The 57,671-nt window shown below is 73.2% G+C and carries 37 protein-coding genes and 1 pseudogene (1 of these 38 running past the window's edge); 18 read left to right on the top strand and 20 right to left on the bottom strand.

Annotated features, from left to right (window positions below):
- The 4 genes in view from Aco04nite_RS40345 to Aco04nite_RS40300 are tightly spaced (at most 13 nt apart) and all read left to right on the top strand, a layout consistent with a single transcriptional unit that may run on beyond the window.
- Positions 1 to 7,901 carry the 3' portion of a type I polyketide synthase gene (locus Aco04nite_RS40345; RefSeq protein ID WP_213002513.1) on the top strand. The gene continues 7,171 nt to the left of window position 1, outside the view, so 7,901 of the gene's 15,072 nt are visible here — the last part of the coding sequence; its start codon lies beyond the left edge, outside the window; its stop codon occupies positions 7,899 to 7,901.
- On the top strand, positions 7,901 to 12,538 hold the full coding sequence (locus Aco04nite_RS40340) for a type I polyketide synthase (protein WP_213002512.1): 4,638 nt from the start codon (positions 7,901 to 7,903) through the stop codon (positions 12,536 to 12,538). Before Aco04nite_RS40345 ends, Aco04nite_RS40340 begins: the two co-directional genes overlap by 1 nt.
- Positions 12,519 to 23,414, top strand: coding sequence for a type I polyketide synthase (locus Aco04nite_RS49300; protein ID WP_438874983.1), 10,896 nt, complete (start codon positions 12,519 to 12,521; stop codon positions 23,412 to 23,414). The genes Aco04nite_RS40340 and Aco04nite_RS49300 overlap by 20 nt, the downstream gene beginning before the upstream one ends.
- A 13-nt stretch (positions 23,415 to 23,427) precedes the next feature.
- On the top strand, positions 23,428 to 25,098 hold the full coding sequence (locus tag Aco04nite_RS40300) for an acyl-CoA carboxylase subunit beta (protein WP_213002511.1): 1,671 nt from the start codon (positions 23,428 to 23,430) through the stop codon (positions 25,096 to 25,098).
- A 65-nt stretch (positions 25,099 to 25,163) separates the two neighbouring features.
- Here Aco04nite_RS40300 and Aco04nite_RS40295 read toward each other — a convergent pair whose 3' ends face one another.
- Entirely contained in the window at positions 25,164 to 25,919 is a 756-nt protein-coding gene (locus tag Aco04nite_RS40295) for an ABC transporter permease (RefSeq protein ID WP_213002510.1), read from the bottom strand.
- A gap of 27 nt (positions 25,920 to 25,946) precedes the next feature.
- On the bottom strand, positions 25,947 to 26,900 hold the full coding sequence (locus Aco04nite_RS40290) for an ATP-binding cassette domain-containing protein (RefSeq protein ID WP_213002509.1): 954 nt from the start codon (positions 26,898 to 26,900) through the stop codon (positions 25,947 to 25,949).
- Positions 26,901 to 27,042: 142 nt separating this feature from the next.
- On the opposite strand from Aco04nite_RS40290, the gene Aco04nite_RS40285 reads away from it, so the two are divergent.
- The 6 genes from Aco04nite_RS40285 (at position 27,043) to Aco04nite_RS40260 (ending at position 36,233) form a co-directional block, all read left to right on the top strand.
- Positions 27,043 to 27,816, top strand: coding sequence for a thioesterase II family protein (locus Aco04nite_RS40285; protein ID WP_213002508.1), 774 nt, complete (start codon positions 27,043 to 27,045; stop codon positions 27,814 to 27,816).
- A 103-nt stretch (positions 27,817 to 27,919) separates the two neighbouring features.
- Positions 27,920 to 29,662, top strand: coding sequence for a fatty acyl-AMP ligase (locus Aco04nite_RS40280; protein WP_213002507.1), 1,743 nt, complete (start codon positions 27,920 to 27,922; stop codon positions 29,660 to 29,662).
- A complete protein-coding gene (locus Aco04nite_RS40275) occupies positions 29,659 to 30,303 on the top strand; it encodes a 4'-phosphopantetheinyl transferase family protein (protein ID WP_213002506.1) in 645 nt (214 codons plus the stop codon). Before Aco04nite_RS40280 ends, Aco04nite_RS40275 begins: the two co-directional genes overlap by 4 nt.
- Positions 30,304 to 30,355: 52 nt before the next feature.
- Positions 30,356 to 30,709 (top strand): hypothetical protein, encoded by a 354-nt coding sequence (locus Aco04nite_RS40270; protein WP_213002505.1) that lies wholly within the window; start codon positions 30,356 to 30,358, stop codon positions 30,707 to 30,709.
- Positions 30,710 to 31,147: 438 nt separating this feature from the next.
- Positions 31,148 to 33,091, top strand: a complete 1,944-nt coding sequence (locus tag Aco04nite_RS40265; protein ID WP_213002504.1) for an AfsR/SARP family transcriptional regulator — start codon at positions 31,148 to 31,150, stop codon at positions 33,089 to 33,091.
- A gap of 400 nt (positions 33,092 to 33,491) precedes the next feature.
- On the top strand, positions 33,492 to 36,233 hold the full coding sequence (locus tag Aco04nite_RS40260; RefSeq protein WP_213002503.1) for a helix-turn-helix transcriptional regulator: 2,742 nt from the start codon (positions 33,492 to 33,494) through the stop codon (positions 36,231 to 36,233).
- Positions 36,234 to 36,282: 49 nt separating this feature from the next.
- Here Aco04nite_RS40260 and Aco04nite_RS40255 read toward each other — a convergent pair whose 3' ends face one another.
- Both Aco04nite_RS40255 and Aco04nite_RS40250 read right to left on the bottom strand, forming a co-directional pair.
- Positions 36,283 to 38,040 carry an acetyl/propionyl/methylcrotonyl-CoA carboxylase subunit alpha gene (locus tag Aco04nite_RS40255; RefSeq protein ID WP_213002502.1) on the bottom strand — a complete coding sequence of 586 codons (1,758 nt, stop codon included), beginning with the start codon at positions 38,038 to 38,040 and terminating at the stop codon, positions 36,283 to 36,285.
- A 54-nt stretch (positions 38,041 to 38,094) separates the two neighbouring features.
- A complete protein-coding gene (locus Aco04nite_RS40250) occupies positions 38,095 to 38,334 on the bottom strand; it encodes an acyl-CoA carboxylase epsilon subunit (protein ID WP_213002501.1) in 240 nt (79 codons plus the stop codon).
- 232 nt (positions 38,335 to 38,566) lie between these two features.
- On the opposite strand from Aco04nite_RS40250, the gene Aco04nite_RS40245 reads away from it, so the two are divergent.
- Together Aco04nite_RS40245 and Aco04nite_RS40240 are read left to right on the top strand one after the other, a co-directional pair.
- Positions 38,567 to 39,343 carry an enoyl-CoA hydratase-related protein gene (locus Aco04nite_RS40245; protein WP_213002500.1) on the top strand — a complete coding sequence of 259 codons (777 nt, stop codon included), beginning with the start codon at positions 38,567 to 38,569 and terminating at the stop codon, positions 39,341 to 39,343.
- An 84-nt stretch (positions 39,344 to 39,427) separates the two neighbouring features.
- Entirely contained in the window at positions 39,428 to 39,628 is a 201-nt protein-coding gene (locus tag Aco04nite_RS40240; RefSeq protein WP_213002499.1) for a hypothetical protein, read from the top strand.
- Between the two features lie 64 nt (positions 39,629 to 39,692).
- Here the strand turns inward: Aco04nite_RS40240 and Aco04nite_RS40235 are convergent, their stop codons facing one another.
- Positions 39,693 to 40,244, bottom strand: a complete 552-nt coding sequence (locus Aco04nite_RS40235; RefSeq protein ID WP_213002576.1) for a hypothetical protein — start codon at positions 40,242 to 40,244, stop codon at positions 39,693 to 39,695.
- Here Aco04nite_RS40235 and Aco04nite_RS50135 point away from each other — a divergent pair.
- Together Aco04nite_RS50135 and Aco04nite_RS50130 are read left to right on the top strand one after the other, a co-directional pair.
- Positions 40,171 to 40,533, top strand: a complete 363-nt coding sequence (locus tag Aco04nite_RS50135; RefSeq protein ID WP_213002498.1) for an MmyB family transcriptional regulator — start codon at positions 40,171 to 40,173, stop codon at positions 40,531 to 40,533. The two genes, Aco04nite_RS40235 and Aco04nite_RS50135, sit on opposite strands and share 74 nt — an antisense overlap.
- Complete coding sequence (locus Aco04nite_RS50130) at positions 40,527 to 40,745, top strand: hypothetical protein (protein ID WP_213002497.1); 219 nt, start codon at positions 40,527 to 40,529, stop codon at positions 40,743 to 40,745. Before Aco04nite_RS50135 ends, Aco04nite_RS50130 begins: the two co-directional genes overlap by 7 nt.
- On the opposite strand, the gene Aco04nite_RS40220 is transcribed toward Aco04nite_RS50130, so the two are convergent.
- Both Aco04nite_RS40220 and Aco04nite_RS40215 read right to left on the bottom strand, forming a co-directional pair.
- Positions 40,715 to 41,290, bottom strand: coding sequence for a TetR/AcrR family transcriptional regulator (locus Aco04nite_RS40220; RefSeq protein ID WP_213002496.1), 576 nt, complete (start codon positions 41,288 to 41,290; stop codon positions 40,715 to 40,717). The genes Aco04nite_RS50130 and Aco04nite_RS40220 overlap by 31 nt on opposite strands.
- Positions 41,283 to 42,113 (bottom strand): alpha/beta fold hydrolase, encoded by an 831-nt coding sequence (locus tag Aco04nite_RS40215; protein ID WP_213002495.1) that lies wholly within the window; start codon positions 42,111 to 42,113, stop codon positions 41,283 to 41,285. The genes Aco04nite_RS40220 and Aco04nite_RS40215 overlap by 8 nt, the downstream gene beginning before the upstream one ends.
- Before the next feature lie 129 nt (positions 42,114 to 42,242).
- Here Aco04nite_RS40215 and Aco04nite_RS40210 point away from each other — a divergent pair, with 129 nt between their 5' ends.
- Positions 42,243 to 42,833 (top strand): GyrI-like domain-containing protein, encoded by a 591-nt coding sequence (locus Aco04nite_RS40210; protein WP_213002494.1) that lies wholly within the window; start codon positions 42,243 to 42,245, stop codon positions 42,831 to 42,833.
- Positions 42,834 to 42,836: 3 nt separating this feature from the next.
- On the opposite strand, the gene Aco04nite_RS40205 is transcribed toward Aco04nite_RS40210, so the two are convergent.
- From Aco04nite_RS40205 to Aco04nite_RS49290, 5 genes and pseudogenes are all read right to left on the bottom strand, one after another.
- A complete protein-coding gene (locus tag Aco04nite_RS40205; RefSeq protein ID WP_213002493.1) occupies positions 42,837 to 43,553 on the bottom strand; it encodes a hypothetical protein in 717 nt (238 codons plus the stop codon).
- A gap of 73 nt (positions 43,554 to 43,626) precedes the next feature.
- The gene (locus tag Aco04nite_RS40200; RefSeq protein ID WP_213002492.1) at positions 43,627 to 44,040 is read right to left on the bottom strand and encodes a DUF6188 family protein; all 414 of its coding nucleotides are present in this window, start codon (positions 44,038 to 44,040) and stop codon (positions 43,627 to 43,629) included.
- 98 nt (positions 44,041 to 44,138) lie between these two features.
- Positions 44,139 to 45,308, bottom strand: coding sequence for an alpha/beta hydrolase family protein (locus tag Aco04nite_RS40195; RefSeq protein WP_213002491.1), 1,170 nt, complete (start codon positions 45,306 to 45,308; stop codon positions 44,139 to 44,141).
- 86 nt (positions 45,309 to 45,394) lie between these two features.
- Positions 45,395 to 45,574: a hypothetical protein gene (locus Aco04nite_RS40190; RefSeq protein WP_213002490.1), complete on the bottom strand. Its 180-nt coding sequence runs from the start codon at positions 45,572 to 45,574 to the stop codon at positions 45,395 to 45,397.
- Positions 45,575 to 45,609: 35 nt separating this feature from the next.
- Positions 45,610 to 46,082 (bottom strand): annotated as a pseudogene (locus tag Aco04nite_RS49290) (MmyB family transcriptional regulator).
- Here Aco04nite_RS49290 and Aco04nite_RS40180 point away from each other — a divergent pair.
- Positions 45,994 to 46,530, top strand: coding sequence for an SDR family NAD(P)-dependent oxidoreductase (locus Aco04nite_RS40180; protein WP_213002489.1), 537 nt, complete (start codon positions 45,994 to 45,996; stop codon positions 46,528 to 46,530). The pseudogene Aco04nite_RS49290 and the gene Aco04nite_RS40180 overlap by 89 nt on opposite strands.
- A gap of 122 nt (positions 46,531 to 46,652) precedes the next feature.
- Here Aco04nite_RS40180 and Aco04nite_RS40175 read toward each other — a convergent pair whose 3' ends face one another.
- From Aco04nite_RS40175 to Aco04nite_RS49285, 8 genes are read right to left on the bottom strand one after another with little or no spacing between them, the layout of a single operon-like run.
- Positions 46,653 to 47,876, bottom strand: a complete 1,224-nt coding sequence (locus tag Aco04nite_RS40175; RefSeq protein ID WP_213002488.1) for a lactate racemase domain-containing protein — start codon at positions 47,874 to 47,876, stop codon at positions 46,653 to 46,655.
- A complete protein-coding gene (locus Aco04nite_RS40170) occupies positions 47,873 to 48,724 on the bottom strand; it encodes a sugar phosphate isomerase/epimerase family protein (RefSeq protein ID WP_213002487.1) in 852 nt (283 codons plus the stop codon). Before Aco04nite_RS40170 ends, Aco04nite_RS40175 begins: the two co-directional genes overlap by 4 nt.
- Positions 48,721 to 49,761, bottom strand: coding sequence for a Gfo/Idh/MocA family protein (locus tag Aco04nite_RS40165; protein ID WP_213002486.1), 1,041 nt, complete (start codon positions 49,759 to 49,761; stop codon positions 48,721 to 48,723). Before Aco04nite_RS40165 ends, Aco04nite_RS40170 begins: the two co-directional genes overlap by 4 nt.
- A complete protein-coding gene (locus Aco04nite_RS40160) occupies positions 49,758 to 50,585 on the bottom strand; it encodes a sugar phosphate isomerase/epimerase family protein (RefSeq protein WP_213002485.1) in 828 nt (275 codons plus the stop codon). The genes Aco04nite_RS40165 and Aco04nite_RS40160 overlap by 4 nt, the downstream gene beginning before the upstream one ends.
- Positions 50,585 to 51,454 carry a Gfo/Idh/MocA family protein gene (locus tag Aco04nite_RS40155; protein WP_244876657.1) on the bottom strand — a complete coding sequence of 290 codons (870 nt, stop codon included), beginning with the start codon at positions 51,452 to 51,454 and terminating at the stop codon, positions 50,585 to 50,587. Before Aco04nite_RS40155 ends, Aco04nite_RS40160 begins: the two co-directional genes overlap by 1 nt.
- 5 nt (positions 51,455 to 51,459) lie before the next feature.
- Positions 51,460 to 52,323, bottom strand: coding sequence for a carbohydrate ABC transporter permease (locus Aco04nite_RS40150; protein WP_213002483.1), 864 nt, complete (start codon positions 52,321 to 52,323; stop codon positions 51,460 to 51,462).
- Positions 52,320 to 53,141, bottom strand: coding sequence for a carbohydrate ABC transporter permease (locus tag Aco04nite_RS40145; RefSeq protein WP_244876656.1), 822 nt, complete (start codon positions 53,139 to 53,141; stop codon positions 52,320 to 52,322). Before Aco04nite_RS40145 ends, Aco04nite_RS40150 begins: the two co-directional genes overlap by 4 nt.
- Before the next feature lie 44 nt (positions 53,142 to 53,185).
- The gene (locus tag Aco04nite_RS49285; RefSeq protein ID WP_244876655.1) at positions 53,186 to 54,505 is read right to left on the bottom strand and encodes an ABC transporter substrate-binding protein; all 1,320 of its coding nucleotides are present in this window, start codon (positions 54,503 to 54,505) and stop codon (positions 53,186 to 53,188) included.
- A 139-nt stretch (positions 54,506 to 54,644) separates the two neighbouring features.
- Between Aco04nite_RS49285 and uxaC the strand changes: the two genes are divergently transcribed.
- Together uxaC and Aco04nite_RS40135 are read left to right on the top strand one after the other, a co-directional pair.
- Entirely contained in the window at positions 54,645 to 56,030 is a 1,386-nt protein-coding gene (uxaC, locus tag Aco04nite_RS40140) for a glucuronate isomerase (RefSeq protein ID WP_213002481.1), read from the top strand.
- The gene (locus Aco04nite_RS40135; protein WP_213002480.1) at positions 56,027 to 57,169 is read left to right on the top strand and encodes a mannitol dehydrogenase family protein; all 1,143 of its coding nucleotides are present in this window, start codon (positions 56,027 to 56,029) and stop codon (positions 57,167 to 57,169) included. Before uxaC ends, Aco04nite_RS40135 begins: the two co-directional genes overlap by 4 nt.
- Positions 57,170 to 57,671: the final 502 nt, after the last annotated feature.

Below are 57,671 nucleotides of genomic sequence, written 5' to 3'. Positions count from 1 at the left end.
GGTCGGTGGCGGTCTCCGGCCTGGAGAGCCTGATCGACGCGTTCACCGCCGAGCTGACCGCCAACGGGGTCCGGGCCCGCAAGGTACGGGTCCCCGGCGCCGGCCACTCACCGCACATCGAGGTGCTGCGCGAGCAGACGCTGACCGAGCTCGCCGACGTGCGCCCGCTGCCCGGCGGGAACGTGGTCTTCTACTCCAGCGTCACCGGCGAGCCGTACCCCACCGAGGGCCTCGACGCCGAGTACTGGTTCCGCAACATGCGCCGGCCGGTCCGCTTCGCGCCCACCGTGGAGTCGATGCTGCGGGACGGCTACGACGTGTTCGTGGAGAGCAGCCCGCACCCGGTGCTGCTCCCGGCCGTGCAGGACACCGCCGACCACGCCGGCACCGAGGTCACCGCGCTCGCCACGCTGCGCCGCAAGCAGGGCGACCGGGGCCGGTTCCTGCTGTCCGTGGCCACCGCGTACGCCGGTGGGGTGCCCTTCGCCTGGCCGGCCCTGCCGCACGGCCCCGGCCCGCGGGTCGCGCTGCCCACGTACGCCTTCCAGCGCCGCCGCTTTTGGCTCGAACCGTTGCGCCTCGCCGCGACCGGCGCCGCGCCGGCCGGGGACAGCCTGTTCTGGGACGCCGTCGACCGCGCCGACCTCTCCGCGCTCACCGGCGTGCTGGACGAGGAGCAGACCGGCAGGCTCGCCGAGGCCCTGCCCGCGCTGGCCTCGTGGCGTGCCGGTCAGCAGCGAAGCTCCACCCTGGACAGCTGGCGCTACCGCATCTCCTGGCGCCCGGCCACGCTTGCGCCCGCCGGGCTCGACGGCACCTGGCTGCTGCTCACGGCCGGCGGGGACGCAGACGGGGAGTACGCCGCCCTGCTCGGCGCGAGCGGCGCTATCGTCGTGCAGGCCGGCCCGGACGCGGATCTCATCGCCCTGCTCGACCCGGCTGACCCGCCCCGGGGTGTGCTGTCGCTGCGCGCCCTCGACGAGCGCCCGCACACCGGGCACCCCGAGCTCACCGCCGGCCTCACCGGCACGCTCGCGGCGCTGCAGGCCGTCGCCCGTACCGGGTTCGCGGGGCCGGTGTGGCTGGCCACCCGCGGTGCGACCGCGGCCCAGCGCGCCGACCGCGTACCCGCCCCGGCGCAGGCGCAGGTCTGGGGTCTCGGCCTGGTCGCGGGCCTGGAGCTGGCCGGGCACCGGATCGGCCTGCTCGACCTGCCCGCCGAGCTCGACGCGCGGGCCGCCGACCGGCTCACCGCCGTGCTCGGTGGCGACCACGAGGAGGACCAGCTCGCGATCCGCGCCGGCGGCGTGTTCGCCCGGCGGATGGTGCGCGCCACCGGCACCGCGGCGGACGCCGGGCCGTGGCGGCCGCACGGCACTGTGCTCATCACCGGCGGGACCGGCAACATCGGCGCGCACGTGGCCCGGCGCCTGATCCGCGACGGCGCCGAGCGGCTGGTGCTCACCGGGCGGCGGGGTGTGGACGCGCCGGGAGCGCAGGACCTGCTCGCCGAGCTGCGCGAGCTGGGCGCGGACGTACGGATCGAGGCCTGCGACATCGCCGACCGCGACGCCGTACGCGCACTGCTCGCCGGCTTCGCGGACGGGCCGCCGCTGACCGCGGTGGTCCACGCGGCGGGCGTACCCCAGTCGACCGGTGTGGCCATGATGGAGCCCGCGGAGTTCGCCGGCACGGTCCGCGCGAAGACCGTCGGCGCCACCCTGCTCGACGAGCTGACCGGCGACGACCTGGAGGCGTTCATCGTCTTCTCGTCCGGGTCCAGCGTGTGGGGCAGCGCCGGGCAGGCCGCGTACGCCGCCGCCAACGCCCACCTCGACGCGCTCTGCCAGCACCGCAGGGCCCGTGGCAGGGCCGCCCTGTCGATCTCGTGGGGCGGCTGGGGCGGCGGCGGCATGGTCTCCGACGCGGCGATGGACTACCTGGGCCGGCGTGGCATGCGCGTGATGGATCCCGAGCTTGCCGTCGACGCGATGATGCAGGCGCAGGGCGCGGGGGAGACCTGGCTGACCGTCGCGGACATCGACTGGGAGTCGTTCACCACCGCGTACACCGCGACCCGGGCCCGGCCGTTGATCGACGAGATCCCGCAGGCGCGCGCCGTCCTCGACGCCGAGAAGCAGGAGGAGCCGGGTGCCGGTGGCGGCGAGCTGACCGCCGAGCTCGCCGGCCTCTCCGTGCCCGAGCGCCGGCGCCGCCTGCTCGACCTGGTCCGCACGCACGCCGCCGCGGCGCTCGGCCATCAGGGACCGCAGGACATCGAGCCGGCCCGCGCGTTCCAGGAACTCGGGTTCGACTCGCTGACCGCGGTCGACATCCGCAACCGGCTGCGTACGGCGACCGGCCTGCCGATCACGGCCACCGTCGTCTTCGACCACCCCACCCCGGCCCGGCTCGCCGACCACCTGCACGCCGAGCTGTACGGCGCGGAGGCGGACCCGGCCCCGGCGGCGGGCGGTTCCGGCCCGGGTGACGCCACGGAGCCGATCGCCATCATCGGCATGGCCTGCCGGTTCCCGGGTGGCGTGCGGACCCCCGAGGACCTCTGGGAGCTGGTCCGCTCCGGCACCGACGCGATCGGTGGCTTCCCGGACGACCGCGGCTGGGACCTCGGCTCGCTGTTCGACTCCGACCCCGACCGGCGCGGCACCACGTACGCCCGCGAAGGCGGCTTCGTCCACGACGCGGGCGACTTCGACGCGGAGTTCTTCAACATCAGCCCGCGTGAGGCGCTGGCCACCGACCCGCAGCAGCGCATGCTGCTGGAGACGTCGTGGGAGGCCATCGAGCGCGGTGGCATCGACCCGCTGTCGCTCGCCGGCAGCCGCTGCGGTGTGTTCGCCGGCTCCGCCTTCCAGGGGTACGGCCTCGGCGCGCACTACCTCAGCGAGGACCTCGAGGGCTTCTTCCTCTCCGGCACCGGCACCGCGGCGATCTCCGGCCGGGTCGCGTACGCGCTTGGCCTCGAGGGCCCGGCGGTCACCGTCGACTCGGCGTGCTCGTCGGCGATCGTCTCGCTGCACCTCGCCGCGCAGGCGCTGCGCTCCGGGGAATGCGACCTGGCGCTCGCCGGCGGCGTGACCGTGCTGTCCAGCCCGGTGTCGTTCATCGAGTTCAGCCGTCAGCGGGGCCTGTCCGCGGACGGCCGGTGCAAGCCGTTCGCCGCGGCCGCCGACGGCACGGTGTGGAGCGAGGGCGCCGGCATGGTGCTCGTCGAGCGGCTGTCCGACGCCCAGCGCCTCGGTCACCCCGTACTCGCCGTGGTCACCGGCTCCGCGATCAACCAGGACGGCGCGTCCAACGGCCCGACCGCCCCGAACGGGCCCTCGCAGCAGCGGGTCATCCGGGCCGCGCTGGCCGCCGCCGGGGTGACCCCGGACGAGGTGGACGCGGTCGAGGCGCACGGCACCGGCACCACACTCGGCGACCCGATCGAGGCGCAGGCCCTCATCGCCACGTACGGCAGGGACCGGGACCCGGCCCGCCCGCTCTACCTCGGCTCGGTCAAGTCGAACATCGGCCACACCACCGCCGCCGGCGGCGCGGCCGGCCTGATCAAGATGGTGATGGCGATGGGGGCCGGCGAGCTGCCCCGGACGCTGCACATCGACGAGCCCACCCCGCACGTCGACTGGTCGGCCGGGGCGGTGGAACTGCTCACCGAGAACCGGCCGTGGCCCGCGACCGGGCGCCCTCGCCGCGCCGGCATCTCCTCGTTCGGCGGCAGCGGCACCAACTCGCACGTCATCATCGAGCAGCCTCCGCAAGCCGCCGCGCCGCGCCCGGCCCCGGCCGCCCCCGCCGGCATGCCGCCGGTGCTGCTGTCGGGGCGTACCGAGGCGGCGCTGCGGGCCCAGGCCGGGCGGCTGCGCGAGCGGCTGACCGCGGCACCGGACACCGACCTCGCCTCGGCCGCCCACGCGCTGGCCACCACCCGCAGTTCCTTCCACCGCCGGGCGGCGCTCGCCGCCTCCGACCGCGCCGGCCTGCTCACCCTGCTCGACGATCTCGCCGCCGGACGCCCGGCGGAGGGGGTGCGCACCGGCGCCGCGGGCGAGGGCCGGACCGTCTTCGTCTATCCCGGACAGGGCGGCCAGTGGACGGGCATGGCGGCCGGTCTGCTCGACACCGAGCCGGTGTTCGCCGACGCCGTGGACGCGGTCGCGCTGGCCCTCGCGCCGCACCTCGACTGGTCCCTGCACGACACGCTGCGCGGGCTTCCCGGTGCTGCCCCGCTGGAGCGCGTCGACGTGGTGCAGCCGGCCCTGTTCGCCGTGATGGTGGGCCTGACCGCGCTCTGGCGCTCGTGGGGCGTCGAACCGGACGCCGTTGTCGGGCACTCGCAGGGTGAGCTCGTCGCCGCGTACGTCGCCGGCGCGCTCAGCCTCGACGACGCCGCCACCGTGGTCGCCGTCCGCGCCCGCCTGCTGCGCGAGGTGTCCGGGACGGGCGGCCTGCTGTCGGTGTGGCTCACGGCCGAACGGGTACGCGACCGCCTGGCACCCCACCCCGAGCTGGAGATCGCCGCGCTGAACGGGCCGGGTGTCACGGTCGTCGGCGGCCCGTCCGCGGCGCTGGACGCTTTCGCAGCCGGGTGCGGCGCCGAGGACATCCGGGTGCACCGGGTCGACATCGACTACCCCTCGCACACCGCCGGCATGGAGGCGCTGCGGGAGCCGTTGCTCGCCGCGCTCGACGGCCTCACGCCCCGGCTGGGCCGGGTGCCGTTCTGGTCCACCACCGAGGGCGGCTGGACCGACACCACGACACTCGGCGCCGGGCACTGGTTCCGCAACCTGCGCCGGCCGGTGCTGTTCGAGTCCGCCGTGCGGGAGCTGGCAGCCGCGGGACACCGCCGCTTCCTGGAGGTCAGCCCGCACCCGGTGCTCACCGTCCCGATGAACGCGGCACTCGACGAGCGCGACGACACCGTGGTGACCGGGTCGCTGCGCCGTGGCGAGGGAACCACGGACCGGCTCCGGCGCGCCGCCGCGGAGCTGCACATCCACGGCGTACCGGTGGACTGGACCGCGGTGCTCGGCGCGCGGCCCGCAGTGCCGGTGGACCTGCCGACGTACGCGTTCCAGAGCCGCCGCTACTGGCTCATCCCCAGCCCGTCCGCACTGCTCGGCGACGTGACCGCCGCCGGCCTGACCCGGGCCGGGCACCCGATGCTGGGCGCGGCCGTGCCGCTCGCGGACGGCTCCGGCACCCTGCTCACCGGCCGGCTCTCCGCCACCGGTCAGCCGTGGCTGCCGGATCACGCGGTGGCCGGGGCGACGCTGCTGCCCGGCACCGCGTTCATCGAGCTCGCGTGGCAGGCCGGCCGGCAGACCGGTGAGCCGCTCGCGGTCGAGGAGCTGACGCTGGAGTCCCCGCTGGTGCTGCCGGCCGAGGGCGCGGTCCAGCTCCAGGTCACGCTGCGCCCGGCGGCGGCGGATCCGGGACGGTACGACGTCACCGTGCACGCCCGCCCGGACGGTGACCCGGACAGCCCGTGGACCCGCCACGCCACCGCGATCCTGAGTGCGGCCCCGGAGACCCCGGCGGCCGTGGACGACGCCATGAAGGAGTGGCCGCCACCCGGTGCCACCCCGGTCGACCTCGACGGCTTCTACGACGGGCTGCGCGATCGGGGCTACGCCTACGGTCCCGCGTTCCGGGGCACCCGGGCGCTGTGGCGGCGCGGCGACGAGATCTTCGCCGAGGTGGAGCTCGAGGACGACGGCGGCGACGGGGCGGGCGCGTACGGTCTGCACCCGGCCCTGCTCGACACCGCCCTGCACGGCATCGCCGCGATCGGGTCCGTCCAGGGCGACGCCGCAGCCGTCCCGCAGCTGCCCTTCGCGTTCACCGGCGTACGGCTCTACGCGACCGGCGCCTCCGCCCTCCGCGTCCGCCTGGCCCGCACCGGCGACGGCGTCGGCGCCACGCTGGCCGACGCCGCCGGGACCCCGGTCGCCGTCATCTCCTCACTGGTGGGCCGCCCGGTCCCGGCCGGTCTCGGCGCCGCCGTACCCACCTCGGACGCGCTGTTCCACGTCGACTGGACCCCGGTGGCCGCCGCGTCGCCGAGCCCCGGCACGTGGCTGGTCACCGGCGCACCCGCCGTCGCGGACGCCCTGACCGCCGCCGGCGCGACGGTCACCGTCGCGGACACCCTCGCCGGCGCCGTCGAGGCCCTGGCCGCCGGCGCCGTCGTGGACGGCGTCGTTGTCCGGCCCGTGGCGAGCGTCGACGACCTCACCGGCGCCACGCACGAGGCGCTGCGCCTGGCGCAGGAGTGGACCGCCGACGAGCGCGCCGCCGACGTTCCGCTCGTCGTGCTCACCTCGGGCGCGGTGGCGACCGGACCGGGCGAGCGGCCCGGCGTGGGCGGCGCGGCTGCCTGGGGCCTGCTGCGGTCGGCGCAGCTCGAACATCCCGGCCGCATCGTGCTCACCGACATCCCGGAGACCGAGCTCGGCCGGCTGGCCCAGGCGGTGCGCAGCGGCGAGCCGCAGACCGCCGTCCGCGCGGGCCGGGTCCTGGCGCCACGGCTGGTGCGGGCAAGGGCATCGCAGACCGGCCGACCGGCCCTGGACGCGGACCGGACCGTGCTGGTCACCGGCGGCACCGGCACGCTGGGCGCCGCCGTGGCCCGCCACCTGGCCACCGAGCACGGCGTCCGGCATCTGCTGCTGACGAGCCGGCGCGGACCGTCCGCACCCGGCGCGCAAGAGTTGGTGGCGGAGCTGGGCGGGCTCGGCGCCGAGGCCACGGTCGCCGCGTGCGACACCGGCGATCGGGACGCGCTCGCGGCACTGCTCGCCGCGATCCCCGCGGACCGGCCGCTCGGCGCGGTCGTGCACACCGCCGGCATCGTCGACGACGGTGTCATCGGCGGCCTGACCCCCGAGCGCCTCGACCGGGTGCTGACCGGCAAGGCACTCGGTGCGATGTACCTGGACGAGCTGACCCGCGGCGGCGACCCGGTGCCGCTGGTGTTGTTCTCCTCGGCCGCCGGCACGCTCGGTGGTGCCGGGCAGGCCAACTATGCCGCCGCCAACGCGGCCCTGGACGCGATCGCCCAGCGACGGCAGGCTGACGGCCTCCCGGCGGTGTCCCTGCCCTGGGGGCCGTGGGCCCAGGCCACCGGGATGACCGGGGAGCTGACCGAGGCGGACGTGCTGCGCGTACGCCGCGCCGGTCTGCGGCCCCTACCGACCGCCGAGGGCCTGGCGCTGATGGACGCCGGACGGGCCGACGGCGCCGCGGTGGTGGTGGCGATCTCGTTCGAGCCCGGCGCGCTGCGCCCGGTCGCCGGGCCCGTGCCGCACTTCATGCGCTCGCTGATCCGCACCACCGCGGGACCGGCGGGCACCACCACGGCGGCCCACGATCCCGGGGCGCTGCGCGAGCGCCTGCGGGGACTGGGCGAGCAGGAGCGCCGCGACGCGGTGCTCACGCTGGTCCGGGACCAGATCGCCGCCGTGCTCGGGTACGCGTCGGCGCAGGAGATCCGCGTCGAGCGCGGCTTCCTGGACCTGGGCATGGACTCGCTCACCGGCGTCGAGCTGCGCAACCGGATGGCCGCGATCACCGGACTGCGGCTCCCCGCCACGCTGGTGTTCGACCACCCGAGCCCGGTCGCGCTGGCCCGGCACCTGGAGCGGGAGCTGGTGCCGCCGGCCCGGCCCGCCGCCGACGAGGCGCTGGACCAGCTCGACGCGCTCGCCCGGACCCTCGCCGGCGTGGGCGACGACGACCGGGAACGGCTCGGCGACCGGCTGCGGGAGCTGCTCGGGGACCTGCAACCGCGGGCCACCGTGGAGATCGGCGACGCGAGCGCCGAGGAACTGTTCGACTTCATCGACGGCACAACCCAGGAGCCGATCAGCTGATGGCCGACGAGGCGAAACTGCTCGACTACCTGAAGAAGGCGTCGGTCGAGCTCCAGCAGAGCCGCCAGGAGCTGGGCGAGCTGCGCGGCCGGGACCGCGAGCCGATCGCGATCGTGGCGATGGCGTGCCGGTTCCCCGGTGGCATCGAGACCCCCGAGCAGCTGTGGGAACTGGTCGCGGCGGACGGTGACGCCATCGGTGCGCTGCCCGCCGACCGTGGCTGGAACCTCGCCGAGCTCGGTGCCGGGGAGGGCGCCGCGCTCGCGGGCGGCTTCCTGCCCGGCGTCGGCGACTTCGACCCCGAGCTGTTCGGCATCTCCCCGCGTGAGGCGGTGGTGATGGACCCGCAGCAGCGGCTCATGCTGCTGCTCGCCTGGGAGGCGTTCGAGCGGGCGGGTCTCGACCCGGCCGCGGTCCGCGGCAGCCGCACGGGCGTCTACGTCGGCGCGATGTATCACGACTACGGCTATCTCGGCGCCGGTTCCGGCGACGGGGGAGAAGGCTATCGGGCCACGGGTACGGCCGGCAGCGCCATCTCCGGCCGCATCTCCTACACGTTCGGGCTCGAAGGCCCGGCCGTCACCGTCGACACCGCGTGCTCGTCGTCGCTCGTGACCGCCCACCTCGCCGCCACCGCACTGCGCCGCGGGGAGTGCTCGCTGGCCCTCGCCGGAGGGGTCACGGTGATGGCGACGTCGTCGGCGATCGCGGGGTTCACCGCGGGCAGCGGGCTCGCCGGGGACGGGCGCTGCAAGTCCTACGCCGCCGCGGCCGACGGCACCTCCTGGTCCGAGGGCGCCGGCGTGCTGCTGCTCGAACGGCTCAGCGACGCCCGCCGCCACGGGCACCCGGTACTCGGCGTGATCCGTGGCAGCGCGGTCAACCAGGACGGCGCTTCCAGCGGCTTCACGGCACCGAACGGGCCCTCGCAGCAGCGCGTCATCGCGCAGGCGCTGGCCGGTGCCGGGCTCCGCGCGGGGGACGTCGACGCCGTCGACGGGCACGGGACCGGCACCCGGCTCGGGGACCCGGTCGAGGCGCAGGCGCTGCTGGCGACGTACGGGCAGGGCCGCGGTGACGCCGGCCCGCTCTGGCTCGGCTCGGTGAAGTCCAACCTGGGCCACACCCAGGCCGCCGCGGGCGTGGCGGCCATCATGAAGATGGTGCTGGCCATGCGGCACGAGACGCTGCCGCGCACGCTGCACGTCGACGAGCCGACGCCGCAGGTCGACTGGGCGGCCGGCGCTGTCCGGCTGCTCACCGAGCCGCGGGCGTGGAAGGTCAACGGGCGTCCGCGCCGGGCCGGGGTGTCGTCGTTCGGGGTCAGCGGCACGAACGCCCACGTGATCCTGGAGGAGCCTCCGGCCGTCGCGGAACCACCGATCGGGACGGACGGTGCGGGGCCTGCGGTGCTGCCGTTCGCGGTGTCCGCGCGTACCCCCATGGCTGTTGTGGCCCAGGCCGCCCGGTTGCGTGACCTGCCCGCTGCCGTTCCCGCCGACGTGGCGTTCTCGCTGGCCACCACCCGTGGCGTGATGGATGAGCGGGCCGTGGTGCTCGCCGATGGAACGGCAGCGCTGAAGGCCGGGCTCACCGCGCTCGCCGCCGGTCAGGAACACCCCGCGGTCGTGCGTGGGACCGCCCGCACCGGCCGGCTGGCCGTGCTGTTCACCGGGCAGGGCGCGCAGCGCGGCGGCATGGGGACCGGGCTGCGGCGCTTCCCCGCGTACGCCGAGGCCTACGACGCCGTCTGCGCGGCGTTCGCCGGCAAGCTGGACCGCCCGCTGGCGGAGGTCGTCACGGCCGGCGGGGATCTGCTGGACCGCACCGACTACGCGCAGGCGGGCATCTTCGCCGTCGAGGTAGCGTTGTACCGGCTCCTCGAGAGCTGGGGCGTCACGCCGGACCACGTCGCGGGCCACTCGATCGGCGAGATCGCCGCGGCACACGTCGCCGGCGTGCTCGACCTCGGCGACGCCGTCACGCTGGTCGCCGCCCGGGGCACGCTCATGCGGTCGCTGCCCGCCGGTGGGGCGATGCTGGCGATCGAGGCCGACGAGGCGACCGTACGCACCCTGATCGGCGACTCCCTCGACATCGCCGCGGTGAACGGACCGCAGTCGGTCGTGGTGAGCGGCCCGCAGGAGCGGATCGTAGCCCTCGTCACCGGCAAGCGCACCAAGCGGCTCCAGGTGTCGCACGCGTTCCACTCCGCGCTCATGGAGCCGATGCTGGCGGAGTTCGGCGCGGTTGCCGCCCCGCTCACGTACGCGCCGCCGCGCATCCCCGTCGTCTCCACCCTGACCGGCGAGCCCGTGACGGTCCTCGACGCCGCGCACTGGGTCCGGCACGCCCGCGAGGCCGTGCGGTTCGGCGCCGCCGTCGACCGGCTGGCCGCGCTCGGGGTCACCCGGTTCCTCGAACTGGGACCACAGGCGGTGCTCACGCCGATGGTGCGGGCCCTGCGCGCCGAAGCGCTCGCGGTGCCCGCCCTGCGCAAGGACCGCGCCGACGACGAGGCGCTGCTCGCGGCCGTGGCCCGGCTGCACACCGACGGCCGGTCCGTGGACTGGGCCCGGGTCGTCGAGCCGGCGGGCGGGCGGCGGATCACGCTGCCCACGTACCCGTTCGCGCGCGACCGCTACTGGCCCGATCTCCCCGTGGCACCGGCCGCCGTCCCCGGCAGCACCGCGGACGGCGACTTCTGGACCCACGTGGCCGGCGGCGACGCGGACGTGCTGGGCCGGCTGCTCGGCCTGGCCGACGGCGCCGCGCTCGCACCGGTGCTGCCCGCCATGGCCGCCTGGCACCGCGGCTCGCAGGCCGCGACCGTCAGCGACGGCTGGCGCTACGAGGTCAGCTGGGAACCCGCCGGCCCGCCGTCCGCGACGTTGTCCGGCGCCTGGCTGCTCGCCGGCCCGGTCCCCGACGACGTCGTCGCGGCCCTGCACGACGCCGGCGCCACCACCACGACCGACCCGTCGGCGGCCATCGCGGGCGTGCTCACCTGCGCGGGCGCGGCCGGCCTGCTCACGCAGCTGCGGGCGCTGCCCGCGACCGGCCCGGCCGTGTGGCACCTGACCCGCGGCGCGGTCGCCGTGGACAACGAGCCCGGCGACCCGGAGCAGGAGCTCGCCCGGGGCCTCGGCCGGGCGGCCGCACTGGAGCTGCCGCAGCGCTGGGGCGGCCAGATCGACCTGCCGGCGACGCTCGACGCCGCCGCGGCCGACCGGCTCGTCGCGGTGCTCGCCGACGGCACCGAGGACCAGGTCGTCATCCGCGGCGACCGGGTCCGCGCCGCCCGCCTGCACCCCGCCCCCGCCACGGCCGCCCCCGGAGCGGGGTGGCGGCCGTCCGGCACCGTGCTCATCACCGGCGGCACCGGTGCGCTAGGTGCCCATCTCGCCCGGCGGCTCGCCGAGCGCGGCGTCCCGCATCTGATCCTGACCAGCCGCAGCGGCCCGGACGCCCCCGGCGTCGCCGGGCTCCGCGAGGAGCTTCGTGCCGCCGGGACCGAGGTCACCGTCGTCGCCGCCGACATCACCGACCCCGCCGCGGTCGCGGCCGTCCTCGCCGGGGTGCCGGCGCGATGGCCGCTGAGCGCGGTGGTCCACGCCGCCGGCACCGGGAGCGTCGAGCCGATCAGCGAGGCGACGGCGGCGTCGTTCGAGGCCGCGATGCACGCCAAGGTACGCGGCGCCGCGGTGCTCGACGAGCTGCTCTCCGGGGTTCCGCTCGACGCGTTCGTGCTGTTCGGCTCGATCGCCGGGGTGTGGGGCGCGGGCGGGCAGCCGGCGTACTCCGCGGCCAACGCGTACCTCGGTGCGCTGGCCCGGTCACGCCGGGCCCGCGGCGCGGTAGCGACCTGTGTGCACTGGGGCCCGTGGGGCGGTGACGGCATGGCCTCGGACGAGGCCGCCGTCGCGTACCTGGCCCGCCGTGGGCTGCGCCCGATGGACCCGGCGTTCGCCCTGACCGCGCTGGAACGGGCGGTGGCCGGTGGCGACACCGAGGTCACCGTGGCCGATCTCGACCCCGCCCGGTTCGCGGCGACGTTCTCCTCGGTACGCGCCCAGCCGCTGCTCACCGCGCTGAACACGGCACCCGCCCCCGCCGGTGGCCCCGACGTGCCCGGCGGCGAGTTGCGTGACCGGGCCGCCGCGCTCACCGGCGCCGACCGCCGGGACGTCCTGCTGGACGGGGTGCGCGAGCACGCCGCCGCGGTCCTCGGGTTCACCCGCCCGGACGCCGTCGCCCCCGAGCGCGCCCTGCGCGACCTGGGCCTGGACTCGCTCACCGCGGTCGAGCTTCGTGACCGGCTCGCCGCGGCGACCGGCGCCGCCCTGCCCGCCACGCTCGTCTTCGACTATCCGAGCGCGCAGGCGATCGCCGCGCATCTCGAGGCGGAGCTGTTCGGTGCGGAGACCGGGGAGGACGACGAGGACACCCGGCTGCGGGCGTCGCTCGCCCGGATCACCACGGCCCAGCTGCGCGCCGCCGGCCTGCTCGACGTGATGCTGCGGCTCGCCGAGGGCCGCACCGACCCGGACGACCCCACCGCGACCACCCCGGTCGCCATCGACGACCTGAACGGCGAAGACCTGCTCCGCCTGGCACGTGGCGAGTGGACGTCCTGACCGTGCCCCACGACTGGAGCTCCTGATGTCTGCCACGATCGATGAGTACGTCGCCGCGCTGCGCTCCTCCCTGAAGGACAACGACCGACTGCGCTCGGAGAACAAGGCCCTCACCGACGCCGCCACCGAACCGGTCGCCGTGGTCGGCATGGCGTGCCGGCTGCCCGGCGGCGCCGACTCGCCCGAGACGCTGTGGCACCTGGTCGACACGGGTGCCGACGGCATCACCGGGTTCCCCGCCGACCGCGGCTGGGTGGTCGACCCGGGCACCTCGACCTACGCGGCGCAGGGCGGCTTCGTCCCCGCCGCCACCGCGTTCGACCCGGCGTTCTTCGGGATCTCGCCGCGTGAGGCGCTGGCCATGGACCCGCAGCAGCGCCTGGTCCTGGAGACCACCTACGAGCTGCTGGAGCGCACCGGGCTCGACCCGCGCGCGCTGCGCGGCAGCCGGACCGGCGTCTTCCTCGGTGCGTCCACGTCCGGCTACCAGTATCTGGTGCCCGGCGAGGCGCAGGGCTACGCGCTGACCGGCAACGCCGCGAGCATCCTCTCCGGCCGGGTGGCGTACGCGTTCGGCTTCGAGGGCCCGACCGTCACCATCGACACGGCGTGCTCGTCGTCGCTGGTCGCGTTGCATCTCGCGGCCCAGGCGCTGCGGCGGGGCGAGTGCTCGCTGGCCGTCGCGGGCGGCGTCACCGTCATGGTCACGGCGGACGCGTACGGCGCCTTCGCCCGCCAGCAGGGCCTCGCGTCCGACGGCCGGTGCAAGCCGTTCGCCGACGCGGCCGACGGCACCGGCTGGTCCGAGGGCTCCGGCCTGCTCATGGTCGAGCGGCTCAGCGACGCCCGCCGCCTCGGGCACCGGGTGCTCGCGGTGCTGCGCGGCAGCGCGGTCAACTCCGACGGCGCCAGCAACGGCCTGACCGCCCCGAACGGCCCCTCGCAGCAGCGGGTCATCCGGGCCGCGCTGGCCGACGCCGGTGTGCGGGCGGCCGACGTGGACGTCGTCGAGGCGCACGGCACCGGCACCCGGCTGGGTGACCCGATCGAGGCCCAGGCACTGCTCGCCACCTACGGCCGGGATCGCCCCGCCGACCGTCCGCTGCACCTCGGCTCGGTGAAGTCGAACATCGGGCACACCCAGGCCGCCGCGGGCGCCGCCGGCGTCATCAAGATGATCATGGCGATGCGGCACGGCCGGATCCCGCGCACCCTGCACGTCGACGCCCCGACCTCGCACGTCGACTGGACCGCCGGCGCGGTGGAGCTGCTCACCGAGCCGGTGGCCTGGGCGGCGGGGGAGCGTCCCCGCTACGCCGGTGTCTCATCGTTCGGCGTGAGCGGCACCAACGCGCACGTCATCCTGCAGGAGCCGCCGGCCGCCGACGCCGCCCCGGCCGCGCCGCCGCTCACCGCCCCGGCCCCGTTCCTCATCTCCGCCGGCACCGCCGCCGGGCTGCGGGACCAGGCCGCCCGCCTGCGCGAACACCTCGCCGCGCCGGGAGCCCCCGCCCCGGCCGCGGTCGCCGCGGCGCTGGCCGGAACCCGGTCCGCGCTCGACCACCGAGCGGTCGTCGTCGCCGGCGACACCACGCTGGCCGGGCTGCTGGCCGATCTCGAAGCCGGCCGGAGCGGGCCCGGCGTGGTCCGCGGGGCCACGGGCCCGGGCAAGGTCGCGTTCCTGTTCACCGGGCAGGGCGCCCAGCACACCGGTATGGGCGCGGAGCTGCGCGCGACGTACCCCGTGTTCGCCGAGGCCTTCGCCGACGTGTGCGAGCGGTTCGGCGCGCTGCCCGACGGGCCGTTGCGCGAGGTGATCGACGCCGGGGGGCCGCTGCTCGAACGCACCGATTACGCGCAGGCGGCGCTGTTCGCGTACGAGATCGCCCTCTTCCGCCTTGTCGAGTCGTGGGGTGTGGTGCCCGACGCGGTGCTGGGCCACTCGATCGGCCAGCTCGCCGCCGCGCACGTGGCCGGCGTACTCACCCTGGACGACGCCGTCACCCTCGTGGCGGCACGGGGCCGGCTGATGGCCGCGCTGCCCGCCGGTGGCGCGATGCTGTCCGTCGCCGCCTCCGAGGTGGAAGTGCTCGCCGCGCTGCAGCACCGCCCCGGACTCGGCATCGCCGCGGTCAACGGCCCGGCCGCCACCGTGGTTTCCGGCCCGGCGGACCAGGTGACCGAGCTGGAGGCGGAGGCCGACCGGCTCGGCTGGCGTACCCGGCGGCTGCGCGTGTCGCACGCGTTCCACTCGGCGCTGATGGATCCCATGCTCGACGACTTCGCCGCCGTCGCGCAACGCGTCGCGTACGCCCCGGCCCGCGTCCCGATCGTCTGCGACCGCACCGGCGAGCAGCTCACCACCGTGGACGCCACCACCTGGGTACGGCACGTGCGCGAGACGGTCCGTTTTCAGGACGCCGTGGCCGCGTTGCCCGCGCTCGGCGTCACCCGGTACCTCGAGATAGGCCCCGCCGCCGTACTCACCGGCCTGGCCCGGCAGATCGTCACGGCGCCGCCCGGCGAGCCGGAGCCGGTGCTGGCCGCGGCCGCCCGGACCGGCCGGGAGGAGCCCGCCGCGCTGCTGGAGGCCGTCGGCCGGCTGTGGACCGCGGGCGTGGCCGTGGACTGGGCCGCGCTGGTCGGCCCCTGCCCGCCCGCGCACGCCGCCGACCTGCCCACCTACGCGTTCCAGCACGAGCGCTTCTGGCCCGAGCCGCACCCCGTGGCCCCGGTCTCCGGCACCGACGCGGCCGAGGCGTCGTTCTGGGCCGCCGTCGAGGACGCCGACGCCGAGTCGGTCGCCGGCACCGTCGGCATCGACGACCCGGGCGACCTGGCCGCCGTCCTGCCCGCGCTCGCCGCGTGGCGCCGGGCCGGGCGCACCAGCGCCACCCTCGCCGAGTGGCGCTACCGGATCGCGTGGCGCCCGGTCACCCCGCCCGCCGCGACGCTGTCCGGCTCGTGGCTGGTCGTCCGCCCGGCCGAGGTCGACGCCGGCGAGATCATCCGCGCACTGTCCCACGCCGGCGCCGTCGTGTCCGTGCTCGACCTCGACGGGACCGCGCTCGACCGGGCCGAGCTGGACAGGGCTGGGCTCGTCGACCGCCTGGCCGAGCTCCCGGCCCCGGACACCATTGTCTCCCTCGCACCGCTCGCACCCGGGTACTACGCCGACACCGCACTGACCCGGGGCGCGGCGCTCACCGTCGCGCTGCTGCAGGCGCTCGACGACGCGGACCTGACCGCACCGATGTGGTCGCTGACCCGGCAGTCGGTCGCCACCGAGCCCGGCGCCGTCGTTCCCGACCCGGGCCAGGCGCAGGTCTGGGGTCTCGGCCGGGTCGCCGCGCTGGAGCTGCCGCGCCGCTGGGCCGGCCTGATCGACCTGCCCGCCACGCTCGGCCCGGCCGGGGCGGGCCGCCTCGTCGCCGTGCTGGCCGCCGCGGACGAGGACCAGGTCGCGATCCGTCCGGGCGGGGTGGCCGCACGCAGGCTCGTCCGGGCACCCGGTCCCGTCCCCGCCGTCCCGGCCGTCGTCCCGTCCGGGACGGTGCTGGTCACCGGCGGCACCGGCGCGCTCGGGGCCCACGTCGCCCGCGCGCTGGCCGGCCGGGGCGTACCCCACCTGATCCTGACCGGGCGACGCGGCCCGGACGCTCCCGGCGTGAGCGAGCTCGCCGCCGAGCTGACCGCGGCCGGCACCCGGGTGAGCGTCGTGGCCTGCGACGTCGCCGACCGGGCGGCCGTCGAGGAGCTGCTCGCCGGGGTCCCGGCCGACCTGCCGCTCAGCGGTGTCGTCCACGCGGCCGGCGCCGGGGACCCGGGCGCGCTGCTCACCAGCGACCTGCCCGGCTTCGCGGCCGTGCTGCGGGCGAAGGTGGCCGGCGCCCGGCACCTCGACGAGCTGACCGCGGGCCTCCCCCTCGGCTTCTTCGTCGTGTTCGGCTCGGTCGCCGGTGTCTGGGGCAGCGGCGGGCAGGCCGCGTACGCCGCCGCGAACGCCGCTCTCGACAGCCTGGTGGAGCACCGCCGCGGCCGGGGCGAGACCGGCACGTCCGTCGCATGGGGACCGTGGTCCGGCGCGGGCATGGTCGGCTCCGCCGAGACCGAGGAGTACCTGCGCCTGCGCGGTCTGCGGGCGATGGACCCCGCGCTCGCGGTCGCGGCACTGCTGGACGCCGTCGACCACGACGAGACCTGCGTGGCGGTCGCCGATGTCGAGTGGCCGGTGTTCGTACCCGCCTTCACCCTGGCCCGCCCGCAGCCGCTGCTCGCCGAGCTGCCCGTCGTCCCGGCCGGTGGCGCCGGCGCGGCCACCGCCGGGCTCAGCGCGTTCGCGGCCGGGCTCGCCGGGCTCGCACCCGCGGACCGGGACCGGCACCTGCTGGAGCTCGTCCGCACCACCGCCGCCCGGCTGCTCGGCCACGACAGCCTCGACGCGGTGAGCGCGAAAGCCACGTTCCAGAGCCTCGGCTTCGACTCGTTGACCGCCATCGAGCTGCGCGACCTGCTCGTCACCGCGACCGGCCTGTCGCTGAGCGCCACCCTCATCTACGACCACCCGACGCCGCTCGCGCTCGCCACCGAGCTCGGTGGCAGGCTCTTCGGCGCCGAACCCGGCAGCGGCGCCGCGGCGACGGGCGTGGCACCGACCGCCCCGGCCGGGAGCATGGCCGAGGACCCGATCGCGATCGTCGCGATGGCCTGCCGCTACCCGGGTGACGTGGAGTCCCCCGAGGATCTCTGGCGGCTCGTGGAGAGCGGCGCCGAGGGTCTCACCACGTTCCCCGCCGACCGGGGCTGGGACGTCGACGCGCTGCACGAGGCCGAGGGCGCGCCGTCCGTCCGCCTCGGCGGCTTCCTCGGCGGCGCCCCGCTCTTCGACGCCGACCTGTTCGCCATCTCGCCGCGCGAGGCGCTCGCGATGGACCCGCAGCAGCGCCTGTTGCTGGAGACCGCGTGGGAGGCGTTCGAGCGGGGTGGCCTCGATCCGGCCGGGCTGCGCGGCAGCCGTACCGGCGTGTTCGTCGGCACCACCGGCCAGGACTACCTCGGGCTGCTCACGGCGACCGCGCACGGCAACGACGGGCATCAGGGTACGGGCAACGCCGCCGCGGTCCTCTCCGGACGGCTCGCGTACACGTTCGGCCTGGAAGGCCCCGCGCTCACCGTCGACACCGCCTGCTCGGCCTCGCTGGTCGCCCTGCACCTCGCCGTGCAGGCCCTGCGCTCCGGCGACTGCGACCTGGCCCTGGCCGGCGGCGCCACCGTGATGGCCACGCCGTCCGCGTTCGTGTCGTTCAGCAAGGAGCTCGGCCTCACCTCGGACGGGCGCTGCAAGGCGTTCGCGGCGGCCGCCGACGGCACCGGCTGGTCCGAGGGCGTCGGCCTGGTGCTGGTCGAGCGGCTGTCCGACGCCCGGCGCCGGGGCCACGACGTGCTGGCGCTGGTCCGGGGGTCCGCGGTCAACCAGGACGGCGCGAGCAACGGGCTGACCGCGCCGAACGGGCCCGCCCAGCAACGCGTCATCCGGCAGGCGCTGGCGAACGCCGACCTGCGACCGGCCGACGTGGACGCGGTCGAGGGCCACGGCACCGGCACCCGGCTCGGTGACCCGATCGAGGCGCAGGCGCTGCTGGCGACGTACGGCCAGGACCGGGACCGGCCCCTGTGGCTGGGCTCGCTCAAGTCGAACATCGGGCACACCCAGGCGGCCGCGGGCATCGGCGGCGTGCTCAAGATGGTCATGGCACTGCGCAACAACATGCTGCCCCGTACGCTGCACGTCGACTCTCCCACCCATGAGGTCGACTGGACGGCGGGCGCCGTCGAGCTGCTCACCGAGCCGCGCCCGTGGCCGGCCGGTGACGAGCCGCGCCGCGCCGGCGTCTCCTCGTTCGGGATGAGCGGCACCAACGCCCACGTGATCATCGAAGAGGCCCCGGTCGTCGCCCAGGAGGACGACCGGGTCACCCCGCCGGCCGGGCCGCTGCCGTGGCTGCTGTCCGGGCGTACGCCCGAGGCGCTGCACGCGCAGGCCGGCCGGCTCGCCGCGGTGGTGGACGGGGACCGGCTCGCGGTCGCCCGTACCCTCGCGACCGGCCGGGCCGCCCTGGAGCACCGTGCCGTCGTGGTGGCCACCGGACCGGACGCGTTCCGCGCCGGACTGTCCGGGGTGGCCCCGGCCGCCCGCGCCTCCTCGGACGGCGTCATCCTCGTCTTCCCCGGCCAGGGCGGGCAGTGGGCCGGCATGGCCGCCGGGCTGCTCGACGAGGACCCGGTGTTCGCGGCGCGCCTGGCCGAGTGTGACGAGGTGCTCGCGGAGCTGGTCGACTGGTCGGTGGCGGACGTGCTGCGCGGCGCCGACGACTCCTGGCTGGGCCGCGACGACGTCCTGCAGCCGGTCTGGTGGTCGGTGCTGGTCGCGCTCGGCGCGGTGTGGCGGGCCTCCGGCGTCCGCGTCGACGGCGTGGTCGGCCACTCGCAGGGCGAGATCGCCGCGGCGGTGGTGGCCGGCGGGCTGAGCCTGCGCGACGCCGCGCGGATGGTCGTGCTGCGCAGCAAGCTGTTGCGCAGCCTCGCCCACCTCGGCGGCATGCTGCTGGTCGGTGCGGACGCGGACGTCACCCGGCGGCTGTGCGAGGACGTCCCCGGCATCGGGATCGCCGCCTACAACGGGCCGTCGCTGACCGTCGTCTCCGGCGACGAGGCCGGGCTGATCGCCGTGGAGGAGCACTGCGGCGCCCTGAACGTGTGGTCGCGGCGGGTACCCATCGAGTACGCCTCCCACTCCGCGCACGTCGACCGGGTCCGCGACGAGTTCCTGACGGCCATGGCGCCGGTCGCGCCCGTGCCGGGGGTGCTGCCGTTCTATTCGACCGTACGCGGGACCCGCACGGGCACGGAGGAACTCGACGCCGCCTACTGGTACGCCAACGTCCGCGAGCCGGTGCTGTTCGATCCCGTGATCCGCGACCTCGTGGCCGCCGGGCACGACCTGTTCGTCGAGTGCAGCCCGCACCCGGTCCTCAACGCCGGGGTGGAGGACCGCGGCGGCGTCTCGGTGACCACGCTGCGCCGCGGCGAGGGTGACCGGGCCCGGCTGTTGCGCTCGTTCGGGGCGGCCTGGGCGGCCGGTGCGGACCTCGACTGGCGGGTCCTGCTCGGCGACGGACCGAGGGCGGACCTGCCGACCTACCCGTTCCAGCGCACCCGGTTCTGGCCGCAACCGCGGCCCGTGGCCGGCGACATGGGCTACGCCGGCCTCGCCGCGGGCGGTCACCCGCTGCTCGGCGCCGAGCTGAGCCTGGCCGGCGGTGACGGGATCGTGCTCACCGGCCGCATCTCCGTCGCCACCCACCCCTGGCTCGCCGACCACGTCGTGCTCGGCAGCACGCTGTTCCCCGGCACCGGCTTCGTCGAGCTGGCCCTGCACGCCGGCCGCCGGGTGGGCTGCGACACGCTGCGCGAGCTCACGCTGGCCGCGCCGCTCGTCCTGCCGGCCTTCGGCGGGGTGCAGGTCCAGGTACGCGCGGGCGCCCCGGACGGCAGCGGCGACCGGGAGATCAGCGTCGCGTCACGCGCCGAGGAGGACGGCGACTGGGTGCTGCACGCCCAGGGCCTCCTCGGCGCCGGTTCCACGGCTTCGCCGTCCGCCGCGACGGTCTGGCCCCCGGCCGGGGCGACGCCGCTCGCGGTCGACACCGTCTACGAGACCGCCCGGGCTGCCGGCTACGACTACGGTCCGGTGTTCCAGGGCCTGCAGCGCGCGTGGCGTACGGCCGACGGGGTCGCCGCCGAGGTCAGCCTGCCGCAGACCGCGGAGGGCGACACGTACGGCCTGCACCCGGCGCTGCTCGACGCCGCCCTGCACGCCGCCGGCCTGGTCTCCGAGGGGGCCGACGCCGCCCGGGTGCCGTTCGCCTGGACGGGCGTCACACTGCACGCCTCCGGTGCCGCGATGCTGCGCGTGCTGCTGACCCCGGCGGGGGAGAACGCGTTGGCCGTGGTCGCCGCGGACAGCACCGGGATGCCGGTCGCCGCGGTGGAGCAGCTCGTGTTCCGGCCGGTGTCGGCGGACCGGCTCGAGTCGGGCTCGACGCCGCGCCTCGACGACTCGTTGTTCCGCGTCGACTGGGAGCCGGTCCCGGCGCCCACGTCCGGCACTGCGTACCCGGATGATGCGGTGTCCTTCCTGGATGCCGGCGCGACCCTCAAGGATCTGCCCGACCCGGTGCCGCCGACGGTGCTGACCTGGTTGTCCACCGGCGACGACGGCGACCGGCCCGGGGACGTCGCGCGGCTCTCCGCCCACGCGCTCGACCTGGCCCAGCGCTGGCTGGCCGACGACCGGTTCGCCGCGTCCCGCCTGGTGCTGCTCACCCGGTACGCGACGCCGGCCACCGGACCGATCTCCGACGCCGCCGCGGCCGCCGCCCTGGGTCTGCTGCGCAGTGCGCAGACCGAGAACCCGGACCGCTTCGTCCTGGCGGACCTGGACGACAGCGAGGCCTCGCTGACCGCCGTGACCGGGCCGCTCCCGGACGAGCCGCAGCTCGCGTTCCGGGAGGGCGCGCCGATGGCGCCGCGACTGGTCCGGGCGCTGCCCGGTACCGCCCTCGCGGTGCCGAAGGAGGGGCCGTGGCGCCTCGACGCGACCGGTGACGGCACGCTGGACTCGCTCGGCCTGCGCCCGGCGCCCGACGCGGCCCGCCCGGTCGGCCGGGACGAGGTCCGGATCGCGATCCGCGCGGCCGGCGTCAACTTCCGCGACGTGGCGATCTCGCTCGGGATGATCCCCGGGCACACCGACATGGGCATCGAGGCCGCCGGCGTGGTCACCGAGGTGGGCGCCGGCGTCACCGATCTGGTCGCGGGTGACCGGGTGTTCGGCGCCGTCCCGCTGGCCTTCGGGCCGGTCGCGGTCGTCGACCGCCGGCTGGTGGCCCGGATCCCGGCCGGCTGGACGTTCGCCGAGGCGGCGTCCGTGCCGACGGTGTTCCTGACCGCCTGGTACGGCCTGCGCGACCGTGGCGGGCTGCGGGCCGGCGAGAAGCTGCTGGTGCACGCCGCCGCGGGCGGTGTCGGCATGGCAGCCGTGCAGCTGGCCCGGCTCTGGGGCGCCGAGGTCTACGGCACCGCGAGCCCGGGCAAGTGGCGCACGCTGCGCGAGCTCGGCCTGGACGACGCCCACATCGCCTCGTCCCGCGACGCCGGCTTCGCCACGGCCTTCCCGGGCATGGACGTCGTGCTCAACTCGCTCACCGGCGAACTGCTCGACGCGTCGCTGGGCCTGCTGGGCCGTGGCGGCCGGCTGCTGGAGATGGGTAAGACCGACCAGCGCGACGCCGCCCGGATCGCCGTCGACCACCCGGGCGTGCGCTACGAGCCGTTCGACCTGACGGAGGCCGGTGCGGGCCGGGTCGGCGAGATCCTCACCGAGCTGCTCGCCCTGTTCGACCGGGACGAGCTGCGGCTGCTGCCGATCACCGGCTGGGACATCCGCGACGCGGTGAGCGCGTTCCGGCACATCAGCCGGGCCCGGCACGTCGGCAAGAACGTGCTGGTCCTGCCGGCCGCGCCGGACCCGGACGGCACCGTGCTGATCACCGGCGGTGCCGGCACGCTGGGCGGGCTGGTCGCCGAGCGGCTGGTCACCGCGCACGGCGTGCGCCGGCTGATCCTGGCCGGCCGCTCCGGCGGCGGCGAGGAACTGGTCACGCATCTGACCGGGCTCGGCGCGCAGGTCTCCGTCGTGGCGTGCGACGTGGCCGACCGCGCCGCGCTGGCGGGCCTGCTGGCGTCGATCCCGCAGAAGCATCCGCTGACCGGCGTGGTGCACTGTGCCGGCGTGCTCGACGACGGGGTGCTCGCGACCCAGACACCCGCCCGCGTCGCCACCGTCTACCGGCCCAAGGTGGACGCCGCGGTGCACCTGGACGAGCTCACCCGCGATCTCGACCTGGCATTCTTCGTGCTGTACTCGTCGGTCTCGGCCACCGTCGGCTCCGCCGGTCAGGCCAACTACGCGGGTGCGAACGCGTTCCTCGACGCGCTGGCGTCCCGCCGCCGCGCCGCGGGCCTGGCCGCCGTCTCGGTCGGCTGGGGGCTGTGGGCGCGGGCCAGCACGATGACCGCCCACCTGGACGAGACCGACCTCGTCCGGGCGTCGCGTGCCGGCGCCGCACTGTCGACCGAGCTCGGCCTCGCGCTGTTCGACGCCGCCCTGACCGGTGCCGACGCACACCTGGTCGCGGCGACCGTGAGCGCCGCCGCGCTGTCCGGCCCGCAGGTACCGCCGCTGCTGCGGCGGCTGGTGCGCCCGGCCATCCGCCGGGCGGTCGACGGCGCCGGGGGAGCGGCGACGCTGGGCGACCGGCTGGCCGCGATGACCGGCGCCGAACAGGACCGTTTCCTGCTCGACCTGGTCGTCGGGCACGCCGCCGCGGTGCTCGGCCACGGCGGCACCGAGGCGGTGGGTGCCGACCGCGCGTTCAAGGACCTCGGCTTCGACTCGCTCACCGCGGTCGAGCTGCGCAACCTGCTGTCCGCCGCGACCGGCGTACGGCTCAGCGCGACCCTGGTCTTCGACCACCCGACGCCCCAGGCGCTGGCCGACCATCTGCGCGCGCAGGTACTGCCCGAGCGGGCCAACCCGGCCGCGGTGCTGGAACGCCGGCTCGACGATGTCGAGGCGGTGCTCGGCGGTCTCGGCTCGAACGAGCGGGCCCGGGCCCGGATGCGGATCGAGGTGCTGCTGGAGCGGTTGCGGGACGACCCCGCACCGACCGGTGGCGGCGCCGACGACGACATCGCGTCCGCCACGGCGGACGACATCTTCGCACTGATCGACAGCGAGTTCGAGACCCCCTGAGAAAGGCTGACCCATGACAGACAACCAAGTCCTGTCTCCGCCGAACACCGAGTCGGCGGGGCCCGACCGGGCCACCCTGGCGCGGGCGGCCCTGGCGGTGGCCGGGGTCGGTGAGCCGGCGCCCACCACCGCCGAGCGTCTGGCCGGGCTCGACGAGCGGCGCCAGGAGATCTCGGGCAAGGCCGAGGCGCGAGCGGTGGCCAAACAGCACGCCAAGGGCAAGCTCACCGCCCGCGAGCGGATCGACCTGCTGTTCGACGAGGGCACGTTCATCGAGCTCGACGCGTTCGTCCGGCACCGCGTCACCGACTTCGGGATGGACCGCGACCGCCCGTACGGCGACGGCGTGATCATCGGCCACGGGCTGGTGAACGGCCGCCGGGTGTGCGCGTTCAGCCAGGACTTCACGGTCCTGGGCGGCAGCATGGGCGAGGCGTTCGGCGCCAAGATGAACAAGATCCAGGACTTCGCGACGACGATCGGCTGCCCGGTCATCGGTCTCAACGACTCCGGCGGCGCGCGGATCCAGGAGGGCGTCGTCTCCCTGGGCCAGTACGCCGAGCTGGGCCGGCGTATCGCCCGCGCGTCCGGTGTGATCCCGCAGATCTCGCTGGTCCTCGGGCCGTGCGCCGGCGGTGCCGCCTACACGCCGCAGGGCACCGACATCATCGTCATGGCCGAGGAGACGTCCTTCATGTTCGTCACCGGCCCGGAGGTGATCGCCGCGGTCACCGGCGAGCGCACCACGCTGGCCGAGCTCGGCGGGCCCGCGGTCAACAGCGAGGTCTCCGGCAACGTCCACCACGTGGCGGCCGACGACAAGGAGGCCATCGCGTGGGTGTGCGACCTGCTGTCGTACCTGCCCACCAACAACATGTCCGGGCTGCCGTCGTACGCGTACGAGGCGCAGCCGGAGATCACCGACCGCGACCGTGAGCTCGACACGATCATCCCGGACTCGGCGACCCAGGCGTACGACATGCGGCGCATCATCGACCGGGTGATCGACGAGGGCTCGTTCCTGGAGATCCAGCGTGGCTTCGCGACCAACCTGATCTGCGGCTTCGGTTTCGTCAACGGCCGCCCGGTCGGTGTCGTGGCGAACCAGCCGCTGATGCTCAGCGGCGCGATCGACATCGACGCGTCCAGCAAGGGCGCGCGGTTCGTGCGTTTCTGCGACGCGTTCGACATCCCGATCCTGACAGTGGTGGACGTGCCCGGCTACCTGCCCGGCGTGCAGCAGGAGCGCGACGGCATCATCCGGCACGGCGCCAAGCTCGGCTTCGCCTACGCCGACGCCACCACCCCGATGGTCACGGTGGTCGTGAACAAGGCCTACGGCGGCGGGTACGGCGTGATGGGCTCGAAGCACCTGGGCGCCGACATCAACCTCGCGTGGCCGACCGCCGAGATCGCCGTCGTGGGTGCCCAGGCCGGCGTGCACGTGCTGCACCGCCGGGAGATCGCGGAGGCCGAGCCCGCAGACCGGCGGCGCGTGATCGGCGAGCTGACCGAGAGCTACCGCACCAAGTTCAGCAACCCGTACTTCGCCGCTGAGCGGGGCTACCTCGACGCGGTCATCCAGCCGCGCGAGACGCGTCTGCAGGTCGCTGCCGCGCTCGACGCGCTGCGCCACAAGAAGGTCGAGTTCCCGGCGCGCAAGCACTGCAACATGCCGCTCTGATCCGTGTACGCCGAACGCCCAGCCGGATCCCGTCCGGCTGGGCGTTCTTCGGGCTGTGGTGACCGTCAGCGCACGCTGCGGGGGATCTGCCGGGTGCCGTAGACGAGGCCGAGCAGCGCGGCGGCGCCCATGATGACCAGCCCCTGCCACACGATGTCGTCGCCGATCCGGCCGGCGAAGGCCGCCCGCACCGCGTCGACGGCCCAGCTGAGCGGATTCCAGCGGGAGATGTCCCGCAGCCACAACGGTGCCAGCGCCATCGGCAGCAGGATGCCGGACAGCAGCACGAGCGGCTGGGAGAGGGAGTTGAGCATCGGCGTGAGGGACGCGTCGTTGCGCACCGACAGGGCCAGCCCGTTCGAGAACGCCGAGATGGCGAGCACGACCAGGGCCACGACCGCGTACGACACGAGTGTGCCGACGACGTGGATGTGCAGCCCGAACAGCAGCGCGAGCAACGTGAGGATCACGGCCTGCCAGAGCACCACGACGACGTCGCGCAGGCACCGGCCGAGCAGCAGCGACACCCGGGGGATCGGGGTCACCAGGGACCGCTCGATCACGCCGGCGCGCAGCTCGGTGAGCATGACGAAGCCCTGGAACAGCCCGCCCAGCGCGGCGATCATGACGAGCAGGCCGGGTACGAACGTGGCGTACGCCTCGCCGTTGCTACCCAGGCCCAGCGCCTGACGCAGCAGCGGCGCGTAGAGCAGCAGCAACAGCACCGGGTCGAGGATTCCCACGAGGATCCACACCGGATTGCGGATCAGCTGGATCAGCTGGCGGTGCAGCACCAGCCAGATCCCCTGGAGAACAGCCATCGGCACTGCCTTTCCGAACTGATGTGATCAGGACTCCTGCAACGGGCGCCCGGCGCGGGCGCGGAAGACGTCGTCGAGCGTGGGCCGGTGCACCTCGATGGTCGCGGGGGTGATGCCCGCCGCCTCCAGGTCCCGGAGGATGGCCGGTACGGTCCGGGAGCCCGACGAGACGTTCAGCCGGAGCTTGTCCTCGCCGGTGCGGAGCGCGTTGACGTACGGCGCGCCGTCGAGCACCTTGACCGCGGCGTCGAGGCCGCCGTCGAAGCCCAGCGTCACCACGTCACCGGCCACCTCGCTCTTGAGCTCGGCGGGGGTGCCGTCGGCGACGACGGAACCCTTGTCGACGATGGCGATCCGGTCGCAGAGCGCGTCGGCTTCCTCGAGGTAGTGGGTGGTGATCAGGACCGTGACGCCGAACTCGCGCAGGGCCCGTACCTGGTCGCGGATTTCGATGCGACCGGCCGGGTCCAGCGACGCGGTCGGCTCGTCGAGGAAGAGCACCCGCGGCTCGTTGATGAGGCCCATGGCGATGTCGGCGCGCCGCCGCTGGCCGCCGGAGAGGGTGCGGCAGCGGCGGTCGGCGTAGGCCGTCATCCCGAACGCGTCCACGGTGCGCGCCACCCGGGTCTGTGCCTCGGCCTTGCTGAGGCCGTACATCCGGGCGTGCATGAGCAGTTCCTCGCGTACGGTGGCCTCGTCCCAGGTGCTGCCGCCCTGCGCGACGTAGCCGATCTGACGGCGTACCCGTCCGGGGTCGCGGATCAGGTCCGCGCCGGCGATCGTCGCCTCGCCACCGTCGGGCCGGATGAGCGTGGTGAGCATGCGCATCGTGGTGGTCTTGCCGGCGCCGTTCGAGCCCAGCAGCCCGAGCACCCCGCCCTGGGGCACGGAGAACGTGACTCCCTTGACCGCGTCGACGGAGGTCTTCTGCCCGCCGATGCGCAGCTTGTAGGTCTTGCGCAGGCCGCGTACCTCAATCATGTCGACAACTCCCGGTCGGTTCGCGCACGCAACAGGCCTGGTCGATCGTGGCGACGCCCGGTGGCAGCGGGAACCCGTAGGCCACCCCTATAGCGGTCCCGGAGTCTTGTGGGCGCGGGTGACCTCGGTGATGCTGAGCCGCATGTCCAGCAATCTGAACGCGGACCTGTGGATCCGCAACTACCACCCGGGAGCGGCCGGCAGCACGCAACTGGTGTGCCTGCCCCACGCCGGCGGCTCGGCAAGCTTCTACTTCCCCGTGTCGCAGGCGATGTCGCCCGCGGTGGACGTGCTGGCGATCCAGTACCCGGGGCGCCAGGACCGCCGGTCGGAGCCGAGCGTGCAGGACCTGCACGTGCTGGCGCGGCAGATCTTCACCGTGCTGCGGCCGCGCACCGACCGGCCGATGGCGCTGTTCGGGCACAGCATGGGTGCGAGCCTGGCGTTCGAGGTGGCCCGGTTGCTGGAGACCGAGGCCGGGGTGGTGCCGCGGCGGCTGTTCGCCTCGGGCCGCCGCGCGCCGTCGACCCACCGCGACGAGCGGGTGCACCTGATGGACGACCAGGGCGTCATCGACGAGCTGCGCAAGCTCAACGGCACCGGCGGCGGCATGCTCGCCGACGACGAGATGATCCGGCTCATCCTGCCGGCGGTCCGCGCCGACTACACCGCGGCCGAGACCTACCGCGCCTCCTCCGGCGGCCCGCTGTCCTGCCCGATCACCGTCTTCACCGGCTCCGACGACCCCAAGGTCAGCCTGGACGAGGCGCGCTCGTGGCAGGCCCACACCACCGCGGACTTCGACTTCCGGGCCTTCCCCGGCGGCCACTTCTTCCTGACCCAGCACCAGGCCGGGGTGCTCGGCGTGATGAAGGAGCAGCTCACCTCGGGCCGCCCGGTTCCCTCCGCGCGCTGAGGGGTCCGGTAGGGGTAGGCAACACAGATCGACCGTCATTGACTTTGGGTCGCGACCTTCGTGCCGGGGTCCGCAGCCGACGAGACGGGTTGATCGAATGACGATGAGCGGGCTCAGTGACCTGCCGGCGGTGCTCGCGCAGCGCGTCGCCGCGGACCCGTCCTCGGTGGTCTGCACGATGGCGGGTGACCCGGCCGACGAGGTGCTCACCGCCGGCGAGCTCGACGTCGCGGCCCGGGCCAGGGCCGCGACGCTCGTCGACCGGGGCCTGACCGGCGCCTCCGCGGTGATCCTGCAGCCGACCGGCCTGGAGTTCCCGCGTACGCTGCTCGCCACCCACCTCGCGGGGGTGGCCGGCGCACCGGTGAAGGTGCCGAGCCGCGGCAGCGGCCTGGACCGGGTTCTCGCGATCGCCCGCGACGCGCGTGCCGGCGCGGTGCTGACCACCACCGTCGTGCGCGACGAACTGCTCGCGACGTTCGGCGACCTGGGCGAGCTGGCCCGGCTGGACTGGATCTGCACCGACGAGATCCCCGACGACGACGCCGCCGGCTTCCGGGACCGGCGGATCGACCCGGACTCGACCGCGATGTTGCAGTACACTTCCGGCTCGACCGGTTCCCCCAAGGGCGTCCAGGTCAGCCATCGCAACTTCTGCGCCAACGCCGCCGACATGGACGACCGGTGGTCGTTCCGCGTCGGCGAGGACGGCGGCATCGTCTCGTGGCTGCCGATCTACCACGACATGGGTCTGCTGTGCAGCGTCATCCTTCCGCTGTGGACCTCGGTGCCGTCGCACCTGATCCCGTCCGACGAGTTCGGCCGCCGCCCGATCCGCTGGCTGACCGAGATCGCCCGCAAACGTGCGACCCACTCCGCCGGATCCAACTACGCGTACGAGATGGCGCTGCGGGCCGCGTCCACGGCGCCGCCGGACCTGGACCTGACGTCGTGGCGGGTGGCACTGATCGCCGCGGAACCGGTGCGGCTGCACACGATCGAGCGGTTCGTCGCGGCGTACGCGCCGTACGGGCTGGACCCGGCGGCGGTCTGCCCGGCCTACGGGCTGGCCGAGAACACGCTGAAGGTCTCCGGCAGCCGCGCCGGTGAGCCGCACCGGACGCTGTGGGTCTCCGCCCACGAACTGTCGTTGGGCCGGGTCGACGTCCGGGCCGCCGACGACCCCGCGGCGGTGCCGCTGATCAGCTGCGGCCGGCCGGACGGCCGCTCCGAGGTCGTCGTGGTGGATCCCGACACCGGCTCGGCCTGCGACGCCGCGACGGTCGGCGAGATCTGGATCTGCGGTCCCTGCGTCGCCACCGGATACCTCGGCCGCCCGCGCGAGTCGGCGGAGACGTTCCGGGCCCGCGTCCGCGACGGATATCCCGAGCAGACCTTCCTGCGCACCGGTGACCTCGGCTTCCTGCACGAGGGCGAGCTGTTCGTCGTCGGCCGGCACCGGGACGTCATCCACCACCGGGGTCGCCGGCTGTTCCCCCAGGACATCGAGCACACCGTCGAGTTCGCCGCCCCCGGCCTGTTCCCGGCGTGCGCGGCGGCGTTCGGGACGGACCCCGACGCCGGCCTGGTGATCGTCCTGGAGGTGAACGGCCGGGTGGTCCGCGAGACGCCGGCCGACGTGCTGCGCGACCTGGTACGCACGGCGGTCGAGAACCGGCACGGTGTTCCCGTGACCGACGTCCTGCTGATCCGCCGCGGCACGCTGCCCCGGACCACCAGCGGCAAGGTACAGCGCCGGGCCTGCCGCGACGCGTACCTGGACGGTGAGCTGACCGTGTTCGGCCCGGCGGTCGCGCAGCGGGTCGAGGCGCCGATTCCGGCATGACCGGGCTGCAGGCGCTGCTCCCGTCCTCGGTGGTGTGTGTGGAGACGACCACCGACCGTGACATCGAGCTGTATCCCCAGGAGCGCGCCGCGATCGAGCGGGCGGTGCCCAAGCGGCAGGCCGAGTTCACCACTGCCCGCTGGTGCGTCCGGCAGGCACTGTCCCGGCTGGGGCTGCCCGCCGCGGCGGTCGTGCCGCAGGAGCGCGGCGCCCCGGGCTGGCCGCCGCCGGTGGTCGGCAGCATCACCCACTGCCCCGGGTTCCGCGCCGCTGCGCTGGCGTTGCGTGCCGACGTCCTGTCGGTAGGTATCGACGCCGAGCCCAACGAGCCGCTGCCGGTCGGGGTGTACGAGGCGGTGTCGTGCGCCCGCGAGCGTGCCGACCGGGTCCGGCTGGGGCACCTCGGCGTGGCCTGGGACCGCCTGCTCTTCTCCGCGAAGGAATCGGTCTACAAGGCCTGGTATCCGATCACCCACCGGTCGCTGGACTTCACCGACGTGGTGGTACGCATCGAGCCGGACGGCACGTTCGAGGCCCGGCAGCTCGTCGCGCCGGCGCGGGTCAACGGGACGACGCTCTCCGGCTTCTCCGGCAGGTGGGCCGCGCGCGGCGGGCTGATCGTCACCGCCGTCGTGGTCTGACCCGCCTCTCTGCTCCGCCACGACCGTGGCGGGAGGTAAGTGAGGAGAACAGATGATTCGCAAACTGCTCGCCGGCGTGGGTGTCGCGGTCGCGTTGACCGTCGCGTCGGTGCTGCCCGGCTCCGTCGCCCAGGCCGCGCCTCAGCGGGCCGCATCCGTGCAGACCGCGGCCACCGCCGAGGACGGCACCGTCTACCTGTGGCAGTGCGTGCAGGCCGGTGGCGCCGGCATCACGAACCTCTACGGCGGGGCCCCGAGCCAGACCGGGATGTGGTGCCACGCGTTCCTGCCGCAGGGCTACCTGCTGCCGATCGCCCTGGACCCGGAGTACGGCTACTGCCTGCCCGGCACCACCCTGTCGATCAACTGGGGCATCTTCATCTCGTACACCTGTAAGCCCGTCTGATCCGCGACCGGGCGTCGGTGCGGCCGGTGACACCGTGGCCGCACCGGCGCCCGGCGTCGTTGCCGGGCTCCGCGGGCGGCGGCTCTGCTGACGACGGCGGTGAATGTAGGCATGCATTGGCGTGCATATGTGCGAAGCGTGAGAAACGCTCACCTTGCCCTTCTTTACATCCGGCATCTCGGGGCAAAAAGTGCTCCGGCGATTACCCGGTTCAGTGGATGTGCACAGTGGAATCCAAAAGGGGCAGCGTTCACTGTTTTTGAGGGTAGAAGTAGCCAGATACTTGATCTTCAGACATAGATCCAGGGAAAATTGATCGCGATGGTCCGATCGCGGCGAGGGCGCGAGACGACCCGATTTGAATAAAGCCATTTCACGGGAGCTTGGCGAACCGGCGGGCGCGGCGGGTCCGCCCCGAGAACGCGAGGTGAACGAGGGGTGGAGTTCCGCATTCTGGGCCCGCTCGAAATTGTGGCGGGCTCCGACCGGGTGCCGTCCGGAGGGACCCGTCAGCAGATCGTTCTCGGCAGCCTGCTGCTGGAGGCGAACCGCGTCGTGCCGATAGCGCGCCTGACGGACGCGATCTACGGCATCGACGTGCCGTCCACGGGGCGCGCCCAGACCCAGATCTGCATATCCGCGCTGCGCCGGTTGTTCGCGTCGCACGGCCGCCCGGATGCGATCCAGACGCGGTCGCAGGGCTACCTGCTCCAGCTCGATCAGGCAGACCTCGACCTCACCCGCTACGACAGCCTCGTCACGCGCGCCCGGGCCGAGGCCGAGGCGGACCGGCCGGGAACCGCCGCCCGCGACTACCGGGCAGCGCTCGCGCTCTGGCGGGGGTCCGCGCTCCAGGGCCTGGGCAGCGTGGCGCTGCAGGGCGCGGCCGAGGTGGTCGACGAACGCCGGATCGCCGCGACCGAGGACTGCATCGAGATCGAGCTCGGTCTCGGCCTGCACCGCGACCTGGTCGGCGAGCTCACCGAGCTGATCGCCGCCCACCCGCTGCGCGAGCGGCTGCGCGGCCAGCTGATGCTCGCGCTCTACCGTTCCGGCCGGCGCGCGGAGGCGCTGGAGGTCTTCCATCAGGCCCGGCGCAGCCTCGTCCAGGATCTCGGCCTGGAGCCCAGCGAGTGGCTGCGGCGGCTGCAGCACCTCATTCTCGTCTCGGACGCCGCCCTGCGTACGCCCGTCCTCCCGGCGGCGCCGGCGCAACGCCCGGTGGTCACGGTCGCCCCGCCCGCCCCGGCCGGCGTCGGCCCGCAGCTGCTGCCGACCGACATCGCCGACTTCACCGGATACGACGATCATCTCGCCGCCGTCCGCGGGGTCCTCACCGGCGCCGGGGACGGCACCGGCCGCCAGGCGGTGCCCGTGGTCGTGGTGGTCGGCCGGCCCGGAGCGGGGAAGACGGCGCTGGCGGTGCATGCCGCGCACGCGCTGGCCGAGTCGTTCCCGGGCGGCCTGCTCTTCACCGACCTGCACGGCAGCGGGCCCGATCCGGTCGCGCCGGACCCGGTCCTCGGCCGTTTCCTGCACGCGTTCGGCGACACCGGCGCGGGTGTCGCGGGCGGGCTCGACCAGCGTGCCGAGCGGTACCGGGCCCGCCTCGCCGGGCTGCGGACGCTGGTGGTCCTCGACGACGCCGCCGACGAGGAGCAGGTCCGCCCGCTGCTGCCCGGGGCGCGTGGCTCCGCGGTGCTGGTGACCAGCCGGCGGTGGCTGCCGGGCCTGCCCGGAAGCGTGCACATCACCGTCGGGGCCCTGGACCGGCCGGCCTCGATCGAGCTGCTCTCCCGGATGCTGGGCGCCCAGCGGGTCGGGTCGGAACGCGCCGCCGCCGCCGACCTGGCCGAGCTCTGCGGAGACCTGCCGCTCGCGCTGCGGATCGCGGGTGCCCGGATCGCCGGCCGCCCGCACTGGAACCTGCGGCGCCTCGCCGACCGGCTGGCCGCCGACAAGGATCCGGCGGCCCAGCTGGCGCACGGTGGGATGAGCCTGCGCGAGAGCGTCCGCACGGCGACCGACGGGCTCAGCGCCCCGGCGCGGCGGCTGTTCCATCTGCTGGGGCAGCTGGACCACGCCACGTTCTCGGCCCGGATCGGGGCCGCCCTGCTGGACGTCTCCGTGGCCGAGGCCGGGGATCTGCTCGATGCCCTCGCCGACGTCCATCTCATCGACATCGTGGTCACCCGCCCGGACCGGGATCCGCGGTACGCGTTCCATACCCTGTTCGGTGCCTGCGCGCGCGCAGAGGGGCAGGAGCGGATCCCTCCCGAGCAGCTTGCCGCCGCAGCCGATCGCGCATCCAGGGAGGCCGCCTGGCTCCTGACGGCGCGCACCTGCCCGCCCTGCCACCTGGGTGCGGGCGACGGGAACTGAACGCCCGTGACCCGGGTGTCCGGACCGGGGCGGGAACTGGACGCAAGAATTGCATTCGACGTCTTCGCGACTTCCGGATGAAACACGGGGCACGTAATGGCGGTGGGCTCCGATGCCCGTTTGTCCCGCAACTGTGCCCGAATTCTGTTGAGAAACATATCTAAGTACTGAACCGGGCCTGCGGATTTGTTCGGACGCGATCAGGAAAGGCGTGGTCAGGGGCGTTTCCGGGAGGTTGGTAGAGCCCGCCCGCACGTGCCCGGCCAGGCCGTTCGCCGTCCTGCGCGCATCGACCGGTACCTGGCTTATCGAATACCGCCAAATTCTCGATAGCGTGCCGATAGAGCGCTCCCAGTAGCCTGACCGCGGATCTGATCACCCCTATTTTTGGAGTGCGACCATGCAGTCGGACGATCGGGGCCGCGCTTTTTCCGTCCTGGAGGGGCTGCTCGCCGAGGCGGTGGCCGGCCGGGGGAGTACGGCCACCGTGGCGGGCACGGTGGGAACCGGCAAGAGCAAGCTGCTCGACACCTTCGCCAACCGGGTCATCGACAACGGCGCGCTGGCGGTGGTCGGCTACGGCTCGGCCGCCGAGCGCCACCTTTCCCTGGGCCTGATGAACCAGTTGCTGCGTGCCGCGCCGCTGCCGCTGCCGACCCGCGAACGGACCCGCCGGCTCTGCTCGGAGGTTGCCCGGTCGAGCCCGGTCGGCCGGTCGAGCCCGGTCGGCGCCGGCGGACCCGCCCCGCTCGACGTGCCGGTGATGCACGAGATCGGCACGATCATGCTCGACCTCAGCGAGCGCTATCCACTCGCGATCGTCGTCGACGACGTCCACCACGCCGACGAGGCGTCGCTGTGGTGCCTGGTCTACCTCTGCCGGCGTGCGCGCCACGCGAACATGCTGATCGTCATGAGCCACTCCGAGCTGGACCCGCTGCAGGACGACGTGGTGAGCCTGCCGCAGCACACCCGGCTACGGCTCGCGCCGTTCACCCCGGAGGCGGTCGGGGAGGTGGTGAGCGCCCGGTTCGGCGCCGCGACCAGCCGGCAGCACTCCGCCGAGTGGTACCGGCTCACCGGGGGTAACCCGCTGCTGCTCGACGGCCTCATCGAGGACTACGTGGCGGCCGGCGACAACGCCCCCGCCGGCGAGGTGGCAGGCACCGGCTACGGGCGGGCCGTGCTGCGCGCGGTCAGCAGCGGCGGCGACGACCTGCGCAGCGTGGCCCAGGCGCTGGCGCTGTCCTCCGACCCCCGGCTGGCGCGCCAGCTGTACGACCTCGACCCCGTCGCCGCCGACCGGCTGCTCCGCTCGCTGACCGGCGCCGGCGTCCTCGACCACGGTGGATTCCGGCACCAGGCCGCCCGCGACGCCGTTTTGTCCGACATGGACGGCAGCCACCAGGCCGACCTGCACCGGAGGGCTGCCTGCCTGGCTCACGAGCGGGGCGCCAGCTCGGCCGTCATCGCCGAGCACCTGCGCCAGGCCACACCGGTCGACGCGCCGTGGGCGACGAGTGCGCTCGAGGAAGCGGCCCGCACGGCGCTGCGCGACGGCGATGTGGACCGGGGCCTGACCCTGCTGGAATGCGTACGTCGGCAGAGCACCGAACCGGTGCGGCGCAACGCGGTCACGACGGAGCTGCTGCGTGCCCGCTGGCGGGTCAGCCCGGCGATGGCGAGCGACCTGATCGGCGGTCTGCTCACCGGCAGCGAGCGGGGCGAGCTGCGGGGCGCCGACGCGGCCGTGCTGACCAGGACGCTGCTCTGGCAGGGCCGGGTCGACGAGGCGCGTACGGTGCTGGGAGCTCTGCCCCGGGCCGCCGACTGCACCCCCGGGACCGCCGCCGAGCTCGCGGTGCTGCAGCCCTGGATGCGCGCCACCTACCCGGGCATCAGCGAAGCCGCCGACCTGCCCGCCGCGGGTGGCCCGGCCCCCGTGCACAGCGTGGCCTCCAGCCGCCGGTTGAAGGCCGTCACCCTGCTCTGCCGCGTGCTCGAACGCGGCGTGCCCGGCGAGATCGTCGCCGTCGCCGAACGCATCCTGCGCAGTGTCAGCCTCGACGAGACGACACTGGACACCGTCGAATCGGCGCTGCTCGCGCTGGTGTACGGCGGGCACGCCGACATCGCGCTGCCGTGGTGCGACAAGTTCGCCGAGGAGGCCGGCCGGCGCGCGGCCCCGTCCCGGCAGGCCCGGCTGCTGTCGATCAGCGCCGAAGCGGCGTTGCGTCTCGGCGACCTTCGCGGCGCCCGCGACCACGCCCGCACCGCGCTGGAACTGATGCCCAAGGGCAGCTGGGGTGCGGCCATCGGCGCGCCGCTGTCCAGCCTGATCATGGCCGGGACGGCGATGGGGGAGTTCGGCGAGGTCCAGGCGTACGTCGACGAGCCGGTGCCGGAGGGCATGTTCCAGAGCCGCGCCGGGCTGCTGTACCTGCAGGCCCGCGGGCACTACAGCCTGGCAGCCGGACACCCGAAGCTGGCCCTGCGCGACTTCACCCGGTGCGGGGACCTGATGACCGAGTGGCGCATCGACGCCGCGGGCCTGGTCGCCTGGCGTAACGACATCGCCGAGGCCTGCCTGGCGCTGGGCCGCGCCGAGCAGGCGACCAGGCTCATCGAGGAGCAGCTGGCCCGCTCGGCCGCGCTGACCCGGGTCCAGGGCGTGGCGATGCGGCTGCTCGCCGCGACCAGCGCCCTGCGCCACCGGCCGATGCTGCTGCGCCAGTCCGGGGACCTGCTGCAGCGCAGCGGCGACCGCTACGAGCTGGCGCGGACACTGACCATGCTCACGGAAGCCCATGAGGCGCTCGGGGAGTCCCGCCGGGCGGCGATGATCAGCCGGCGGGCCCGTGGCCTGGCCCAGGAATGTCACATCCCGCTCGGTGACGCGGAGTCCGCCGACACCCAGGCCGCGGCGGGGGCGGACAGCCCCGCGAAGCTGCTCAGCGACGCCGAGCGGCGGGTGGCGTCGCTGGCCGCGGTCGGCTACACCAACCGGGAGATCTCCGACAAGCTGTTCGTCACGCTCAGCACGGTCGAGCAGCACCTGACCCGGATCTACCGAAAACTCAACGTGTCCAACCGCTCGGACCTGCCGCCGAGCCTGGACATGAACCGGCCGGCCACAGCCTGACGCGGGTGTTCCCGGCCCGCCGCGGCGGGCCGGGAAGCACCGATGGGGTTCAGTCCTCGATGGTGCAGATGATGCCGCCGGCCTTGACCTGCGCGCCGACGCCGACGGTGAGCCCGGAGACGGTGCCCGCCCGATGCGCGAGCAGCGGCTGCTCCATCTTCATCGCCTCGAGCACCACGATCGGATCGCCCTCGGCGACCTGCTGCCCGGCCTCGACCGCGACCGACACGATGGTGCCCTGCATGGGCGCGATCAGCGTCCTGCCCGACGATCCGGAGGCCCGGCCGGTGTTCTCGGCGCGCCGAGCGGGCAGCCGCGGGGCACCCTGGGATCCGGATCCGGCACCGAGCAGGGCGGGTATCCGCACCTCCACCCGGCGGCTGTCGACCTCCACCACCAGCGTACGCAGCTCGGCGCTCCCCGCCCCGGCACCCGCGGGCCCGGCGAAAGACTCGACGGGGGTGGCGAACTCCGTCTCGATCCACGAGGTGTGCACCCCGAACGGCTCGCCCGGCGCCGGCGCGAACGCGGGATCGCTGACCACGATGCGGTGGAACGGCAGCAGTGTGGCCAGGCCGGAGACCTCGAACTCGGCGAGCGCCCGGCGGGCCCGGCGCAGCGCCTGCTCCCGGTCCGCGCCGACCACGACGAGCTTGGCCAGCAACGAGTCCCACTCCGGGCCGACCACCGTGCCGGCGGTCACGCCCGCGTCGAGCCGCACGCCCGGGCCCGACGGCGGTTCCCAGGTGCCCACCGTTCCCGGCGCGGGCAGGAAGCCACGGCCGGCGTCCTCGGCGTTGATCCGGAACTCGAACGCGTGACCGCGGACGGGCGGATCGGTGTATCCCAGCTCCTCGCCCTCGGCGATCCGGAACATCTCCTGCACCAGGTCGATGCCGGTGACCTCCTCGGTCACCGGGTGCTCCACCTGAAGCCGGGTGTTCACCTCGAGGAACGAGATGGCGCCGTCCGCCGAGATCAGGAACTCGCAGGTGCCGGCTCCGACATAGCCGGCCTCGGCGAGGATCGCCTTGGACGCGCGGTACAGCTCGGCGTTCTGCTCGGCGGTCAGGAACGGCGCCGGCGCCTCCTCGACGACCTTCTGGTGCCGGCGCTGCAGCGTGCAGTCGCGGGTGGACACCACGACGACGGCGCCGTGCGAGTCGGCGAGGCATTGCGTCTCGACGTGCCGGGGCCGGTCCAGGTAGCGCTCGACGAAGCACTCGCCGCGCCCGAACGCCACCACGGCCTCGCGGACCGCCGACTCGTAACGCGCCGGGATCTCCTCGAGCGTGCGCGCCACCTTGAGCCCGCGGCCGCCGCCGCCGTGCGCCGCCTTGATGGCCACCGGCAACCCGTGCTCACGGGCGAACGCGACGACCTCGTCCGCGTCCCGCACCGGCGCGGCCGTGCCGGGTGTCAGTGGCGCGCCGACGCGCCGCGCGATGGTCCGCGCGGAGACCTTGTCACCCAGCAGGCGGATCGCCTCGGGCGGGGGCCCGATCCAGGTCAGCCCGGCCGCGATGACCGCCTGCGCGAACGCGGCGTTCTCCGACAGGAACCCGTAGCCCGGGTGGATGGCGTCGGCGCCCGTCGCGGCGGCCGCCGCCAGCACCTTGGCCATGTCGAGGTAGCTCTCGGCCGGCGTCGTACCGCCCAGGCGGTACGCCTCGTCGGCGGCGCGTACATGCGGCGCGTCCCGATCCGGGTCGGCGTAGACGGCGACGCTGCCGAGGCCGGCGTCGCGGCAGGCGCGGATGACCCGGACGGCTATCTCGCCCCGGTTCGCGATGAGTACCTTGCGCAAGGCGGATCAGTCTCCTCGTGTCAGCAGGACCGGCCCGCCGGATGCGGGCACGGATCAGCCCGCGGCACGCCGCCAGGGCGAGGGGCGCCGGTCGCCGTACATCGGGCCGGGCCAGACCTGCCGGCGGGTCTTCTCGGCCGGGGTGTTCCCGTCCGGGGTGTGCGCGGGAGCGGTGGTGCGCTCGGCCGCGTACTCGCCGAGGGCCTGCCGCAACGCGGCGAGCTGGCTCTCGTCGAGCCGGCCCCGGACGACGTCGACGAGCCCCTGACCCTGCTCCGGGACGACAGCCGTCATGCCGGCGCCTCCTTCACCCTCGTGGTCCTCCCGCCGCCGGTCCGGACCTTCAAACGAGCACCGTACGGTCACCACCCCCGCCGGGAAGCCCCTAGCCACCCCCTAAGGGAGGCTCGACCACCGAGGCCGGGCTGCTGCGGGCTCTGAGGAGGCGGGTAGGGGTTCCGCCGCGGGAGCCCGCACGGTAGACCGGACGGAACACTCGTGAAACGCGCGCGGAGGTATTCCCACGATGACCGGTTCTGTCCGTACGGAGATCCGCGCCGGAGTGGGCTGGCTGACCATCGACAACCCGGCGCGGCGCAACGCCCTCACCATGCGGATGCTGGCCGACCTGTCCGAGAGCCTGAACAAGCTGACCGCCGACGACGAGGTCCGCGTGATCGTCCTGCGCGGCGAGGGCACGACGGCGTTCGCCGCCGGGGCCGACATCAGCGAGTTCGCGGCCCAGCAGCGCTCCGAGGAGGTGCAGCGGACCGCCGACGAGGCACTGGACGGCGTCGTCACCAGCCTCTTCCGCTCCGACACCCCGATGATCGCGATGATTCACGGCTTCTGTCTCGGCGCGGGCCTGGCCATCGCGCTGGGCGCCGACATCCGCCTGGCCGACGACCGCAGCGCCTTCGCCATCCCCGCGGTCCGCCTGGGCCTCGGCTACCCGCTGTCCCAGGGCCGGGTGCTGGCCCGCACCGTCGGCCCCGCGTACGCCGCCGAGCTGTTGCTCACCGGCGCCCACGTGGACAGCGCCGAAGCCGCCCGGATCGGCCTGGTGAACCACGTCGTCCCCACCGGCGAACTGCTCCCGCGAACCGAACGCCTGGCCGAGTCGATCGCCGCCAACGCGCCGCTGTCCCTGCGCGCCGCGAAGCTCGCGATCCGCACGGTGGACTGGCCGGAGATGATCCCGGACGCCGAGCGCGCCATCCGGGCCTGCCGCGGCTCCGCCGACGCCGTCGAGGGTCAGCGGGCCTACATGGAGAAGCGCCGCCCCCACTTCTCCGGTCACTGAACGCCGGCCGCGGCATCCCCTATGGACACCCCTGTTCCCCCGCCGTGACGCATCAAGCCCACCCGGGCGGGGAACACCGCCGGCATGGCTGAGCTACCGACCCACATCCTGACCGACGCGGGCTTCACGAGCGACGAGGCGGAAGGCGTCGTCCAGGCCCTCCTGCACGGCGTGAACCTGCACGAGAGCTCCGAGCGCACCCACTCCGTCAACATCGACGACCTCCCCGACGACAAGAAGGAGGCGCTCGAACGGTTCAACATGGCCGTCGCCGCCGACGCCTGACCCGCCCCGTGACGGCGCCCGGACCTCGTCCGGGCGCCGCTGCAATACACCACCACGTTCACGGTCAGCTGAGAACGAGGCGTTCGATCTCGAGGACCGGGTCGTGCCCGGCGTACACCCGCGCGAGCCGGTCCACGTTCGCCCGGATCGCGCCGTCCCGCAAGAGGGTCTCGACTGCGGCGCGGACGGCCTCCGGGCCGGGTGTGCCGGTCGCCAGGTCGATGCCGAGCCGGTGATGGGCGACGCGGGCGGCGTTGGCGGGGACAGGGATCGAGATGAGGGCTCGGGTCCTGTCCGCCGAGGGCCGCGACGACGGTGACATCCAGGTCGGCGCCTCGGCGGGCAGGACCCCGATGAGGTGGACGTTCTTCGGCAGGTCACCGCGCTCGAACTCGAACCCGGCAACCGTCAGGATCGCGGTCTGGTCCGGCAGGGTGTAGACGCCGTCGGTCAGCTCGGCCACCCCCTCGCCGACACCCATCTCGCGCAGCAACTCGTTCATCCGGTCCTGCGCCGGCCGCATCCCGGCGGCGAACTGGGCGTTGGCCGCCCGGTTCGCGGCCTTCGGGATCCGCGCCGCCACCGACGTCCACCCCGACGCCGCCGAACTGGTCACGCTCCTGACCAGCCGCAGCCCCGAATTCGCCGCCCTCTGGCAAGCCCACGACGTCCGAGCCTGCCTCCACGAGGACATGTCCCTGCTCCACCCACCGATCCGCCGGGGCGCCTCGGCATGGTGGCCCACCTCCTCGCTCCGATCTCGTTCTTCGTCTGGACCCTGCCGGTCGTGGGTGGTGAGCTGCCCCCGCAGACGCCGTCCCGTGACCGCGGCGGTGACCTGCGCATCCGGCATGTCCCGGTGGAGGTGGCGGAGGAATGGGTGCGGCTCAATCCGGGGGTGGTGACCGGCCGCCAACCGGCTCCGCGGTCGCATTCCCGGTTCTTCTACGCGGGCTGGGCCGCCGGCCTGATCGCGGTGGCGATCGTGCTGTGGGTGACGGTGACCAACGACGTTCTGCTGTGGACTCTGGTGCCGGCGGGACTGATCGCCGGTGTCGTGATGGCTTTCAAGCTGTTCCCGCCCGGTTATATCGGCTTTGACGAAAGCGACTTCTGAGCGAGGCCGCGGTCGAGGAAGTCGATCAGCCATTCGAAGCTCTGGTCGGTGTCGGCGTTCCATTGGAAGCCCGCGGCGTTCTGGATGGTGGCGAAGCCGTGCAGGGTGCTGCGCAGTGTGCGCAGGGCGTGGGTCCGGTCGGCCGGGGCGATCCGGTATCCGCGCAGCACCGCGGCGAGGGATTCGATCACCCTGGCGCTCGCCGCGCCGAGTTCGGGGCCGGTGAAGATGCCGATCGTGGCGGCGTAGCGGCCGGGGTGGCCCGTCAGGTAGGAGCGCATGGCGCGGGCGGCCGCCGCCAGGGCGTCGCGGCCGGCGTAGCCCTGGGTGGCGTCCCGCAGGGCGTCGCCGAGCTCGGTCGCTGCCAGGGTGGCGAGGTCCTGGTGGAGCTCGGCGAGGCTGTCGATGTGTTTGTAGAGCGAGGGGGTGCGTACGCCGAGCCGCTCGGCGACCAGGCTCATCGTCACCTGGCCGAAGCCGCGCTCGTCGGCGAGCTCGGCCGCGGCGGCGACGACGGTGGCCCGGTCGAGCCCGGCCCTAGGCACGGACGGCCGCGGCCAGGAACGGGAGCATGTGGGTCACCACCTGGTCGGGGAACTGGGTGTGCAGGTAGTGCCCGGCGCCTTCGACGAGCGCGAGGGTCGCCACGCCGGCGGGCATCGCGGCGACGATCGCCTCGCCCTCGGCCTTCGGGTCGGCCCAGTCGGGGTCGAGGGTGCCCTCGATGATCAGCGCGGGGCAGCGCACCGAGCCGAGCTGGGCGCCCGCGTCGGCCGGGGTCGACTGGGTCATCTTCTGCAGGGTCTTCATCCGGCCGGGCTCGCGCAGGTTGGCCTCGATCCGGGCGAGCTGGCCGGTCCAGTCGGCGGGCCGCTGACCGGGGTAGGAGACCTCGAGGTACGCGAGCCACTGCTTGACGCTGCCGAACATGGCGCCGGCGAGGTGGAGCGAACCCTGCCGGACCCGCTTGACCTTCAGGGCGGCGACGCTGAAGGCCTGCGCGCGGGTGAACGGGGCGAGCTCGACGATCGCGCTGACCAGCTCGGGTGCGGTGGCCGCGGCGATGGTGACCGCGCCACCGGAGATCGAGTGCCCGACCAGCACGGCCGGCCCGCCCAGATGACGGATCAGGGCGACAAGGTCACCCGCGATGTCCGTACGCGTGAAGCTCGTGAAGCTCAGGTCGGACTCCCCGGCACCGCGCAGATCGGTCACCGCGACCCGGTAGCCCGCGCTCACCAGCTGCGGGACGACGAACCGGTAGGCGTCGCGGCTCTCGCCCATCCCCGGTGCGAGGACGACGAGCGGTCCCTCGCCGGACACCTCGTAAGCGATGCGGCCACCGTCGACGTTCAGGAACTCGGTCATGACTACCTCCAGGTGCGGCTAATTGCGTTAGCTATAAGCTAAGCCTATTAGCCAACCCTGTCAACATCAATTTCCTGGTACGCCCTACGAGGCTTCTCCCTCACCTCGGTCACTGGGTAACGTGGGCCGATGACCGACAAGGCCGACCTCAAACGCGACATCAGCACCTACCGGGCACCGCGTGGCCGGTTCGAGCTCGTGGACGTGCCCGAGCTGCGCTACCTCATGATCGACGGGCACGGCGACCCGAACACCGGCACGGCGTTCGCGGACGCGACGGCGGCGCTCTACCCCTTGGCGTACCGGCTGAAGTTCGCCAGTAAGAAGGTCCTGGGGCGCGACTATGTCGTCATGCCCCTGGAGGGGCTGTGGTGGTCGGATGACATGGAGACGTTCACCGCGGCGCGGGACAAGTCCCGATGGGACTGGACGCTGATGATCCTGGTCCCGGAGTGGATCGGCGACGACCTGCTGGCCGGTGCGGGGGAGTGGGGCGCGGTCCGGCTGGGCTCGCTGAGCGAGGGGCGGTGCGTGCAGACCCTGCACATCGGGTCGTACGACGACGAGGCCGGCGTGCTGGCGCGGATGCACGACGAGTTCATCCCGGGCAACGGGCTGCGGATGACCGGGAAGCATCACGAGATCTACCTCAGCGATGCTCGCAAAGTCGCGCCGGAGAAGCTCCGTACCATCCTCAGGCAGCCGGTCGGAGCGGTCTGAGGGCTACTTTTCGGTCGGCTCGGCCCAGGGGTCGATCGCCGGCATGCTGCCCGTGTGCGGGGACGGCTCGGGCTGCGGCGGGAAGCTGAACGGCGGCGGGGTCGGGCTGCCGTACGGCGGCGGGGTCGGGGTGATGTACGGGTTGTAACCGGTCTGGTGCTGCATCGGCGGGTAGGCCGGTCCGAGGATCTGCTGGGCGCGCATCAGCAGCCGGGCGTGGAAGTAGCGGTTCGACGGTGGCACCACGAGCAGGATCAGGGCCGCCAGCCCCGCGAGGACGACCAGGATGTCGAGGACGCCGGCGCTGATGCCGTACGCGGCGGGCAGGGTCCGGGCGAGCGTGGTGCTGCCGGTCTCGACGAAGTAGCCGGCCGGGCGGTGCAGCCCGTTGGTCATCGTGGCGAAGCCGCCGCAGAACAGGAAGATGCCACCGAGCACCAGCGTGGTGATGCGGGCGTTCTTGCGGCCGTGCCGGTTCAGGATGGCGAGGATGGAGACACCCGCCGCGACGAGAAGGTCGAATGTCGCTCCGGCCACGCTCGCGAACCCGGAGCCGGTCTCGCCGGTGTAGGAATCGCGGTAGACGCTGAGCCCCGTGTTGGTGAAGACCAGGTCGAGGACGGCCCCGAGCAGGGTCAGACCGGCGACGCCGAACAACAGCGCGCTGGAGAGACGCACTGTTGCCGGCGGCGTGACCGGCATCGGTTCCGCTGGATGCATGCCAGACAAGTTAGTCCCCGGCCATCAGGTGGGCTGCCCCGGCCCGCGTTTTACCTGCTCAGAGCTGCTGGGCTCAACCCCAGCAGGCAAGCTCGCCCCGGGCCAGGCATACGGTCAGCGACCCGTCCGGGCCGGTGATCGCCCACGACTCCACGTCGGCATCCGCACCGACCACCAGCTCCGAGCCGCTGACGAAGCAGATCCGCAGTTCGTTGCCCGCCCCCGTACGCGCCGACCGGACATCATCCCCGAGCAGCGTCGCCACGACGTCCGACGCGTCGGCACCCGGCTCGACCTCCACCCGGCCGCGGGGCGTGTTCAGGTGGGCGAGGCTCTCGATCAGCACCCGGAACCCACCGGAGAAACCCAGCTCGACGGCATGCCCCAGCTGCACGTACTCCAGCTTGCGCCCGTCCAGCAGCTCGACCCGCCGCGCCTGCCGCGGGCGGCGCCCGGCGTCCGTGTCGGCGTCCAGGACTGACAACATGAGTACCTCTATCGGCGAGTCGGGCCACTGACAGGCTGGACGTTAGCCGGGACTTTCATAAGAGAGCCTTAAAGGTTCGAAGCAGGTTGAGATTCCGGTCAGCGGGCCCGCTGCCGCGCGATCGGGTACGCGGGCTCCGGGTCGTCGAGGAACCCGCCGCCGCGGTGGCGCAGGAACCGGTCGAAGAAGCCGCTCAGGTAGCGGTCCAGGGTGCGCAGGGCGAGGCGGGGATCGAGGGTGCCGATGTCGTCGCGTACGGTCGCCGGGTCGAGCCGCAGCGGACCCGCCACCTGCGGAAGCACCACCTCGGCGTCGGTGAACGACGCGTGCCGGGAACCGGTCAGCGTCAGGGCCGCCTTCCATCCGGTGCTGTGCGCCCAGAACGACGTCCACGACGGATCGTTGGTGATCGTCTCGCCCGTCCCGTCGCTGCCCACGAGCAGGAACGGCCGATCCAGCCCGCGCTGCGCCACCGGCGACAGGACCTCCGGGTCGAGCGGGTCGAGGCCCATCGTGCCGTCGAGGTTGATGCCGGCCCTGATCCGCGGGTCGGCCGCCATCGCCGCGGCCGTGGCGAACCCGCCCGCCGAATGCCCGAACATCCCCACGGCGCTCAGGTCGACCCGCCCGCGCAGCCCGGCCGCGGTCACGCCGCCGAGCTGGTCGAGCACGAACGACGTGTCGGCGACCCGGGTCGCCATCATCCCGCTGACCCAGGCGACGGTCGGCTCGGCACCGCTGAGCAGCACCAGCCGCCCATCGGGAAACTCCACCTCGGGTGACTCGCCCGTGTTGTCGATGGTCACCACCAGATAGCCCGCTGCGGCCAGCTGCTCGACGAGCGTCGTCGACCAGGTACGCGGCTCGCCCAGCCCCGGCGAGTACAGCACCACGGGCAGCTTCCCGGCCCGCGGATCAACCGGCGCGTTCAGCGTCGCGTGAGTGCCGATCGACGCCCAGTCCACCTTCCCAGCAGGCAGCCCGAGCCCCAGGTAGTCGTTGGCGGTCACGGCATCGAAATGCGCGGCAGCGGCGTCGAGCATGTAGGGCGCCGCCGGTCCGGGTCGCGCGACGGCGGCGGGGTAGAAGAGGCTCACCATGAGCTCGCGGTCCTGCCGTCCGCGATCGATCAGATTCAGCGTCGTCTCACCCACGCGATAGCGCCCGGTGGGTGCCGGCAGTGACACCCGCGCCTCGGCCCGTGCGGGAATGCCCACGGCCACCATCGCCGCTGCGACCGCGGCGGCAAGCGTTTTCCGATATCTCATACCGGGCGACGCTAAGAGTCAGGTGTCGCCCGGCGCGTACCCCCGGAGAGCCATCTTTCCCGTAGCTCTCCGGGGGCACACGGGGGTCAGCTGCTGATCGCGCTGGTGATGGCGGCGTTGGTGTTGCCGCGGCTGGCCGCCCGGTCGCCCGCACGCCGGGCCTGCTCCGGGGTGGCACCCTGGGCCGCGGCCTTCAGCGTCGCATCACGCCGGACCTCGTCGAGTCGTGCCTGTCGCTTGCTGCGAAGCTTGCTCCAGATAGACATCACTTCGACGTTCCCGGCTTGATCATCGGTAAACCTCAGAGGAGTCGCGCGAGGGCGTCCGCCGAGGGGGAGGAGGGTGCGGGCAGGTAGGTGATGATCACCTGACCCCCGGCGCCCGCGACGGCGAGTGACTGGCGGCGCAGCGTCAACGGGCCCACCGCGGGATGGTCGAAGCGTTTGAGCTCGTCGCGCGTACGCCGGACGTCGTGATCGGCCCACGCCACCCGGAAATCGTCGTCGGCGAGCATCGACGCGATGAGGGCGGCCGTTGCGGGATCCCGCGGATCGGCCTCGGCACGCAGCGCGGCGGCGGTCTGTGCGGCGATCTGTGCCCAGTCGGGGAACAGATCGCGGGTGGCGGGCTCGAGAACATGCCGCGGACGAGATTCTGCCCGGGGGTGTAGAGCGGGGCGAGCGCCATGGCGAGTTTGTTGGCCGCCAGCACGTCGAAACGACGGTTGCGGACGTACGCCGGGGTCCGGCCCCAGGAATCGAGGAGCCGCCGCACGTCGTCGGACACCTCGTGCCCGGTGACGACTGCACGCTCAGGCCCGTTCATCACGGGTGCTTCCCGCGGCTTCGGGCACGTTTGGGCCCGGGCGGCCCTCGATCGCGGCGACCGGGTCGCCGCGACGGCACGAAACCCCCGGGACCTTCAGGACCTGAGCGATGCGTACGGCGACCGCGTCCTGCCCCTGACCCTGGACGTGACGGATCGCCCGGCGGTGTTCGCGGCGGTGGCGTCGGCCGTGGCGGCGTTCGGCGGGCTGGACGTCGTGGTCAACAACGCGGGTTACGGGTTGTTCGGCATGGTCGAGGAGGTGACCGAGGAGCAGGCCCGCGCGCAGATGGAGACCAACTTCTTCGATCGTCGAACCGGGCCCGTTCGGCACCGACTGGTCCGGCGGATCGGCTGTGCACGGCGCGCCGAACGCGGCCTACGAGCCGGTGCGTGAGGCACGCCGGGCCGGTGCCGCTGCCCGTACGCCGGCCGGCCCGGAGGTGACCGTGAAGGTGATCCTTCAGCTCGTCGACGCCGAGGAGCCGAACAGGCGGGGTGAAAGGGTAGGCGGGGTTATCAGCGCAGGCGGAAGAGGACTTCGCCGGCGTCGGGGACGACGAGGGTGTCCGGGTCGGCGGTGAAGGCGGCGATGTCGATGGTGGCGGGGTCGCGGTAGCCGAGGTTGGCGGCTCGGCAGACCGCTGAAGGGATGGCGGTGGCGAGGGTGACCTGGACGCGGAGGTGTTCCTCGCGCGTGACCGGGTCGTAGGTGCCGGCGCCGCGCAGGTGGGTGGAGTGGGCGAGTACTCCCCAGTGGACGTGTTTGAACGTGTCCCACTGTTTTACGAAGTAGTCGCGGCAGTGGTAGCCGATCTCGTGGATCTGGGGGTGGCTGGTGGCGATCTCACGGATGTGCGGGGCGTAGAGGATGACCTCGCCGCCGTCGGCGACGATCGGCTCGACCTTGTAGAAGCCTTTCGCGCCGGTCCAGATCTCGTCGTACATGGTGGGGATCAGGGACAGGACGCGGCGGACGGGGGTGTCGAGATAGGTGACGTGGGTGGCGGCGCTGACCTCGGCGGCGCTCGCCCAGGAGGTCAGGCAGTCGCCGAACGAGACGGAGTGCAGGCCGCCGCCGGGGGCGGTGACCACGCTGAGGGCGTACTTCTCGGCGGGGATGAGGGCGGCGCCGTCGTTGATGAGGGCGCGGACGGGGGTGAGGCCGGTGGTGCCGATGATCTCGGCGGAGGTGATGAGCGCGCCGAGCCAGTGCGACACGTCGATGATGGTCTGGCCGCCGACGCCGGGGAAGAAGTACTTGTTGCCGCCGGACATGCCGACCACCTCGTGCGGCAGGACCGGGCCGACGACCAGGGCGATGTCGTGGTCGAGGACCGCGCGGTTGAGCAGCACCTCGACGTCGCCGCTCATCCGGCCCTCGGAGAGCTCCTCGATCCGCGCGCCGGGGATGGTCCCGAGGTTCGCGAACGTCGACGGTTTCCACCACTCGTGGTTGATCACCTCGGTGCCGGGCAGCGGTGTCCCCAGGTGGGCGTCGAGCTCCGGAGTCGTCATCGGGCGGTGGGTGCCGAGCGCGACGAGGATCGTCAGCCGCGACACCCGGCCGTGCAGGGCCCGGTGCACGGCCCGGATCAGGAGCGGGAGCGGACAGGTACGCGTGGCGTCCGGCACGAGCACACAGACGCTGCACCCGTCGGCATCCAGGGCGCCGAGTTGCTCCACGACAAAGGAGGTGACCTCGTCGTCGGTGAGAACACGCTCGGGACCGCCGACCCTCATGACGCTGTCCACTGCTGGGCCCAGGCGTACGACATGCGGTGGGACTCCTTCTTCGACGCGACACTGGGCTCGTCGACCTCGATCATGTAGTCGCCGTCGTAGTCCGCCGGGATCGCGGCCCGCACGGCGTCGAAGTCGACCACGCCGAGACCCGGTTCGGCCCAGAGTCGTTTGCTGTCGGTCGCCTCACGGTACGACAGGTCGCGCCGATCGAGCAGGTCGGCGAAGCAGTCCTTGAGGTGGATCCCGCCGAGCCGGTCGGCGTAGCGCGTGATGAACGCGGCCGGGTCGATGCCCGCCCAGCGCAGATGCCCGGTGTCCGGTCCGACGCCGATCACGTCCGGGCCGAGGTCGTCGAGCAGCGTGGTGATCTCGTGCTCGGTCTCGAAGACGCCGCCGACGTGCGAGTGGTGCAGCGGCCGCAGCCCCTCGGCGGCGAGGACCCGGCTGACCTGCCCGCAGGCGTCGATCGCCCGGTCGAGGCGGCCCGCGTCGAAGCCGGTTCCCACGGCCGGTGCGGCGAGCCGTTCCGGGCGGCCCATCGACGAGACCATCGTGCGGTCGAGGCCGAGCGCGACCTGGACGGCGGCGAACCGTTTGGCCCGCTCGAGCTCATCGGCGAGCACGACGGTCTCGTCGAACGGGGAGTTGAACAGGCTCAGGGCCGGGCTCAGGCCGTACCCTGCGATCCAGTCCTGGTATTGACCTGCGGTCATGTCGTCGGGCACGTCCGCCTTGACCGCGGTGAAGCCGATCTCCTGGAAGTCGGCGAACGCCTCGGCGAGGACCTCGCGGGTCTTGCCGGCCCTGGCCCAGTAGGGGATGGGGTTCGCGGCGATACGGCTCATGACAGGGCCACCGGACGGCCGGTGCGGGCCGACTCGTACGCCCCGGCGATGACCCCGATCGACTGCCGGTTGGTCTCCAGGTCGACCCGCAGCTTCTCGGTCCCGGCCAGCGCCCCGAGGAAGTTGAGATACTGGCGCTGATGGGTGTCACCAAGTCCCACCGGATCCACAAAACCGGAGGTCACCCGGGTGCCGCCCATCTGCATCTCGACCGGTGAGGTTCCGGCCGGCGTCGAATGGAAGAACGCCATCCGGTCGTTGTCGATCACCGCCGAGCCGCGGTCGCCGTGCACCTGGAGGCGCGCGCTCAGCCCCGGATACGCCGACGTCGTCGCGTGCAGCACCCCGAGCGCCCCCGACGCGAACCGCACCACCCCGGCCGCGACGTCCTCCACCTCGATGCGTTCGTGGGCGAGAGTCCCGGTGTACGCGAACACTTCCACAGGCCGTCCGAGCGCGGCGATGAGCAGGTCGACGGTGTGCACCCCCTGGTTCATCAGCGCGCCGCCGCCGTCGAGGTCCCACGTCCCGCGCCAGTCGCCGGAGTCGTAGTAGCTCTGCCCGCGCCACCAGTCGATCGCCGCGATGCCCGACGTGAGCCGCCCGAACTCGCCGCGCCCGATCGCCGTCAGGGTCTGCTCCGTCGCCGGGTCGAAGCGGTGCTGCGAGATCACCGTGACGAGGGTGCCGGCCCGCTGCCGGGCCGCGATGATCTCGTCGGTACGCGCGACCGTGATCTCCGCCGGCTTCTCCAGGATCACGTGCTTGCCCGCGTTCAGCGCCTCGATCGCGACCTCGCCGTGCCTGCCGGTCGGCGTGCAGACCACCACGACGTCGACGTCCTCGGCGGACAGGGCCGCGCGCAGCGACGGGTACGGGCGGCCGCCGTGCTCGGAGGTCAGCCGCTCCGCGCGTACTGAATCAACGTCGGCGACCGCGACCAGCTCGATGCGATCGCTGAGCGCCTGCATGACCGACCCGTGGTGTCTGCCGATCACTCCCGCGCCGACCAGGGCGAACTTCGTCTTCGTGGTCACTGGAACTCGATCTCCTCGGCTGTCAGCAGGTCGGTGAACGACTGCCAGGCGGTGCGGAACAGGTCCGGTCCGGAGAAACCGCCGGTGGTGTGGCCGGCGGCGAGGTGCGGTTCGAGGGAGAAGAAGCCGTCGAACCCGTCGTGGTGCAGCGCCCGCATCGTCGCGGCGACCTCACCGTCGCCCTGCCCGGCCGGCACCACCGTGCCGTCGACGGCGAAGGCATCCTTGATCTGTACGTATTCCACGTGCGGCCGCAGCATCGCGTACCCGTCGGTGTAGGGCCGGACCCCGACCTGGACGAAGTTCGCCGGGTCCCAGGCCAGCCGCAGGTACGGCGAGTCCACCGAGCGGACCAGGTCGAGGCAGCGTTCCGGCACGTCGCCGTAGATCTCCTTCTCGTTCTCGTGCAGCAGGACCAGGTCGTTCTCCTCGGCGACGCGGGTCAGGGCGCGCATCCGGTCGATCACCTCACCGCGGTGCTCGGCGGGGTCGGCGCCGGGCGGCAGGAAGAACGAGAAGATCCGGATGTACGGCGCGCCGAGCAGGTGGGCCACCTCCGCGGCGTGGCGCATGCGGTCGAGGTGCGGCGCGAAGTCCTTACGTACGCCTATCTTCCCGATCGGCGAGCCGATGCTGGACACCTGGAGCCCGTACCGTGCGAGGGTTTTCTTGACCGTGTCGAGTTGCTCGGCGGAGAGGTCGAGGATGTTGATGTCCCAGGCGCTGCGCACCTCGGCGAACGTGAGGCCGAGCCCCGCGGCGACCTCGCACTGCTCGGTGAAGTCGGGGGAGATCTCGTCGATGAAACCGGACAGCGTCCACATCAGTAGAGCCCTTCGATGAGCCGTTGTGCTTTCAACGCCTCCTGCGGGCCGATCCAGAACGGCTCCGGATCGTGCAGGCGGCGGTAGAAATCGGCGATGAGCAGCTGGTGGGAGGCGCCCCAATAGGTACGCCCACCGCCGCTCGCCGCCTGCTCGGCGATGACCTCGGTGCGCCCGTCGGACCACGTGACGGTCAGGTCGCCGCGGATCAGCAGGGTGGCCTGCTCGGCGACGATCTCGATGGTGACCGGGGCATCGGTGGCATTGGCGAGCGTGGCGAAGAACGTGCTGCGTGCCCCGCCGGCGTGGTCGAGGATCAGGTGCGCGGTGTCCTCCACGTCGACGCCGGGGATGTCGAGATAGCCGCCGAGGTCACCGCGTACCCGGGTAACACCCCCGACCAGCCACAGCAGAAGGTCCAGGGTGTGGATCGCCTGGTTGATCAGCACCCCGCCGCCGCTGCGTCTGCGCTGCCCGCGCCACGGCCGGGCCCGGTAGTACGCCTCGTCGCGGTGCCACAACACCGACGCCGAAGCACCCCGGACCGCGCCGACCTTCCCCGAGGCGATCAGGTCATGAGCCGCCATCGAGGTGGGGTTGTAGCGGTTCTGCAGGCACACCCCGATCTTCCTGCCGGGGTAGGCGCCGACGAGCTTCTCCGCCTCCGCGACCGTGTTCGCCACCGGCTTCTCCAGCAGCACGTGCGCGCCGTTGCGAAGTGCTTCGAGGGCGACGGGTACGTGCTGGTCGTGCGGCGTGCACACATGCACCACGTCCGGTTGGTCGCCGGCGTCGACCAGCTCGACGCCCAACTGGGAGATCGCCGCGAGATGCACCACCGACACGTCACCGCGCCCGATCACCGCCACCCGGGTCACTTCACGCCGCCCGTGGTCAGCCCGCCCACCAGGTAGCGCTGGAAGACCAGGTAGAGCACGACCACCGGGACGGCGCAGATCAGCGCGGCGGCCATCATCTGCGAGTACACCGGCACCGCGCCGCCCTCCTGCGACGAGCCGAAGACCTGCAGCGCCACGGCGGCGGTGTGCGTGTCGGGCCGGGTCAGCACCGAGGCGAACAGGACGTCGTTCCAGCCGAGCAGGAACGCGAAGATCCCGGCGACCACGATCGCCGGCAGACTCAGCGGGATGATGATGCGGCGCAGGATGACCAGCGTGGACGCGCCCTCGGTGCGGGCCGCCTCCTCCAGCTCGCGGGGCAGCCCGCGCAGATAGGTCACCATCACCCAGGTGGAGAACGGCAACGCGAACGTCAGGTACGCCACGAACAGCCCCCACCGGGTGCCGATCACGGTCAGCCCCAGATAGTTGCCGGCCGACGAGAACAGCACGAACACCGGCAGCAGCATCAGCGTGCCCGGGATGCTCTGCAACCCGACCAGGCCCCGCAGGATCGTCAGCCGGCCCGTGAACGTGTAGCGGACCAGGACGTACGCCGTCGTCGTCCCGAGCAGCGCCGACGCGACCGCGGTCAGCGCGCACACGAGCAGGCTGTTGACGATCCCGGTGGCCAGGTCGGCGGTCGTCCACACCCGGGAGTAGCTGTCCAGGCTGAACGAGCTCGGCCAGAACTCCCCGGACGCCACGCCCACGTCGCTGTTCAGCGAGGCCAGCACGATGTAGAGGATCGGCGCCAGCACGATCGCGCACAGCACCGCGGTCAGCGTCACGATCAACGGCCGGGGGAGCAGCCGGGTGGCCTCCGTCGACGCGCTCATCGGCGGCCTCCTTCCTCGTGGACGTCCAGGCGTACGGCGCGCAGATAGGCGAAGAGCGGGATCGCGATGATGATCAGCGACACGACGGCCATCGCCGCGCTCAGCCCGAACCGCAGACTCTGGAAACTGGTGACGTAGACGAGCATCGGCATCACGTTGACGTCGTCCGGTGCGGGCGCCCCGAACAGCACGAACGGCAGCGTGAAATTGTTGATGTGGTTGAGCGTGGCGAGCAGGCAGGCCAGCAGCACCGGGCCGCGCAGATACGGCAGCACCACCCGGGTCAGCTTCGGCCACCACGTCGCGCCGTCGACCGCCGACGCCTCGTGCACCTCGTGGTCGACCGACTGCAGCGCGGCGAGCGCCATCAGATAGATGAACGGCCACGCCGCCCAGATCTCCACCAGGATCAGCGCCCAGTACGACCGGGGCCCGCTCAGCCACAGCGAACCGTCCGCGCCGAGCCAGTTGTTCACCACCCCGTCGGGCTGCAGCATGGTCCGCCAGACGGTGGCGACCACGAACGACGGCAGGACGTACGGGATCAGGAAGACCGCACGGACCAGAGCGCGGCCTCGGTACGCGTTCTGGGTGACCAGGGCGGCCGCTATGCCGATCGGGATCGTGGCGAGCGTGGACAGCACCGCGAACGACACGCTGATCCAGATGGAGTGCAGCAGCCCCGACCCGAGCGACTCCGTGTAGTTGCCGAGCCCGATGAACGGCGCCTGCACCCACCGGCGCAGCGTGTACTGGTCCAGGTCGATCGTCGAGATCCACCCCGCCAGGCCGAGCGGGAGCAGGATGACCAGGATCATCAGCGCCCCGCCCGGCGCGAGGAGCCACAGCGGCCGCTGGCGCACTACTTGGCCCGGTCGAGTGCCGATTGCGCCTTCTTCTGCGCGTCGGCGAGCCGGCCGTCGATCGTGGCGGTGCTGATCGAGCCCTTCGACAGGTCCGGGATGGACTGCACCACCGCGTTGGTCAGCGCGAGCTGCACGTCGGCCCACGCCCCGGAGAACGGCGTCGCCACCGACTTCTGCTGCGCCTCGACCACCACCTTGAGCTTCGGGTCGGACTGCAGGCTCTGCGCCGCCGCCGCGTTCGACGGCAGCTGGCCGAGCTGCTGGTAGATCTCCAGTTGGGCCGGCTCATCGGTGATCAGCTTGACGAACTGGAACGCGAGATCCTTGTTCCTGGAGTAGTCCGCGACCAGCAAATTGTCGCCGGAGAGGATGCTCGCCGCCTCGACCCCGTTCGCCGGGCGGCTCGTCGCGCCGGGCGGCACGGTCGGGAGCAGCGCGAACTGCCACTTGCCCTTGACCGCGCCCGCGTCGAGCGCCTTGGTCGCCAGCGCCGAGGTGAGCGCCATGTAGCCGGTTTTGCCCTCCGCGAACGCGGCGATCGCCTGCGAGTTGGTCCAGCCCACCGCCGCGGGATCGACCACCTTGTCGGTGGCCAGCCAGCCGAAATACGTCTGGTACGCCTTCTGTACCGCAGGATCCTGGATGCGCGCCGTCCTCCCGTCCACGATCGGGTTGCCGGCCTGCGCGGACATGCCCCAGATGAACTTCCACGGGTCGAAGTTGTCCTTGTACGCCACCGCCAGCCCGTGCTGATCGCCGGTGGTCAGCTTCTTCGCCTGCGCGGTCAGCTCGTCCCAGGTCGTCGCGGGCTTGTCGATGCCCGCCGCCTTGAGCAGCTCGGTGTTGTAGACCATCACGAACGGGCGCCCCACCCACGGGATGCCGATCTGGTTCTGCGCGTCCGGCCCCGAGATGCCCAGCGCGGACGGGATGAACTTCTCCTTGCCGCCGACCTGCTTCCACTGTTCGTCACCCAGGGTCACGAAGGCCTTGGTGGAGTACGCCGTGGGCGTGAACGTCGTGCCGACCGCGTACACGTCCGGGCCGGAGCCGGACACCACCGACGTCTGGATCTTCGTGAGCTCGTCGTTGGCGCTCGCGAACGTCTCCCACTTCACGTCGGCGCCGGTCTGCGTCCTGAACTGCTCGGCTATCGACTTCTGCCAGGCCTGCTGCTCCTGGGGATACTGCGTGTTCGCCGCTATCAGCACGTTGATCGATTTGCTGCCGCCGCTGTCGTCCCCGCCACCGCACGCCGCCATGGCGAGCGTAAGGCCCAGGATCGACGTGAAGGCCAAGGTTTTTCTGGAGCGCATGTGGTCTCCTTCGTTTGTTACGCGATGGTTTCCTCGCGGCAACCGGCGGCACAATGAGTTGCCGTTTGTTGCCAGGGGCGTCGCGGCAACAGGTGGCAACCACTTGCTGCCGCGCCGGGCGCCCGCGAACGCTCGGGCGATGGCTGCCCTGACGCTGCACCCCGACCGGCTGCTGCCCGCCGACCCGGGCGTACGCTCCCTCGCCCGCCGCCTCTACCAGGGCGTACGCGATCTGCCGATCATCAGCCCGCACGGCCACGTCGACCCGGGCCTGCTCCTGCACGACACCCCGTTCGCCGACCCGGCCAGCCTGTTCATCCAGCCCGACCACTACGTGACGCGGTTGTTGCACGCGGGCGGCGTACCGCTGGACGCTCTGGGGGTGGGGGAGCCGCCGATGCCGGAGGCCCGGGCCCGCGAGGCGTGGCGCCTGCTCTGTGCACATTGGGACCTGCTGAGAGGTACGCCCGTCAGGTACTGGTTCGACAGCGAGCTCGCGGAGATCTTCGGCATCACCTCACGGCCGTCCGCGTCCAACGCCGATGATCTGTACGACGTGATCGCCGGACAACTGGCGATGGACACCCATCGCCCCCGGGCCCTGCTTTCGCGCTTCACCATCGAGTTCCTGGCCACCACCGACGACCCGGCCGACGACCTCGCCGCCCACCGGGCCCTGCGCGCCGACCCCGCGGTCTCCACCGTGGTCGCGCCGACGTTCCGCCCCGACCGCTACCTGGAGATCGGCCGCCCCGGCTGGCCGTTGCTCGCGAAGGAGTTCGGCGACTACGCCGGTTACATCGCGTGGCTCGAGGACCGCAGACGCTACTTCGCCGACCACGGCGCGGTCTCCGCCGACCACGGCCACCTCGACGCCGGCACCGAACCGCTCTCCACGGGCGAGGCCTCGCGCATCTACCGCTCCGCGCTCGCCGGCACCGTCACCTCCGCCGAGGCCACCGCGTTCCGCCGCCACATGACCTTCGAGATGGCCCGGATGTCCTGCGACGACGGCCTGGTCATGACACTGCACCCGGGCGTCCACCGCGGCCACCACCCGCCGACCCTGCACCGCTTCGGCCCCGACACCGGCCACGACATCCCCGTCACCGCCGAATACACCCGTTCCCTGCAGCCGCTGCTCGAAAAGTTCGGCACCCACCCCGGCTTCCACCTGGTCCTGTTCACCGTGGACCCGGACGTCTACACCCGCGAGATCGCCCCGCTCGCTGGCTTCTACCCGTCCGTCTACGCCGGCGCCCCCTGGTGGTTCCTCGACAACCCCGCCTCGATCGCCCACTTCCAGCACGCGATCACCGAGATCGCCGGCCTCAGCCGCCTCTCCGGCTTCGTCGACGACACCCGCGCGTTCTGCTCCATCCCCGCCCGCCACGACATGTCCCGCCGCCTAGACGCCGCTTTCCTCGCCGGCCTGGTCACGTCGCACCGCCTGGACGAGGACGAAGCCCTGGACGCCCTCACCGCACTCGTCCGCGACCAGCCCCGGAAGGTGTTCAAACTGTGAACCACCATCTCCACCTCGGCCTGGGCAACTTCTTCCGGGCCCACCAGGCCTGGTACACCGGCGCGGACCCCCGCTGGAGCATCACCGCCTTCACCGGCCGCTCACCCGACCTGGCGGACGAGCTGACCCGCCGGGACTGCCGTTACAACCTGGTGGTCCGAGGCCCGTCCGAAGACCGCACCGAACCCCAGACCGCGATCACCACAGCGCTACCCGGCACCGACCTCACGGCGTGGCGCTCCTGGATGTCCCGCCCCTCGGTCGCCGTCCTCACCCTGACGGTCACCGAAGCGGCCTACGCCGACTTCGTCCCCGCCCGCCTGGTAGCCGGCCTCGCCGCCCGCCGCGCAGCCGGAGCAGGCTCGATCGCCATCATCCCCTGCGACAACATCCCCGCCAACGGCTCCACCACCGCGCAGGCAGTGGCAGCCCTCGCGGACCCCGCCCTGGCCACCTGGATCACCGACAACGTCAGCTTCGTATCCACGATGGTCGACCGCATAACCCCTCGCAACCCCACCCCCGGCGTAGACGTGATCACCGAACCCTTCACCGAGTGGATCCTCAGCGGCACCTTCCCCGCGGGCCGCCCCACCTGGGAAGCCGCCGGCGCCCGCTTCGTGACGGACGTGCGCCCGCACGAAACCCGCAAACTCTTCCTCCTCAACGGCGCCCACACCCTCTTGGCGTACGCCGGCAGCGCCCTCGGCCACACCACAGTGGCATCAGCGGTCGCCGACCCCACCTGCCGAACCTGGCTCAACGAATGGTGGGACGAAGCCTCCCGCCACGTCCCCCTCCCCGCCCCCGAACTCCTGACCTACCGCGCCGCCCTGCTCACCCGCTTCGCCAACCCCCGAATCCACCACACCCTCGCCCAGATAGCCACCGACGGCTCCCAAAAACTCCCCATCCGAGTCCTCCCCGTCCTCCGCGCCGAACGCTCCGCCGGCCGCATGCCCACCGCCGCCCTCCGAATCGTCTCGGCCTGGATCAACCACCTCCGCGGCGCAGGCGCCCCCCTCAACGACCCAGCCGCCGCCCCCTATCTCCAGCGAGCAGCCTCCTCCCGAGACATCCTCACCCTCCTGGCCCCCGACCTCACCCACGACGAAGCCCTCCTCAAAGCCCTCCCATAACCCCACCCCAAAAGGCTCGCCTCACGCACACACGCTCACCATTGCCGTGGATCTATTTCTGCGACCCGGCCGGCCCGTGGCAACGCGGCTCCAACCCCCGCCCAGCGTTTCACCCGACTACTCTCCGGCGCATCATGATCGTATTCACTGATCCGCCGACGACAACAAGACAGCCAACGAACTCGTGGCGCGATGAGCACGAGGATCGCCTCCCGGGATCCATCCGCCACCACTCTACGGCTATCCGAATACTCGCTATCTGCCATTCAAATTTGTGTGATCCCCCTCAACCCGACAATGGCACACCCGTACTTCCGATCATGAAACACCCTGAGAATGATAAAGGAATGAAATACGCTCAGCTGGAGATCTTTACGACCGTTGAACTGGCGTGGATGCGTGACCCGACACGGCGCCGGAACTACTCCGCGGCAACCGAAGAGTTCCGGCGTGAGCACAAGGTTCGGCGGGCTTTCGGGAAAGCTCTCGGCCACACCACCCG

The sequence above is a fragment of the Winogradskya consettensis genome, from assembly GCF_018332715.1.
Classification (GTDB): Bacteria; Actinomycetota; Actinomycetes; order Mycobacteriales; family Micromonosporaceae; genus Actinoplanes; species Actinoplanes consettensis.
This window is presented reverse-complemented; position numbering and strand designations above follow the sequence as displayed.

Coding starts and splice junctions, on each gene's coding strand:
- Aco04nite_RS40195 (WP_213002491.1), bottom strand. CDS start 45,308: ATGAGATATCGGAAAACGCTTGCCGCCGCGGTCGCAGCGGCGATGGTG.
- Aco04nite_RS40275 (WP_213002506.1), top strand. CDS start 29,659: ATGACCGGGCTGCAGGCGCTGCTCCCGTCCTCGGTGGTGTGTGTGGAG.
- Aco04nite_RS40150 (WP_213002483.1), bottom strand. CDS start 52,323: ATGAGCGCGTCGACGGAGGCCACCCGGCTGCTCCCCCGGCCGTTGATC.
- Aco04nite_RS40300 (WP_213002511.1), top strand. CDS start 23,428: ATGACAGACAACCAAGTCCTGTCTCCGCCGAACACCGAGTCGGCGGGG.
- Aco04nite_RS40160 (WP_213002485.1), bottom strand. CDS start 50,585: ATGTGGACGCTGTCCGGTTTCATCGACGAGATCTCCCCCGACTTCACC.
- Aco04nite_RS40340 (WP_213002512.1), top strand. CDS start 7,901: ATGGCCGACGAGGCGAAACTGCTCGACTACCTGAAGAAGGCGTCGGTC.
- Aco04nite_RS49285 (WP_244876655.1), bottom strand. CDS start 54,505: ATGCGCTCCAGAAAAACCTTGGCCTTCACGTCGATCCTGGGCCTTACG.
- Aco04nite_RS40145 (WP_244876656.1), bottom strand. CDS start 53,141: ATGATCCTGGTCATCCTGCTCCCGCTCGGCCTGGCGGGGTGGATCTCG.
- Aco04nite_RS40290 (WP_213002509.1), bottom strand. CDS start 26,900: ATGATTGAGGTACGCGGCCTGCGCAAGACCTACAAGCTGCGCATCGGC.
- Aco04nite_RS40240 (WP_213002499.1), top strand. CDS start 39,428: ATGGCTGAGCTACCGACCCACATCCTGACCGACGCGGGCTTCACGAGC.
- Aco04nite_RS40280 (WP_213002507.1), top strand. CDS start 27,920: ATGAGCGGGCTCAGTGACCTGCCGGCGGTGCTCGCGCAGCGCGTCGCC.
- Aco04nite_RS40250 (WP_213002501.1), bottom strand. CDS start 38,334: ATGACGGCTGTCGTCCCGGAGCAGGGTCAGGGGCTCGTCGACGTCGTC.
- Aco04nite_RS40210 (WP_213002494.1), top strand. CDS start 42,243: ATGACCGACAAGGCCGACCTCAAACGCGACATCAGCACCTACCGGGCA.
- Aco04nite_RS40270 (WP_213002505.1), top strand. CDS start 30,356: ATGATTCGCAAACTGCTCGCCGGCGTGGGTGTCGCGGTCGCGTTGACC.
- Aco04nite_RS40190 (WP_213002490.1), bottom strand. CDS start 45,574: ATGTCTATCTGGAGCAAGCTTCGCAGCAAGCGACAGGCACGACTCGAC.
- Aco04nite_RS40170 (WP_213002487.1), bottom strand. CDS start 48,724: ATGAGCCGTATCGCCGCGAACCCCATCCCCTACTGGGCCAGGGCCGGC.
- Aco04nite_RS40200 (WP_213002492.1), bottom strand. CDS start 44,040: ATGTTGTCAGTCCTGGACGCCGACACGGACGCCGGGCGCCGCCCGCGG.
- Aco04nite_RS40175 (WP_213002488.1), bottom strand. CDS start 47,876: ATGAGGGTCGGCGGTCCCGAGCGTGTTCTCACCGACGACGAGGTCACC.
- Aco04nite_RS40215 (WP_213002495.1), bottom strand. CDS start 42,113: ATGACCGAGTTCCTGAACGTCGACGGTGGCCGCATCGCTTACGAGGTG.
- Aco04nite_RS40205 (WP_213002493.1), bottom strand. CDS start 43,553: ATGCATCCAGCGGAACCGATGCCGGTCACGCCGCCGGCAACAGTGCGT.
- uxaC (WP_213002481.1), top strand. CDS start 54,645: ATGGCTGCCCTGACGCTGCACCCCGACCGGCTGCTGCCCGCCGACCCG.
- Aco04nite_RS40260 (WP_213002503.1), top strand. CDS start 33,492: ATGCAGTCGGACGATCGGGGCCGCGCTTTTTCCGTCCTGGAGGGGCTG.
- Aco04nite_RS40285 (WP_213002508.1), top strand. CDS start 27,043: ATGTCCAGCAATCTGAACGCGGACCTGTGGATCCGCAACTACCACCCG.
- Aco04nite_RS40245 (WP_213002500.1), top strand. CDS start 38,567: ATGACCGGTTCTGTCCGTACGGAGATCCGCGCCGGAGTGGGCTGGCTG.
- Aco04nite_RS40295 (WP_213002510.1), bottom strand. CDS start 25,919: ATGGCTGTTCTCCAGGGGATCTGGCTGGTGCTGCACCGCCAGCTGATC.
- Aco04nite_RS40180 (WP_213002489.1), top strand. CDS start 45,994: ATGGCGAGTTTGTTGGCCGCCAGCACGTCGAAACGACGGTTGCGGACG.